The sequence below is a fragment of the Salinisphaera sp. Q1T1-3 genome, assembly GCF_003602005.1.
Classification (GTDB): Bacteria; Pseudomonadota; Gammaproteobacteria; order Nevskiales; family Salinisphaeraceae; genus Salinisphaera.
The window spans coordinates 57,672-113,957 of record NZ_QZWD01000013.1 but is presented as its reverse complement, the minus strand read 5'-3'; the positions used below and the strand labels follow the sequence as shown (position 1 = coordinate 113,957).

The 56,286-nt window shown below is 66.1% G+C and carries 55 protein-coding genes, 1 other RNA gene and 1 pseudogene (2 of these 57 running past the window's edge); 32 read left to right on the top strand and 25 right to left on the bottom strand.

All coding sequences use genetic code 11. From position 1 onward, the window contains the following. On the top strand, nt 1-457 hold the end of the coding sequence (gene mpl / locus D3260_RS12815) for a UDP-N-acetylmuramate:L-alanyl-gamma-D-glutamyl-meso-diaminopimelate ligase (RefSeq protein WP_120098994.1). 896 nt of this gene lie to the left of the window's left edge; the window shows 457 of its 1,353 coding nt (coding positions 897-1,353); the start codon falls outside the window, past its left edge; it ends in the stop codon at nt 455-457. A gap of 329 nt (nt 458-786) precedes the next feature. Here mpl and D3260_RS17530 read toward each other — a convergent pair whose 3' ends face one another. The 4 genes from D3260_RS17530 to D3260_RS12795 all read right to left on the bottom strand — a co-directional run bounded on the left by D3260_RS17530 (nt 787) and on the right by D3260_RS12795 (nt 4,726). After that, nucleotides 787-981 (bottom strand): EF-hand domain-containing protein, encoded by a 195-nt coding sequence (locus D3260_RS17530; RefSeq protein ID WP_158583531.1) that lies wholly within the window; start codon nt 979-981, stop codon nt 787-789. 346 nt (nt 982-1,327) lie between these two features. After that, the gene (locus D3260_RS12805; RefSeq protein ID WP_233544066.1) at nt 1,328-2,701 is read right to left on the bottom strand and encodes a sigma-54 dependent transcriptional regulator; all 1,374 of its coding nucleotides are present in this window, start codon (nt 2,699-2,701) and stop codon (nt 1,328-1,330) included. Next, entirely contained in the window at nt 2,698-3,246 is a 549-nt protein-coding gene (locus tag D3260_RS12800) for a hypothetical protein (RefSeq protein WP_120098991.1), read from the bottom strand. Before D3260_RS12800 ends, D3260_RS12805 begins: the two co-directional genes overlap by 4 nt. Continuing rightward, nucleotides 3,233-4,726 carry an ATP-binding protein gene (locus D3260_RS12795; RefSeq protein WP_120098990.1) on the bottom strand — a complete coding sequence of 498 codons (1,494 nt, stop codon included), beginning with the start codon at nt 4,724-4,726 and terminating at the stop codon, nt 3,233-3,235. Before D3260_RS12795 ends, D3260_RS12800 begins: the two co-directional genes overlap by 14 nt. 170 nt (nt 4,727-4,896) lie before the next feature. Here D3260_RS12795 and D3260_RS12790 point away from each other — a divergent pair, with 170 nt between their 5' ends. Continuing rightward, entirely contained in the window at nt 4,897-6,186 is a 1,290-nt protein-coding gene (locus tag D3260_RS12790) for a metallopeptidase TldD-related protein (RefSeq protein WP_370456303.1), read from the top strand. Between the two features lie 39 nt (nt 6,187-6,225). Here the strand turns inward: D3260_RS12790 and mgtE are convergent, their stop codons facing one another. The 14 genes from mgtE to D3260_RS12720 all read right to left on the bottom strand — a co-directional run bounded on the left by mgtE (nt 6,226) and on the right by D3260_RS12720 (nt 17,868). Further along, complete coding sequence (mgtE, locus tag D3260_RS12785; RefSeq protein WP_120098988.1) at nt 6,226-7,590, bottom strand: magnesium transporter; 1,365 nt, start codon at nt 7,588-7,590, stop codon at nt 6,226-6,228. Nucleotides 7,591-7,709: 119 nt separating this feature from the next. Beyond that, nucleotides 7,710-9,452 (bottom strand): phosphoenolpyruvate--protein phosphotransferase, encoded by a 1,743-nt coding sequence (gene ptsP, locus D3260_RS12780; RefSeq protein WP_120098987.1) that lies wholly within the window; start codon nt 9,450-9,452, stop codon nt 7,710-7,712. 18 nt (nt 9,453-9,470) lie between these two features. Continuing rightward, complete coding sequence (locus D3260_RS12775; RefSeq protein WP_120098986.1) at nt 9,471-9,740, bottom strand: HPr family phosphocarrier protein; 270 nt, start codon at nt 9,738-9,740, stop codon at nt 9,471-9,473. Between the two features lie 16 nt (nt 9,741-9,756). Next, nucleotides 9,757-10,188: a PTS sugar transporter subunit IIA gene (locus D3260_RS12770; protein ID WP_120098985.1), complete on the bottom strand. Its 432-nt coding sequence runs from the start codon at nt 10,186-10,188 to the stop codon at nt 9,757-9,759. Beyond that, nucleotides 10,185-11,039, bottom strand: coding sequence for an RNase adapter RapZ (gene rapZ / locus D3260_RS12765; protein ID WP_120098984.1), 855 nt, complete (start codon nt 11,037-11,039; stop codon nt 10,185-10,187). Before rapZ ends, D3260_RS12770 begins: the two co-directional genes overlap by 4 nt. Then, nucleotides 11,030-12,025: an HPr(Ser) kinase/phosphatase gene (hprK, locus tag D3260_RS12760; RefSeq protein WP_120098983.1), complete on the bottom strand. Its 996-nt coding sequence runs from the start codon at nt 12,023-12,025 to the stop codon at nt 11,030-11,032. Before hprK ends, rapZ begins: the two co-directional genes overlap by 10 nt. Nucleotides 12,026-12,075: 50 nt before the next feature. Beyond that, nucleotides 12,076-12,540, bottom strand: a complete 465-nt coding sequence (locus tag D3260_RS12755) for a PTS sugar transporter subunit IIA (RefSeq protein ID WP_120098982.1) — start codon at nt 12,538-12,540, stop codon at nt 12,076-12,078. 10 nt (nt 12,541-12,550) lie between these two features. Further along, a complete protein-coding gene (gene hpf, locus D3260_RS12750) occupies nt 12,551-12,877 on the bottom strand; it encodes a ribosome hibernation-promoting factor, HPF/YfiA family (protein WP_120098981.1) in 327 nt (108 codons plus the stop codon). 42 nt (nt 12,878-12,919) lie between these two features. Continuing rightward, a complete protein-coding gene (locus D3260_RS12745) occupies nt 12,920-14,368 on the bottom strand; it encodes an RNA polymerase factor sigma-54 (RefSeq protein ID WP_120099010.1) in 1,449 nt (482 codons plus the stop codon). Nucleotides 14,369-14,519: 151 nt separating this feature from the next. Beyond that, the gene (gene lptB, locus D3260_RS12740) at nt 14,520-15,275 is read right to left on the bottom strand and encodes an LPS export ABC transporter ATP-binding protein (protein ID WP_120098980.1); all 756 of its coding nucleotides are present in this window, start codon (nt 15,273-15,275) and stop codon (nt 14,520-14,522) included. Then, complete coding sequence (lptA, locus tag D3260_RS12735) at nt 15,275-15,799, bottom strand: lipopolysaccharide transport periplasmic protein LptA (protein ID WP_158583530.1); 525 nt, start codon at nt 15,797-15,799, stop codon at nt 15,275-15,277. Before lptA ends, lptB begins: the two co-directional genes overlap by 1 nt. After that, nucleotides 15,789-16,355, bottom strand: coding sequence for an LPS export ABC transporter periplasmic protein LptC (lptC, locus tag D3260_RS12730; protein WP_120098978.1), 567 nt, complete (start codon nt 16,353-16,355; stop codon nt 15,789-15,791). The genes lptA and lptC overlap by 11 nt, the downstream gene beginning before the upstream one ends. 2 nt (nt 16,356-16,357) lie before the next feature. Further along, entirely contained in the window at nt 16,358-16,894 is a 537-nt protein-coding gene (locus D3260_RS12725) for an HAD family hydrolase (protein ID WP_120098977.1), read from the bottom strand. Beyond that, the gene (locus D3260_RS12720; protein WP_120098976.1) at nt 16,891-17,868 is read right to left on the bottom strand and encodes a KpsF/GutQ family sugar-phosphate isomerase; all 978 of its coding nucleotides are present in this window, start codon (nt 17,866-17,868) and stop codon (nt 16,891-16,893) included. The genes D3260_RS12725 and D3260_RS12720 overlap by 4 nt, the downstream gene beginning before the upstream one ends. A 135-nt stretch (nt 17,869-18,003) precedes the next feature. On the opposite strand from D3260_RS12720, the gene D3260_RS12715 reads away from it, so the two are divergent. From D3260_RS12715 to D3260_RS12680, 8 genes are all read left to right on the top strand, one after another. Continuing rightward, nucleotides 18,004-18,951, top strand: a complete 948-nt coding sequence (locus D3260_RS12715; RefSeq protein ID WP_120098975.1) for an ABC transporter ATP-binding protein — start codon at nt 18,004-18,006, stop codon at nt 18,949-18,951. Next, on the top strand, nt 18,948-19,703 hold the full coding sequence (locus tag D3260_RS12710; RefSeq protein ID WP_120098974.1) for an ABC transporter permease: 756 nt from the start codon (nt 18,948-18,950) through the stop codon (nt 19,701-19,703). The genes D3260_RS12715 and D3260_RS12710 overlap by 4 nt, the downstream gene beginning before the upstream one ends. 40 nt (nt 19,704-19,743) lie before the next feature. Beyond that, on the top strand, nt 19,744-19,983 hold the full coding sequence (locus D3260_RS12705) for a BolA family protein (protein WP_120098973.1): 240 nt from the start codon (nt 19,744-19,746) through the stop codon (nt 19,981-19,983). 15 nt (nt 19,984-19,998) lie between these two features. Beyond that, nucleotides 19,999-21,288 carry a UDP-N-acetylglucosamine 1-carboxyvinyltransferase gene (gene murA / locus D3260_RS12700; RefSeq protein WP_120098972.1) on the top strand — a complete coding sequence of 430 codons (1,290 nt, stop codon included), beginning with the start codon at nt 19,999-20,001 and terminating at the stop codon, nt 21,286-21,288. Then, entirely contained in the window at nt 21,288-21,941 is a 654-nt protein-coding gene (gene hisG / locus D3260_RS12695; RefSeq protein WP_120098971.1) for an ATP phosphoribosyltransferase, read from the top strand. The genes murA and hisG overlap by 1 nt, the downstream gene beginning before the upstream one ends. Next, complete coding sequence (gene hisD / locus D3260_RS12690; protein WP_120099009.1) at nt 21,941-23,239, top strand: histidinol dehydrogenase; 1,299 nt, start codon at nt 21,941-21,943, stop codon at nt 23,237-23,239. Before hisG ends, hisD begins: the two co-directional genes overlap by 1 nt. Nucleotides 23,240-23,320: 81 nt before the next feature. Then, nucleotides 23,321-23,953, top strand: coding sequence for a glutathione S-transferase N-terminal domain-containing protein (locus D3260_RS12685; RefSeq protein WP_120098970.1), 633 nt, complete (start codon nt 23,321-23,323; stop codon nt 23,951-23,953). A gap of 50 nt (nt 23,954-24,003) precedes the next feature. After that, nucleotides 24,004-24,441 (top strand): ClpXP protease specificity-enhancing factor, encoded by a 438-nt coding sequence (locus D3260_RS12680; protein WP_120099008.1) that lies wholly within the window; start codon nt 24,004-24,006, stop codon nt 24,439-24,441. A gap of 327 nt (nt 24,442-24,768) precedes the next feature. On the opposite strand, the gene D3260_RS12675 is transcribed toward D3260_RS12680, so the two are convergent. The 3 genes from D3260_RS12675 to D3260_RS12665 are packed head-to-tail and all read right to left on the bottom strand — an operon-like array spanning nt 24,769 to nt 27,744. Then, entirely contained in the window at nt 24,769-25,389 is a 621-nt protein-coding gene (locus D3260_RS12675; protein ID WP_120098969.1) for an SIS domain-containing protein, read from the bottom strand. Further along, nucleotides 25,379-25,744: a YraN family protein gene (locus D3260_RS12670; RefSeq protein WP_120098968.1), complete on the bottom strand. Its 366-nt coding sequence runs from the start codon at nt 25,742-25,744 to the stop codon at nt 25,379-25,381. The genes D3260_RS12675 and D3260_RS12670 overlap by 11 nt, the downstream gene beginning before the upstream one ends. Continuing rightward, nucleotides 25,720-27,744 carry a penicillin-binding protein activator gene (locus D3260_RS12665; protein WP_158583529.1) on the bottom strand — a complete coding sequence of 675 codons (2,025 nt, stop codon included), beginning with the start codon at nt 27,742-27,744 and terminating at the stop codon, nt 25,720-25,722. The genes D3260_RS12670 and D3260_RS12665 overlap by 25 nt, the downstream gene beginning before the upstream one ends. Nucleotides 27,745-27,913: 169 nt before the next feature. Here D3260_RS12665 and rsmI point away from each other — a divergent pair, with 169 nt between their 5' ends. The 17 genes from rsmI to lpxC all read left to right on the top strand — a co-directional run bounded on the left by rsmI (nt 27,914) and on the right by lpxC (nt 46,480). Next, the gene (rsmI, locus tag D3260_RS12660) at nt 27,914-28,759 is read left to right on the top strand and encodes a 16S rRNA (cytidine(1402)-2'-O)-methyltransferase (RefSeq protein ID WP_120099007.1); all 846 of its coding nucleotides are present in this window, start codon (nt 27,914-27,916) and stop codon (nt 28,757-28,759) included. 116 nt (nt 28,760-28,875) lie between these two features. Further along, nucleotides 28,876-29,228: RNase P RNA component class A (gene rnpB / locus D3260_RS12655), an RNA gene on the top strand. A 368-nt stretch (nt 29,229-29,596) separates the two neighbouring features. Continuing rightward, nucleotides 29,597-30,058, top strand: a complete 462-nt coding sequence (gene mraZ / locus D3260_RS12650) for a division/cell wall cluster transcriptional repressor MraZ (protein WP_120098966.1) — start codon at nt 29,597-29,599, stop codon at nt 30,056-30,058. Nucleotides 30,059-30,102: 44 nt separating this feature from the next. Further along, complete coding sequence (rsmH, locus tag D3260_RS12645) at nt 30,103-31,050, top strand: 16S rRNA (cytosine(1402)-N(4))-methyltransferase RsmH (RefSeq protein WP_120098965.1); 948 nt, start codon at nt 30,103-30,105, stop codon at nt 31,048-31,050. Next, the gene (gene ftsL / locus D3260_RS12640) at nt 31,047-31,313 is read left to right on the top strand and encodes a cell division protein FtsL (RefSeq protein WP_120098964.1); all 267 of its coding nucleotides are present in this window, start codon (nt 31,047-31,049) and stop codon (nt 31,311-31,313) included. The genes rsmH and ftsL overlap by 4 nt, the downstream gene beginning before the upstream one ends. Before the next feature lie 56 nt (nt 31,314-31,369). Beyond that, a complete protein-coding gene (locus tag D3260_RS12635; protein ID WP_233544064.1) occupies nt 31,370-33,040 on the top strand; it encodes a penicillin-binding protein 2 in 1,671 nt (556 codons plus the stop codon). A 2-nt stretch (nt 33,041-33,042) separates the two neighbouring features. After that, nucleotides 33,043-34,560, top strand: coding sequence for a UDP-N-acetylmuramoyl-L-alanyl-D-glutamate--2,6-diaminopimelate ligase (locus D3260_RS12630; RefSeq protein WP_120098962.1), 1,518 nt, complete (start codon nt 33,043-33,045; stop codon nt 34,558-34,560). Then, on the top strand, nt 34,557-35,933 hold the full coding sequence (murF, locus tag D3260_RS12625) for a UDP-N-acetylmuramoyl-tripeptide--D-alanyl-D-alanine ligase (RefSeq protein ID WP_120098961.1): 1,377 nt from the start codon (nt 34,557-34,559) through the stop codon (nt 35,931-35,933). Before D3260_RS12630 ends, murF begins: the two co-directional genes overlap by 4 nt. After that, nucleotides 35,927-37,009: a phospho-N-acetylmuramoyl-pentapeptide-transferase gene (gene mraY / locus D3260_RS12620; RefSeq protein ID WP_120098960.1), complete on the top strand. Its 1,083-nt coding sequence runs from the start codon at nt 35,927-35,929 to the stop codon at nt 37,007-37,009. Before murF ends, mraY begins: the two co-directional genes overlap by 7 nt. Next, nucleotides 37,006-38,337 (top strand): UDP-N-acetylmuramoyl-L-alanine--D-glutamate ligase, encoded by a 1,332-nt coding sequence (murD, locus tag D3260_RS12615; RefSeq protein WP_120098959.1) that lies wholly within the window; start codon nt 37,006-37,008, stop codon nt 38,335-38,337. Before mraY ends, murD begins: the two co-directional genes overlap by 4 nt. After that, a complete protein-coding gene (ftsW, locus tag D3260_RS12610) occupies nt 38,334-39,485 on the top strand; it encodes a putative lipid II flippase FtsW (RefSeq protein ID WP_120098958.1) in 1,152 nt (383 codons plus the stop codon). The genes murD and ftsW overlap by 4 nt, the downstream gene beginning before the upstream one ends. Further along, nucleotides 39,482-40,576 carry an undecaprenyldiphospho-muramoylpentapeptide beta-N-acetylglucosaminyltransferase gene (gene murG, locus D3260_RS12605; RefSeq protein WP_120098957.1) on the top strand — a complete coding sequence of 365 codons (1,095 nt, stop codon included), beginning with the start codon at nt 39,482-39,484 and terminating at the stop codon, nt 40,574-40,576. Before ftsW ends, murG begins: the two co-directional genes overlap by 4 nt. Then, a complete protein-coding gene (gene murC / locus D3260_RS12600) occupies nt 40,576-42,033 on the top strand; it encodes a UDP-N-acetylmuramate--L-alanine ligase (protein WP_199671499.1) in 1,458 nt (485 codons plus the stop codon). The genes murG and murC overlap by 1 nt, the downstream gene beginning before the upstream one ends. Nucleotides 42,034-42,093: 60 nt before the next feature. Further along, nucleotides 42,094-42,831 carry a cell division protein FtsQ/DivIB gene (locus D3260_RS12595; protein ID WP_120098955.1) on the top strand — a complete coding sequence of 246 codons (738 nt, stop codon included), beginning with the start codon at nt 42,094-42,096 and terminating at the stop codon, nt 42,829-42,831. Continuing rightward, nucleotides 42,828-44,063: a cell division protein FtsA gene (gene ftsA / locus D3260_RS12590; protein ID WP_120098954.1), complete on the top strand. Its 1,236-nt coding sequence runs from the start codon at nt 42,828-42,830 to the stop codon at nt 44,061-44,063. The genes D3260_RS12595 and ftsA overlap by 4 nt, the downstream gene beginning before the upstream one ends. A gap of 85 nt (nt 44,064-44,148) precedes the next feature. Continuing rightward, a complete protein-coding gene (gene ftsZ / locus D3260_RS12585; RefSeq protein WP_120098953.1) occupies nt 44,149-45,294 on the top strand; it encodes a cell division protein FtsZ in 1,146 nt (381 codons plus the stop codon). Nucleotides 45,295-45,559: 265 nt separating this feature from the next. Then, nucleotides 45,560-46,480, top strand: coding sequence for a UDP-3-O-acyl-N-acetylglucosamine deacetylase (gene lpxC / locus D3260_RS12580; protein ID WP_120098952.1), 921 nt, complete (start codon nt 45,560-45,562; stop codon nt 46,478-46,480). Between the two features lie 419 nt (nt 46,481-46,899). On the opposite strand, the gene D3260_RS12575 is transcribed toward lpxC, so the two are convergent. The 4 genes from D3260_RS12575 to D3260_RS12560 all read right to left on the bottom strand — a co-directional run bounded on the left by D3260_RS12575 (nt 46,900) and on the right by D3260_RS12560 (nt 51,260). Then, complete coding sequence (locus tag D3260_RS12575; protein WP_120098951.1) at nt 46,900-47,853, bottom strand: hypothetical protein; 954 nt, start codon at nt 47,851-47,853, stop codon at nt 46,900-46,902. Continuing rightward, nucleotides 47,850-48,821: a diacylglycerol kinase family protein gene (locus D3260_RS12570; protein WP_120098950.1), complete on the bottom strand. Its 972-nt coding sequence runs from the start codon at nt 48,819-48,821 to the stop codon at nt 47,850-47,852. The genes D3260_RS12575 and D3260_RS12570 overlap by 4 nt, the downstream gene beginning before the upstream one ends. A gap of 481 nt (nt 48,822-49,302) precedes the next feature. Continuing rightward, a complete protein-coding gene (locus D3260_RS12565) occupies nt 49,303-50,112 on the bottom strand; it encodes a nucleotidyltransferase family protein (RefSeq protein ID WP_120098949.1) in 810 nt (269 codons plus the stop codon). Beyond that, nucleotides 50,109-51,260: an N-acetyltransferase gene (locus tag D3260_RS12560; protein WP_120098948.1), complete on the bottom strand. Its 1,152-nt coding sequence runs from the start codon at nt 51,258-51,260 to the stop codon at nt 50,109-50,111. The genes D3260_RS12565 and D3260_RS12560 overlap by 4 nt, the downstream gene beginning before the upstream one ends. Nucleotides 51,261-51,733: 473 nt before the next feature. Between D3260_RS12560 and D3260_RS12555 the strand changes: the two genes are divergently transcribed. The 5 genes and pseudogenes from D3260_RS12555 to D3260_RS12545 all read left to right on the top strand — a co-directional run. Continuing rightward, nucleotides 51,734-53,509: a fatty acyl-AMP ligase gene (locus D3260_RS12555; protein WP_233544063.1), complete on the top strand. Its 1,776-nt coding sequence runs from the start codon at nt 51,734-51,736 to the stop codon at nt 53,507-53,509. Nucleotides 53,510-53,513: 4 nt separating this feature from the next. Next, nucleotides 53,514-54,122 (top strand): annotated as a pseudogene (locus tag D3260_RS18145) (NAD-dependent epimerase/dehydratase family protein); the annotation flags it as partial. 346 nt (nt 54,123-54,468) lie between these two features. Continuing rightward, the gene (locus D3260_RS18140; protein WP_370456302.1) at nt 54,469-54,717 is read left to right on the top strand and encodes an acyl carrier protein; all 249 of its coding nucleotides are present in this window, start codon (nt 54,469-54,471) and stop codon (nt 54,715-54,717) included. A gap of 44 nt (nt 54,718-54,761) precedes the next feature. After that, nucleotides 54,762-55,919: an aminotransferase class I/II-fold pyridoxal phosphate-dependent enzyme gene (locus D3260_RS18135; RefSeq protein WP_370456301.1), complete on the top strand. Its 1,158-nt coding sequence runs from the start codon at nt 54,762-54,764 to the stop codon at nt 55,917-55,919. 21 nt (nt 55,920-55,940) lie between these two features. Further along, nucleotides 55,941-56,286, top strand: the 5' portion of a protein-coding gene (locus D3260_RS12545) for an SDR family oxidoreductase (RefSeq protein ID WP_120098945.1). It continues 413 nt past the right edge of the window; only the first 346 of its 759 coding nucleotides appear in the window; the start codon lies at nt 55,941-55,943; its stop codon lies beyond the right edge, outside the window.

Genomic DNA, 56,286 nt, shown 5'->3' with positions numbered 1-56,286 from the left:
GGCTGCCATCACCGCGCTATCCGGATTCTCCGGGGTCAAGCGTCGGCTCGAATTACGCGGCCGGCCGGGCGATATCGCGCTTTACGACGATTTTGCCCATCATCCAACCGCCATCCGCACGACGCTGGCCGGACTGGCGCCGACACCGGCCGATCACGGGCGTCTGCTGGTCGTTTTCGAACCGCGCTCGAACACGATGCGGGCCGGTGTGCACGAGGCGACGCTGGCCGATAGTTTCGCCCAGGCCGACCGGGTGTTCGCCTACGACCATGCGCTGGCCTGGGATCTGTCTGCGGTGCTCGGTTCGCTGGGGAATCGACTGGTGGCGCGTTCGAGTGTGGACAGCCTTGTCGAGGCCGTGGCGGCCGAGGCGCGCCCGGGAGATACCGTGGTCGTGATGAGCAACGGCGGTTTCGAGGGCATTCACGACAAGCTGCTGGCTCGGCTGGCGGTCTGAGCGACTGACAGGATGCGCGCCACCGGGCGGGCAGTCGCGATGGGCCTCCACCGGAGGCTTCGGCCACGTTGAGACGAAAAAAAGGCCGCTGAAGCGGCCTTGAGTGACTGCCGAGGCAGCCGGTTCTTGTTGTTTTTAATTCGTCGTATCGGGCCGGCTACGCCGAGGCACGAGGGGGGGACCGGGGGAGGCCGGCCCGACCGACGAAACAGGGGACGATCCGGCGGATCGCCACTGACTAAATTCGCACTGACCGGACCACGTTGCCGAGGCACGAGGGGGGGACCGGGGGAACAATGATCCGGCCAGGCGAAACCTTGGGCAGCGCGCTAATTGTTGTCGCGCGACTGCATGAATGCGATGTATTCCTTCTCCGTGACTTGTCCGTCGTGGTCGGTATCCATGGCATCGAATTGCTGTGCCCAGAGCGTGTTCTCCACCTCGGCACGCGACAGCTTGCCGTTACTGTCGGCGTCCATCGTGGCCCAGGCGGCCGGCACATGCGGCACGTCCGAATCAGCCATCGAGACAGCCGAAACCGAGCAAGCCAGCAGTGTCATGAGTACAGCGCCAAACGATCTGGACATCACCAATCGAAATGCAATACCAACCAATCTGTGAGTCGATTCAGCAAGCCCTGTGCCAGGACTGATAAAGCTATTTAAATCAATGGCTTGCTGGGCAATTTGGTGGTTCGGTGGACAGGGCGGTGACGGCATGCCCGGCAGATCGCCGAAAACCGTCGTCAGATGGCGACAGCGCTGGGGCCGTTATCGCCTTTAACGCGCTCATACGGGCATTCCGGGGTGTCGCCGATTGGCGACGGTGTGCGCGATGGGGCTGTTTCCGCTGTCGTTTGGCGGCAACAGATCAGTCGCTGCGCTTGTATCGGGCCGGGTCGAGTGCGTGCCGTGAGAGCAGTTTGTAGAACTCGGTGCGATTGCGCTGGGCGAGTCGTGCCGCGCGCGAGACATTGCCGTCGGTGACACGCAACAGTTGGACGAGATAGTCGCGCACGAACTCGTCGCGTGCTTCGGCCAATGGTCGGATCAACCGGGTGGCCGCTTCCGGATCGCCGTGCTGGGCCAGTGCCTTGTCCACGGCGTGACGATTGATCACGGCGCCGCGGGTCAGGGCGACGTTGTGCTCGACGACGTTGGACAACTGACGGATGTTGCCGGGCCAGTCGTATGCGGCCAGCCGTTCGAGGGCATCGGGCGCATAAACCTTGGTGGCGGTGTTGTTGGCGCGAGAGGCCCGTTCGAGGAAATGTCGTGCCAACGGGGCGATGTCTTCGGGACGCTCGGCGAGCCGCGGCAAGGTGAGCGTGACCACGGCCAGCCGGTAATACAGATCCTCGCGGAACCGACCGTCGGCGATGGCCTGCTCCAGATCGCGATGGGTTGCCGAGAGCACGCGCACGTCGATCGGGATCGGCTGCTGGCCGCCGACCGGTCGAACCTCGCGCTCCTGAAGCACGCGCAGCAGCTTGACCTGAAGCGCGAGCGGCATGTCGCCGATCTCGTCGAGGAACACCGTGCCGCCGGCCGCGCCGCGCAGCAGCCCCTGTTGCGCCTGTTTGGCGTCGGTGAAGGCCCCTTTCTCGTGACCGAACAGTTCCGATTCCAGTAACTGTTCCGGCATCGCGCCGCAGTTGATCGCCACGAACGGGGCGCCGCGACGTGCGCTTGCCTCGTGCATGACGCGCGCGATGACTTCCTTGCCGGTACCGGATTCGCCCGCGATGAGCACGCTGGTATCAGTGGCGGCGACCAGCCGGGCTTCGTCGAGCCGCTCGATCATGCACGGCGCGCGCGTGATGATGCGTGCCTGCCAGGTCTGGGCCCATTCACCGCGGCTCGGACCGGCCTGGGACAGGGCCTGGGTGACACGGTCGAGCAGTTCGGTCTTGTCGATCGGCTTGGCCAGAAAATCGAGTGCGCCGGCGCGAGTCGCGGCCACGGCTTCGGGGATCGTGCCGTGGGCGGTGATCAGGATCACCGGTAGATCCGGATGCTCGGCTGCCAGCCGTTCAAGCAGACCCATGCCGTCCATGCCGTCCATGCGCAGATCGCTGATCACACACTCGATCGGCAGCGTGGCCACCGCATCGAGCGCCTCGGCTGCACTGCCGACATCACTGACCGTGTGCCCGGCGCCTTCCAGACGGAGCGTGAGCAGGCGTCGCAGGCTCGGATCGTCGTCGACAAGCAGCAGATGGCCGGTACGCATGCCTGTGCTCATGGGCTGTCGCCGTTATCGTCGATTCGCTGCTCGATGTCGGACAGCGCCTCAAGCTTCGTTCGGGCCTCGCCGAGCTGCGACTCAAGAGTCCGGATCCGGTCGGCATCCGCATCGGTATGCTGCGTGGCCAGGGTGAGCCAGCGCGCCATATCGCCCAGATACTGCCGGGCGTTGTCGTCCCACGGGTTGGGTGCGGCATTGAGCGCCAGCCGTGCATAACGGGCGGCTTCATCCGGGGTATAGAGCCGCTGGTGAGGCGCGGCCAGGGCCAGCGCCAGATGGGCGTACGTCGTCGCGCCCGGTGCTTTGCGGACCTGTTGGCGGGCGTCGTCGACGGCGGTTTCGCGGCCGGCCGGTGTGGTATCCGACAGCCGGCGGGCATAGCGCAGCAAATCGAGCGTCGGCGCCGGCCTGGCGGTTGCGGTCTGAACCGGTGGTTGCGGCGCGGGCGCCAGGTGTGCACAGCCGCCAAGGCCGGCGACGATGACAAGCGCAAGCGCGGTGTTTCCGATGACGGTGATCGACACGCTGTCAGTGCGTGACATGATAATGCGGAATACGGACATGAAATATGCTGGCGAACGACTGACTGCTGATGACACGGGCATCGCCACCATGGGCCCGTGCGCAGTCGCGAACGACGGACAGGCCGATGCCGGTGCCCGACACGCCGCGGGCCTCGGGCGGCGTATTCTGGCCGCACGCGAAGGCATCGAAGATGCGTTCCCGATCCGCGGGGGCCACGCCCGGGCCGTCGTCGCCGACGTAGAGATGCGTTGCTTCGGCATCGTGTTCGATGGCGACGTGGACGAGACCGTGCGGCGCGGCGTATTTCACGGCGTTGGCCAGTAGATTGTCCACGATCAGCTGCATGCGGTCGAGATCGGCAGTGATCTCGGCGGGCGCTGCGGGGCGGTCGACCCGGAGTTCCCGGGCCCGGATGGTGAGTTGGTGACGGGCGACCAGTCGTTCGATCAGGGCGGTCAGGTCAAAGCGTGAGACCTCCAGGCGTGCGTTCTGCTCGCGCCAGGCGGCGAAATTGAGCAGATTTTCAATCAGCCCGACCAGCTCCACGCTGTTGCGCCCGATGATCCCGGCGACTTCATGCTGGGCATTCGTGAGCGTGCCCATCGAGCCATCGGTCAGTAGGTCGGCGCCTTCGCGGATCGAGGCCAGCGGGGTCTTGAGCTCGTGCGACATGTGACGCAGGAACTGCTGTTTCTCCTGCTCCTGTGCGGCCAGCCGCCAGCGCATCCAGTCGAGTCGGTCGCCCAGCTGGTCGAGCTCGGCGACCGGGGCGACCACGCGGACCGGATCGGAGAGCTCGCCGGCCCCCAGGCGATTGATGGCATCGAGGATCTGTCGCAGCGGCCGGGTGATGACATAGGTCAGCGCCAGGCCGAGGACAATCACGACCGGAATCAGGGCGAATACACAGGCCATGAGAAAGCGGCGCGCCGAGGCGGCCGTGGCCTGCAGCAGGTCAAGCTCGTCACGCACGAAAGCCGTGCCGCGATCGCCGATACGCTCGGTGGCGTGCCGGACGTCGCCGAGCGCGGCGATGACGTCGTCGGTGGCGGTTTCACTACGGCCGATTTGATCGGACAGATGGCCGACGCGCTGGTCCAGCGCATGCAATCGCGATGGTTTCAGTGTGGCCAGATCCAGGCCGGCCAGGGCGTCGAGCTGTTCTCGATAGCGCGCCGCCTGATCGTGAAAACGCGCGAGCACGTCGGATGAGCCCAGCACGCGATACTGTCGCGCGCTGCGCTCCATGCCGACCAGCAGACTGGTCAAGCGCTTGGAGTCGCGCGTGACCGCCACGCCCTGCATGACCAGGCGTTCGCTCTGGGTATGGAGGCTGTCGACGTAGAACACGCTCGCGGCAATGGCCACGATCAGCGGTGCGGACACCAGCACGAAACCCGCGATCACCAGTCCGGTGATCGAGCGTGGCCGTATCCACAGACCGGCCGAACCGCGGCGCCGGGCATCGGCGCTGCTCGGGGCGATGACGCTGGACATGTCGGCAATATACGCCTGCCTGTCGGTCGGTGCATTGCTCCGTGTCGCTCAGGCGGCTATTTTGGCCGCTTTCGTGGCAACCCCGACGGGCGATGGCTGACGACGATGCATTCTCTGCCGGCTGGCGCGACCTGCCCGGCGAATCCGATCTGCGCGAGGCGCTGGCCGATATGCTGGCCCGTGCCCGGGGACTTGGCGCCGATGCGGCCGAGGCCAGTGTCAGTGCGTCTCGGGCGCTGTCGGTCTCGGTGCGCAATCAACAGCGCGAGTCGATCGATTTCGAGGGCGACCGAGGCGCCTCGATCACCGTGTATCGCGGTGGGGCGACCGGTTCGGCGACGACCACCGATCTCAGCGCGGACGGACTGCGGGCGGCGCTCGGCCAGGCCGATACGATCGCCCGTTTCACCGAGACCGATGCGTATGCGGGGCTGGCGGATCCGGCGCTGATGGCCACGGATTGGCCGGCGCTCGATCTGTTTCATCCCTGGCCGCTGCGACCGGACGAGGCCGAGGCGCGGGCGCTGCGTATCGAGACCGCGGCCCTTGCCGCCGATACGCGCATCGGCCAGACCGAGGGCGCGACGGTGGCCACCGAGGACGCGATTTCGGCCTATGCCAACACCCACGGCTTCGTGGGGGTGGAAACAGCGAGTCGGCATGCTGCCTCGTGCACGGCCATCGCCCGGGCCGCGGGTGGCAGCATGCAACGTGAGATCGCCTTCTCGCAGGCCCGTGATGCGGCCGAACTCGACACCCCCGAGCAGATCGGCGGGCTGGCCGCGCAACGCGCGCTCGCCCGGCTCGACGCCGGGCGAGCGCCGACCGGTACGGCACCGGTGCTGTTCACGCCGCGTGTCGCCCGCAGTCTATGGAGCCATCTGTTCGGCGCGGTGAGTGGCGGCTCGCTGTATCGCAATGCCAGTTTTCTGAAGGATCGGATCGACACCTCGATCGCGGCACCCACGCTGGGTATCACGCTGTACCCGCATCGCCGGCGGGGTCTGGCCAGTGCCGGTTTCGATGCCGACGGCGTGGCCACGCGGCAGCGCACGCTCGTGTCCGACGGCCGGCTGAGCGGTTATCTGCTGTCGGCCTATTCGGCCCGGCGTCTCGGCCTTCAGACGACCGGCAACGCCGGCGGCGTCTTCAATGCCGATATCGCCCCCGGCACCGCCGATTTCGAGACGCTGGTGGCCGGTATGGGCACGGGCCTGGTGGTGACCGAGTTGATGGGCCAGGGCGTCAATCTGGTCAACGGCGACTACTCGCGCGGCGCCGCAGGCTGGTGGGTCGAGAACGGCCGCCTTGCCCACCCGGTCGAAAACGCCACGATCGCCGGTAATCTCGCGGATATGCTCATGGCGATCGAGGCGTTCGGCAATGACGTCGAGTATCAATCCGCGCTGCGCACGCCGTCGGTGCTCATCGGCGGCATGACGATCGCCGGCGGCGACTGATCGACGGGGACGATCGCCGGCCGGACAGCGCGCCGGCGATCAGTGCGTGAGAAAGATCGTGCCGAGCCCGAGGAACGCGGCGAAGCCGATGACGTCTGTGAACGTGGTCAGGACGACCGATCCGGCAAGCGCTGGATCGATGCCCATGCGTTTCATGGCCAGCGGAATGGCCACGCCGGTCACGGCCGCATTGAGATGGTTGATGATCAGGGCTGCGGCCATCACGGCGCCGAGCGTGGCATTGTCAAACCACAGGATCGCAATACCGCCGACCACTGCGCCCCACAGCAGGCCGTTGATCAGGGCGACGGCGATCTCTTTCATCAACAACGCACGTGCGTTGCCGAAACCGATCTGGCCCAGCGACAGGCCGCGGATCATCAGAGTCAGGGTCTGGGTGCCGCCGATGCCCCCCATGCTCGCCACGATCGGCATCAGCACGGCCAGGGCGACCACTTGCGACAGGGCGCCCTCGAACAGGTTGACCACCTGCGAGGCCACGAAGGCCGTCATCAGATTGGCGCCGAGCCAGATCGCGCGGCGACGCGCGCTGCGCGGGATGGGCGCGAAGACATCCTCTTCCTCGTCGAGCCCGGCCAGGCTCATGATGCGATGCTCGGCCTCGTCGCGGATCACATCGACCACGTCATCGATCGTGATGCGGCCGAGCAGGACGCCGTCGGCGTTGACGACCGGCGCCGAAATCAGATCGAGATCCTGAAAACGCTTGGCGACCTGGGCGGCCGGCATATCCACCGCCAGCGCATCGATGTCCGTATCCATGACCTCGGAGACATCGCGCTCGGGATCGAGCGTGACCAGCTTGGACAGGGGCAGCAGACCGATGTAGCGGCCCTGGCGACTGATCACGAACAGCGTTTCGGTATCCTCGGGCAGCCGTCCCTGCCAGCGCAGGAAACGCGCGACCACGGCCAGCGAGACATCCGGGCGGACCGTGACCGTGTCGTTGTTCATCAACCCGCCCGCCGAGGCCGGGTCATAGGCGAGCACGGCCTTGAGACGCTCCCGGTTGTCCGCGTCCATGGCGCGCAGCATGTCGCGCGTGACCGGGTCGGGCAGATCCTCGATCAGATCCGCCAGATCGTCGATCGCCAATCCTTCGGTGGCCGCCAGCAGCGTGTCGTGTTCAAGAGTGTCGACGAGCTCGGCGCGCACCTCGCCGTTGACGTGGAGGAGCGTTTCGCCGTGATCGTCGTCGGGAATCAGGCGCCAGACGGTTTCGCGCTTGTCGCGCGGTATCGACTCCAGCAGCAGCGCGGTTTCGGCCGGGTGCATGGCCGCGAGCATCGGTTTCAGGCGCCGCGTGCGCCCGGTTTCGAAGGCTTCGTCCAGCGAGGCGAGTCGGGTATCCAGCGTGTCTTTGTCGACGTCGGTTTCGCTCATGACGAACCAGGCAGCGAGGGGTCTCTAAAGCTAGCCGACGCAGCGCTCTTTTTTAAGACACGCGCGGCAATTTACCGCTGTGCGCCGACCAACGGCGTGGCCGTCGGCCGGCTTTCGCGTCAGGCCAGGGTTTCCCGGCCCAGGGTGTCGAGCGCTTCGCGGTAGGCGCCGGCGTCGGTGAGCGAGAGGATCTCGCCGGCGCGCTGGCGCAGACGGGCGACGTCCGCGCCCATCACCGCGCGCTTGACCTCGAGCACGCTGGCCGGGTGCATCGAGAATTCCGTCAGCCCGAGTCCCAGCAGCAGCGGGGTATAGCGCTTGTCGGATGCCATTTCCCCGCACATCGAAACACTGATGCCGGCCGCGCGTCCGGCATCGATTGTCATGCGGATGAGATTGAGCACGGCCGGATGCAGCGGGTCGTAGAGATAATTGATCTCGTCGTCGATACGGTCGATGGCCAGCGTGTACTGGATGAGATCATTGGTGCCCAGCGAGAAGAAATCGCAGTAGTGGGCAAGCGTCGGTGCCGCGAGCGCTGCCGCCGGCACCTCGATCATCGCGCCTACCGCGAGATCTCGATCGCGGGGCAGGCCCTCGGCGTCGAGCTCGGCGGCGACCTCGGCGATCAGGTGCCGCGCCTGTCGCATTTCGCCGACCGTGGAGATCATCGGCAGCATGATGCGCATCGGCCCCTCGGCCGAGGCCCGCAGCAGCGCCCGGAGCTGAGTGCGGAACAGGCCGGTCTCTTTCAGACACAGCCGGATCGCCCGCAGTCCGAGCGCCGGGTTGGTCGCGATCTTGGTCGTCCGGCCGATCTGCTTGTCGGCACCGGCATCCAGGGTTCGAATGGTGATCGGCCCGGCCACCGTGCCCAGAACCTGTCGATACGCGGCCAGTTGTTCCTCCTCGCTCGGCGAATCCTCGCGATTCATGAACAGGAACTCGGTGCGATAGAGCCCTACGCCCTCGGCGCCGACCTGGGCGGCCTCGTCGGTATCGGCCGGCAGCTCCACGTTGGCCAGCATGGTCACCCGGACCCCGTCGGCGGAGACCGCCGGCTCGTCGCGCAAGACGGCGAGCATGCGTTGATAGCGGGCGTTGGCAGCCTGGCGGTGTCGAAAGAACGCCAGCGCCCCGTCGTCCGGGCCGGCGATGAGATGGCCGGCTTCGCCGTCGACGATCACGGTCTCGTCGTCGGACAGGATCCGGCGCACCGCACGCACGCCGACCAGGGCCGGAATGCGCAGACTGCGCGCCAGGATCGCGGTATGCGACAGCGGGCCGCCGTGTTCGGTGACCAAGCCCGCCACCCCCTGCTGATGCAGGAGGATGATATCGGCCGGCGCGAGTTCATCGGCGACGATCACCGGTGCGTGCGTGTCCGTGGCAGGGTCGCCCCCGGCACGAACCGGGTGCTCCTGCTTGAGGAGCACGCGCTGCAGGCGCGCGGTCACGTGCACGATGTCGTCGCGACGGGTGCGCAGATAGCTGTCGTCCATCTGATCGAAGACATCGATCAGATCCTCCGATTGCAGCTTGAGCGCCCATTCGGCGTTGCACCGATCCTCCCGGATACGGGCGGCCACCGTATCGATCAGGGCGGTATCGTCCATCATCAGCAGATGGGTCTCGATGAACGCGCCGATCTCGGCGGGCGCGTTGGCCGGAATCTGTTCCCGGACCGAGGCGAGCTGGGCACGCGCGTCGATCGCGGCCTGGGTGAAGCGTGCGATCTCGTCATCGACCGCGTCCGCGCCAATGCGATATTCGGGAATGTCGATATCCGCGCCGTGCATCCGGTGCACCGGGCCGATGGCCACGCCGCGCGAGATGCCGATGCCGGAGAGCCAGAGACTCATGGTGGCCGCCGGGCCGTCCTACTGGGCTTCGCCGAAGCGATCGGCGACCAGGGCCTCGATCGCATCCAGCGCTTCTTCGGCATCGTCGCCCTCGGCCGTGACCGCGATCGCCGAGCCGCGGGCCGCGGCCAGCATCATCACGCCCATGATGGATTTGCCCGAGACCTCGCGGGCATCCTTGGTGACCGTGATGCGGGCGTCGTAGCGTGATGCCACGGTCACGAACTTGCTCGCCGCACGCGCATGCAGACCGAGTTTGTTGACGATGGGCAATTCGCGAGTGGGCATCCGGATCTCTCTCCTGTCAGCGGTCGGCCTCGCCGGTCTCGCGCGGCGTCAGACAGACCGTGTGCCGCGCGCCGGTCTCGACTGCAATCTCGACCAGTGCGGTCAGCGTTGCGTCAGCATAATTGTAAACACGTAGCAGCATCGCGAGGCTTGCCGGCGCGACACAGGCCACGCCGGCCAGCCCATCCGCCGCGGCCAGGGCCGCGTTGGCCGGCGTAGCGCCCGCGATGTCGACGAGGACGAGCACGCCGTGGCCCGCATCGAGCTCGGATAGTCGGGTCGCGATACGACGCTGTGCCGCATCCGGCGACTCCGCTGCCTCGACATCCACGACGGCGACATGCGCGCCGCGGGTGCCGACGACGTGTGCGGCCGCCGCATGCAATGCGCCGGCCAGCGGCGCGTGGCCGACGACAAGCACACCGACGCGTGCCAGATCGTCGCTCACAGTTCGTTATGGCGCACCAGGACGTGCGCGTGATCGGCCTTGAGTTGTTCGGCGATACGCTCGGCGAGATAGACCGAGCGATGCTTGCCGCCGGTACAACCGATCGCGACCGTGATGTAGGTGCGGTCCTGGATCGCGAAATCGGGCAGCCAGCGCTTGAGAAACGCACTGATGTCGTCGCGCATGGCAGGAATCGCCGGCTGGGCGGCGAGGTGCGCGGCGACCGGTTCGTCCAGCCCCGTGAGCTCTCGCAGTTCCGGGACCCAGTGCGGGTTGGGCAGGCAGCGCACGTCGAAGACGAAATCGACGGCCGGGGGCAGGCCGTACTTGAACCCGAACGACTGCACGAGGATGGACAACTTGCCGTGGGTTGCCCCTTCGACCTCGTTGCGCACGATGTCCCGCAACTGATGGATGTTCAGTCGGCTGGTGTCGATGCTGACATCGGCGCTCTCGGCGATGGGCCGTGTCAGATCGATGTCCGCGCTGACGGCATCGACCAGCGTGCGATTGTCGCCGCTGAGCGGGTGACGCCGCCGCGTCTCGGAATAACGCCGCAGGATGGTGTGTTGATCGGCGTGCAGATAGATCACCCGGATGTCGATGCCGGCGGCGCGCAGGCTGGCGATGCGCTCGGAAAACCGTCCGATTTCGGCTTCGCGTGCCCGGGCATCGATACCGACGGCCAGTCGATCGAAATCCAGGCCCTGTCGATTCAGGGTTTCGGCCGACACCTCGCCCAGCAACCCGAGCGGGAGATTGTCGATGCAGTAATAGCCGAGATCCTCGAGCATGTTCAGGGCCACCGATTTACCGGCGCCGGCCAGACCGCTGACCACGATCAGTCGCATGAATTTCGTCCTATGGCTTGTGCTTGGCGCTGGGCGAACTGCTCGTCGGAGTGCTGGCCCTGCATGCGCAACAGATGGTCACGCGCGGCGGCCTCGACGAGCACCGACAGATTGTGCCCGACCGCGACCGGCAGGCAGATTTCCGGGATTCGTGTTTCCAGAATCTCGCGCGTGGCGCGTGCGCCGGTCAGGCGGTCGGGTTCGACTGCGGTGCCGGCTTCCGGGCGGTCGAGACGGATGATCAGGCCGAGCTGTTTGCGACGCTTGATCGCGGCCTCGCCGAACATCGCCCGGATGTTCAGGATGCCGAGACCGCGCACTTCCAGAAAATCCTGGAGCAGGGGCGGACTGCCGCCGTTGAGATCGTCCGGGCCGAGCAGCACGAATTCCGGCGCATCGTCGGCGACGAGCCGGTGGCCGCGGTTGATCAGCTCCAGCGCCAGCTCGGATTTGCCCACGCCCGGCTCGCCGACCAGCAACAGGCCGATCGACAGTACTTCGAGGAATACGCCGTGCAGGGTGATCTGGCGCGCGAGTGTCTCGCCGAGGAAATGGCGCAGCCGGTAAGCCACGCGATGGCCGGACGCCGGCGTGGTGAAGACCGCGATCCCGGCCTGGCGCAGCGCGGCGTGCAGGGCCTCGGGCAGACGACAGTCATCGGCCAGGATGACCAGCCGCGTGCGGCCGGTCACGATCTGGGTCTGGACATGGGCGGTCAGATCCGGTGACAGGTCGGCCAGATAGGCGATCTCGGGCTGGCCGACGATCTGCACCTGGGGCGGGTGAATGAAATTGAGATAGCCCACGGTCGGCACGCGCCAGCCGTGGTGCGTGGTCGCGCCGATTGTCTCCGCCGCGCCGATGGCCGGTTCCGGCCAGCGCAGATCGAGCGAGGCGGCCAGCCGCTCGAACACGGTCTCGATGGCCACGCGTCGCGCATCGGACTGGGCCACGGCCGAATGGATCGCCGTTTCGATTTCGATCATGCGGCGGTTCGTCGAACGAGAGAACGAGCGCTCACGACCCGGGCCACGTATCAGCCGGGGATGGTGTCGTGGGCGAGCAGGGCGCGATGCAGCGCGGCATCGTCGCCGGCTTCGCGCAGATCCGCCACGATCTCGTCTGCTGAGAAGATCTCGGCCAGAGCGCGCAGCAGTTTGAGGTGTTCGTCGGTGGCCGACTCCGGCACCAGTAGACCGAAGATCAGGTCCACGGGGGCCTCATCGGCGGCTTCGAAATCCACGCCCTGGGGGAGTTGGATGAAGGCACCGATGGCGTCATCGATGCCTTTCAGGCGGGCGTGTGGAATCGCGACACCGTCGCCGACGGCCGTCGTGCCGATCTTCTCGCGGCCGATGAGGCCGTTGAAGACGTCGGCGGCGGTCAGATAGGGCGTGCCATCGGCGAGTATCTCGGCCAATTGTTCGAGCGCGCGTTTTTTCGACTGGACGTCCGGGACGATCCGGACACGGTCGGCGGCGACGATGTCTGCGATATTCATGTGGCGCGGATCAGTCCGTGCTCATGTCGATATGGCGGGCATCCCGGTTGTGGTGATCGCACGCCTTCTCCTTGTGCCGGATCGTCTGTCGGTCGAGCTTGTCGACCATGCAATCGATGGCGGCATACATGTCCTCCTTCACGGCCTCGGCGTGCAGCTTGGCGCCACGGATCTGCATCGTGGCCTCAGCCTTGTGTCGCAGCTTTTCGACCTCGAGAACGACTTCGGCATCCAGCACGTGATCGAAATGACGCTCGATGCGTTCCATTTTCGAGGCGACGTAATCGCGCAGTGCGTTCGTCATGTCGACGTGGTGGCCGGAGATATTGAGGTTCATCGCGTGCTCCTTGGCAGCATTGTGGACGAGCAAGGACGGGGCTCAGCCTGTCTTCTGACGTCGCTCGTGCGACGGCGGAATCGACAGTGCTTCGCGATACTTCGCCACGGTTCGCCGGGCGACCTGGATTCCGTTGTCCAGCAGAAGCTCGGCGAGCTTGCTGTCGGACAGCGGCTTGCGGGCGGTCTCGCCGGCGACCATGCGCTTGATCATGGCCTGAATCGCGGTGGCGGAGGCGGAGCCGCCATCGGTGGTCGAAACGTGGCTCGAGAAGAAGTACTTGAGTTCGAACACGCCACGCGACGTCTGCATGTACTTGTTCGCAGTCGCGCGCGAGACCGTGGATTCGTGGATTTCGAGCTCTTCGGCGACATCGCGCAATACCAATGGCTTCATGGCCTCTTCGCCATATTCCAGAAAACCCCGCTGGGCTTCAACTATGCATTGCGCGACCTCGAGCAGGGTGTCGTTACGCGATTTCAGACTGTTGAGGAAGAAGCGGGCTTCCTGGAGATGCGACTTCAGCGTGGTCTGGTCGGCCGATTTGTCGGCGCGCTTGATGAGGGCCAGATACTGGGCGTTGATGCGCAGCCGCGGGGCGATGTCGGGATTCAGCGCGACGTGCCAGCCCTCGCTCGTGCGCGTGACGAAGACTTCGGGCACCACGTAATCGGCTTCGTGCTCGGCAAACGCATCGCCCGGGTGTGGCTGCAGCGTCTGGATCAGGGCGATGGCGGTATCCAGCGCTTCGAGTTCGACCCCGAGCCGCGCGGCCACGGCATCGCGCTTCGGCTCGGCCAGGCACGCCAGCGACTCCTCGCGGATCAGACGCCGGGCCAGGGCATGGCCCGGCGTGTCGGAATCGATGCCGGTGAGCTGGATGTCCAGGCACTCGGCCAGCGACCGCGCTGCGACGCCGGGCGGGTCGAAATCCTGGACCACGGTCAGCACGGCCTCGACGTGGGCCGGCGTCAGTTCGAGATCGGCGGCGATGCGCGGCGCGATCTCGTCCCAGTCGAGCAGCAGGCCGTTGGCATCGATCGCATCGATGATGACCTCGGCAGCAGCACGCTCGCCCGGGCTGAACGAATGCATGTCCGCCTGCCAGACGAGATGCGCATGCAGATCCGGCGTGCTGGTCAGATTGGCCTGACGGAACGCCCAGTAATCTTCGTCGTCGGTGCTGCTGGCCGCCGGGGCCGCGGGCGCGCTGCTACCGGCGTAGATATCGTTCCAGTCGGCATCGACCGGCAGATTCTCCGGAATCTCGGCGTCGCTGCTGTTGGTGCGCTCGGATGATTGGGCGGCGGCCTCGCGCGCATCGATCTCTTCGTGGCCTTCGTCGGCCTCCAGCATCACGTTGGATTCCAGCGCGTCCTGGATCTCGGTTTTCAGGTCAAGCGTGGACAGTTGCAGCATGCGGATCGCCTGCTGCAACGCTGGCGTCATCGTCAGCGTCTGTCCGAGATTGAGTCCCTGCGACAGCTTCATATCGCGTCGTGCCTGCACTGGTCGGCCAAACCATCGGTTCGGTGGCGTGTGACAACACGGGGCGGCGCAGTCCAAACCGTCGCATCACGCACATCCGCTGTCGGGCGGTATCCGGTGTGCATGGCCCCGGCATGGGGCGTGGCGGATTGCGTCATAAGCGGAAATCCTCGCCCAGATAGACGTCGCGGACCTTCTGGTCGGCCAGGATAGCGTCGCCAGCACCATCGGCGATGACTTCGCCGTCGGCCAGAATATAGGCCCGATCACAGATCGAGAGTGTCTCACGAACGTTGTGGTCGGTAATCAACACGCCGATACCACGGCCCTGCAGATGGCGGATGATGCCGCGGATATCGCCGATCGAGATCGGGTCGATGCCGGCGAACGGCTCGTCGAGCAGCATGAACGTGGGTTCGGCGGCCAGGGCCCGGGCGATCTCGACACGGCGTCGCTCGCCGCCCGACAGGCTCATGCCCTTCGAGTCGGCGATATGGCTGATCGACAGCTCGTCGAGCAGGTTGGTCAGCTCGCCTTCGATGTCGGCCTTGGACAGGCCCTCGCGGACCTGCAGTATCGCGCGGATGTTGTCGGCCACCGACAGCTTGCGGAAGACAGAGGCCTCCTGGGGCAGGTAACCGATACCCAGGCGGGCACGGCGGTGCATCGGCAGGCCGACCAGATTCCGGTCGCCGAGACGGATCCGGCCCTCGTCGGGATTGACCAGGCCGACGATCATGTAGAACGAGGTGGTCTTGCCGGCCCCGTTCGGCCCGAGCAGACCGACGACCTCGCCGCGCGCGACCCGCAGGTCGACGCCGGCCACGACTTCGCGGCCCTTGAAGCGCTTGCGCAGGCCGCTGGCGATGAGTTCGGCTTGGGTGTCGGAAACAGGGGATGTCGCAGCCATCACGGATTGTCCTGATTCGGCTGAATGGTGATGTGCACCCGCTGACCGTCCTGGCCGCCGCCCTGTGCATGGGTGACACCGCTGTCGACATTGCGGGTGATCACCGGGCTGTTGATGGTGTCGCCGCCGCTGCGCTCGAGTACGGCATTGCCGCGCAGCGTGAGCTCGGCGTTGCTGTTGGTGTAGGTGATCGAGCTGGCGTGGCCGGTCACGGTCTCGTTGTTCTCGGCATCCGGCTTCTTGTCGATGTGCGCCGGACTGCCGGTGAGCACGGCCTTGATGTTGCCGCGATCGTTGATGCGCGTGACCACCAGCTTGCTGCCGGTCAGCGTCATGCCGCCGCGTGTGAGCACGACATCGCCGGTGTAGGTCGACACCCCGGATTTCTGGGCGAAATCGGCATTGTCGGACTGGATCTGGATCGGCAGCTGTCGACTGCCGGCATCGGCCGCCGTGGCGTTGCCGGCAGCCAGTGTGCACAGCGCCAGTGTTGCAACGAGTGTCAGCGACGTCTTACGGAGCATAGGTGACATGCACATTGTTGAGGAGGTTCAGCTTGTTGGTTTCGAGATTGACACGCATGCCGTCGCCGGTGACGGTCTGGCCGGGCTCGAACGCCTTGACGTGGGCATCGGACTCGATGAGGTTGCGATCCGGATAGACCCAGGCATGCGTGGTCTCCAGGCGTACCATCGCGCCGTTGTCGCGGGGATGACGCCCCGTCACGCCGTCGTAGAGATAGAGGCTGTGGGGCTGATCGGCAGGCACGTGCCCTTTGTTGGCATGCAGATGCCAGTACGTGGGCGTGCCCTTGACGTAACGCACATCGATATCGCTCAGGCGCGCCGAATCGTCCGGGAAATGCAGCGCCTCGACGCTGTGGGCCCGGTAGGCGAGACGACCTTCGGGCGTCAGCTGGTAGATCGTGGCGTCCTTGAGGTAGTAGTCGCTGTTTTCGGGCGTTGTCACCGGTGTCTGATCGGCGGTGCGCTGGCTGGCCTCGCGATGCGCGGCCAACCAGCGGCCGGCCCCGATCAACAGGCCGAGCACGATCACGAGCGCTATCGCCAGCCGCCACATGATCAGCGGGCCTCGCGGGCGTCGAGGATCAGGTCGCAGGCCTGGCGCACGGCGCCGTGGCCCCCGGGAGCGGCGCTCACCCAGTGGGCGGCCCGGCGCAGGGCCGGTACCGCATCGGCGACCGCCAGCAGCAGGCCGGGGCCCGCCGCCAGCGATTCGGCCAGTGCCAGGTCGGGCAGATCGTCACCCATGATCGCGATCGCCCGATCGGCGATGTCCAGCTGCGCGGTCAGCGCGGCAAGCGCGGCCGGCTTGTCCGCACAGGCCAGATGCACATGCGTGATACCGAGTTCGGCGCAGCGCGCCGCCGTGGCCTGCGAGGGGCGGCCGCTGATTACCGCGATCTGGACGCCATGCTGCATCAGACGTTTGAGACCGAGGCCGTCACGCACGTGGAAGGTCTTGGTTTCGCGCCCGTCCTCGTCGAGATAAAGCCGGCCGTCGGTCATCACGCCATCGACGTCGAACACGGCCAGTGTGATGCCGGCCGCGCGTGTTTCCAGCCCCGTCGCGGGGCCTTGCGGTGACAGGAATGTCATATCACGCCCGCCCGCAGCAGATCCTGCATGTTCAGTGCGCCCACCGGACGGTTGTCGTCGTCGACGACCATGAGGGCGCCGCCGCCGATGCGATGCGTCTCGAGCAGGCGCACCGCTTCGGCGGCGAGCACGTCGGCCGCCACGGTCTTGGGTTCGACGGTCATGTGGTCCCCGATGGTCGCGGTCTTGATGTCGATGTCGCGATCGAGCGTACGCCGCAGGTCGCCGTCGGTGAACAGGCCGGCCAGACGACCGTGGGCATCGATCACGCCGGTCATGCCGAGCCCCTTGGCGGTCATCTCCAGCAGCGCATCGCGCAGGGCCGCATCGCGATCGACCAGCGGCAGGGCATCGCCGGTGTGCATGAGGTCGGCGACGGTCAGCAACAGGCGCCGGCCGAGCGAGCCGCCCGGATGACTGCGCGCGAAATCCTCGATCGTGAACTCGCGTGCTTCGAGTAGCGCAATGGCCAGCGCATCGCCCATGACCAGCGTGGCCGTGGTCGAGGCCGTCGGCGCCAATTCCAGCGGACACGCCTCGGTTGCCACGGATACGTCGAGATGCACGCTGGCATGCCGGGCCAGGGTGGAATCGGCGCGTCCGGTCAGGGCGATCATCGGCACGCCCATGCGGCCGAGCAGCGGTAGTAGTGTGAGGATCTCGGCGGTCTCGCCCGAATAGGACAGGGCGATGACGACGTCGTGGGCCGTGATCATGCCGAGATCACCGTGGCTGGCCTCGCCCGGATGGACGAAGAAGGCCGGGGTGCCGGTCGATGCCAGGGTCGCGGCCACCTTGCCGCCGATATGCCCCGACTTGCCCATGCCGGTGACGATCACGCGCCCGGTGCAGCCCAGCAACGCATCGGCGGCGCGTGCGAAGTCGTCGTCGATGCGTTCGGCGAGCGAGGCGGCGGCGGCGGCCTCGATGCCGATCACGCGTCGAGCGGTGGCGATGAGCGTCGTACTGTTCATGGGGGCGAGTCTATCGCAGGCCGGGGGGGCGACGTGCAACAACGATGCCATGTGCAGGCGTTGACAGATCGGCCCCGTTGGGGTCGGGGCCGGACACGCGTATACTCCGCCGCCTTGCCCGATCATCGACGACTCATGACGGATACCGCGATATCCTTTCGGGATGTCCACAAGCGCTTTGCGACCACGCACGCGCTCAAGGGCGTTTCCTTCGACATCAAGCGCGGCGAATACTTCGGCCTGCTCGGGCCGAACGGCGCCGGCAAATCGACATTGATCTCCATCACCGCCGGGCTGGCTCAGGCCTCGTCCGGCAGCGTGGCCGTGCTCGGCCATGATGTGGTCACCGACTATCGGGCCGCGCGTCGCGCGCTCGGTGTGGTGCCACAGGAGCTGGTTTACGACCCGTTCTTCTCGGTCCGCGAGATGCTGCGTCTGCAGGCCGGTTATCAGGGCTGTGGCAAGGAGGTCTGGCCCTGGATCGACGAGCTGCTCGAGCGGCTCGAACTCGAGGACAAGGGCGCGAATTCCATCCGCCAGCTCTCGGGCGGGATGAAACGACGGGTTCTGATCGCCCAGGCGCTGGTGCACAAGCCGGAAGTCGTGATCCTCGACGAGCCGACCGCCGGCGTGGATGTCGAGCTGCGACGCACGCTGTGGGATTTCACCCGGGAACTGCATGCGGCCGGCCACACGATCGTGCTGACCACGCACTATCTGGAAGAGGCCGAGGAGCTGTGCGATCGCATCGGTATCCTCAACCACGGCGAGCTGCAGGTGCTCGAGGACAAGAACGCGCTGCTGGGTCGGCACCCCTATCGGTTCCTGTCGCTGGAGCTGGCCGCCGAGGGCACGACCGAGGCACTGCCGGCCTATGTGGAACGCCTGGTCGAGGATCGCCACGACAACACCATCGATCTCAAGCTCAAGCAGGGCGAGGACTTCATCGGTGAAGTCATTGAAGGCGTGCGCGGCGCGGGCTGGCGCATCGTGGATGTGCACACGCGCGAGCCGTCGCTGGAAAACATCTTCGTGGAGCTGACGATGGACGAGGATTCCGCGACCACGGGAGACACGGCATGAACTGGCGCGGCTGCTACACCCTGTTCATCAAGGAAGTCCGGCGTTTCTACAGCGTGATCCTGCAGACCGTGGGCGCGCCGGTGATCACGGCGCTGCTCTACATGCTCGTGTTCGGCCAGGTACTGTCCGGCCAGACCATCGAGGGCGTGCGCGCGGTCGAATTTCTGGTGCCGGGGCTGATGATGATGTCGATCATCCAGAACTCGTTCGCCAACACCTCCTCGTCGATCACGCAGTCCAAGATCATGGGCAATCTCGTATTCCTGCTCATGTCGCCGCTGTCGGCCTTCGAGATCTATCTGGCCTATATCGGGGCCTCGCTCGTGCGCGCCGTGCTGGTCGCGATCGTGCTCTATATCGTCACGCAGTTCTTCGTCACCGTGCCGATCCACCATCCGCTGCTGATGCTGGTGATGCTCATCTTCTCCGGCGGTACGCTCGCCGTGATGGGCATGATCGCCGGAATCGTGGCCAACAAGTTCGATCATCTGGCGGCCTTCCAGAATTTCTTCATCCTGCCGATGAGCTTTCTCTCCGGCGTGTTCTACTCGATCCACAACCTGCCGGCCTTCTGGCAGAAAGCCTCTTACTTCAATCCGTTCTTCTACATGATCGACGGATTCCGTCACGGTTTCTTCGGTGTGGGCGATGCCAATCCCGTGGTCAGCCTCATCGTCGCGGCCGCGTTCTTCGTGATCGTGTCCGCCGTTGCCATCGCCATGCTCGCGCGCGGCTACAAGATCCGCGGTTGATCGCGTAGCATCCGCGTCAGTTTTTGAAGGACGATTCGTCATGTACAGCCCCGACGCCATTCGCGAACTCATCGAAGCCGGACTGCCGGATGCCCAGGTCGAAGTCATGGGCGACGACGGCACCCATTTCGCCGCCCGCGTGATCAGCCCGAGCTTTGAAGGCAAGGGCATCGTCGAACAGCACCGCATGGTCTACGCCACGCTCGGCGAGCGGATGGGCGGCGAGATCCATGCGCTCTCGCTCAAGACGCTCACGCCCCAACAGGCCGGCACGGCCTGATCACCGGAAAACGCCATGGACCTGCTGCGTATTCAGGGCGGTGGCCCGTTGTCCGGCACCGTGCGGGCTTCGGGTGCGAAGAACGCCACGTTGCCGATCATGACGGCCGCGTTGTTGATCGATGAACCGTTGTTCGTCGAGAACGTGCCGCATCTCGAGGATGTGACGACCACCAACGTGTTGCTCGCCCATATGGGCGTGTCGGTGACGGTGGGCGATTACATGGTCATCGAGGCCGATGCCTCCACGATCACGCACTGCGTGGCGCCCTATGATCTGGTCAAGACCATGCGCGCCTCGATTCTCGTGCTCGGGCCGCTGCTGGCCAAACGCGGCGAGGCCGAGGTCTCGTTGCCGGGCGGTTGTGCCATCGGTGCCCGGCCGGTGGATATCCATCTGCGCGGCCTGGAGGCGATGGGTGCCGAGATCCGTGTGGAAAACGGTTACGTCAAGGCACGCTGCAGCCGTCTGAAGGGCGCGCACATCACGATGGATCTGGTGACCGTGACCGGCACCGAGAACCTGATGATGGCCGCCACGCTGGCCGACGGCGACACCATTCTGGAAAACGCGGCCCGCGAGCCGGAGATCGTGGATCTGGCCAACTGCCTGACCGCGATGGGGGCCGAAATCCACGGCGCCGGCACCTCGACGATCCGGATTCGCGGCAAGAAGAAGCTCCACGGCGCGACCCATCGCGTGGTCCCGGATCGTATCGAGACGGGCACCTATCTGGTGGCCGGGGCCGCCAGTCGTGGCAAGGTCACGGTCACGCATACCGAGCCGGCGCTGATCGATGTGGTGCTGGCCAAGCTGGCCGAAGCCGGCGCCGAGGTCACCCAGGGCAACGACTGGGCCTGCGTGGACATGCAGGGGCGCCGGCCGCGTTCGGTGGACGTGCGCACCGCGCCGCACCCGGGGTTTCCGACCGACATGCAGGCCCAGTTCTGCGTGCTCAACGCGGTCGCCGACGGTGTGGGCATGGTGACCGAGACGGTCTTCGAGAACCGCTTCATGCACGTCTGCGAGCTGGAACGCATGGGCGCGCGCATGCGCCAGGAAGGTCACACCGTGCGTGTGACCGGCGTGGAGCGTCTGACCGGTGCGCCCGTGATGGCGACCGATCTGCGTGCCTCGGCCAGCCTGGTCATCGCCGGCCTGATCGCCGACGGCGTGACCGAAGTCCGGCGGATCTATCACATCGATCGCGGCTATGAGTGCATCGAGGAGAAGATGGCGCAGCTCGGCGGCGTGATCCAGCGGGTGCCGGACAAGGCCCCCGTCACCGCGCGCGAGGTCGTCTGATGAACGCTGCTCCCGATACGCTGACCCTGGCGCTGTCCAAGGGTCGTATCCTGGACGATACGCTGCCTGTGCTCGCGGCCGCCGGCATCGAGCCGGAGGAGGATCCGGACACCTCGCGCAAGCTGGTCTTCGCGACCAACAAGCCGGGTCTGCGGCTGCTCGTGATCCGGGCCTCGGACGTGCCGACCTTCGTTACGCATGGCGCGGCGGATGTCGGCGTGGCCGGCAAGGATGTGCTCATCGAGCACGGCGGGGCGGATCTCTACGAGCCCGTGGATCTGGGCATTGCCCGGTGTCGGTTGATGACGGCCGGGCTGCCCGGGGCGATCGAGGCCGCGGCACACCGGCCACTCCGCGTGGCGACCAAATACGTCGAGACCACGCGCGCGCATTTCGCCCGGCTGGGTCGTCAGGTGGAGATCATCAAGCTGTACGGCTCGATGGAGCTGGCACCGATCGTCGGGCTGGCCGATGTCATCGTCGATCTCGTGGATACCGGCAACACGCTCTATGCCAACGGGCTCGAGCCGTTCGATCTGATCGAGGACATCAGTGCGCGTCTGGTCGTCAACAAGGCGGCCCAGAAGATGAAGCACGCCCAGATCGAGGAACTGGTCACCCTGTTCGCCAACGGTTCGGGGCGCACGGCATGATGCGCCGTCTGGCCACCGATGATGCCGACTTCGGCGCTGCCTTCGCGGCGCTGACCGATCGCGACAGCCCGGCGCTGGCCGAGATCGATGCGCGCGTGGCCGAAATCATCGCCGACGTGCGTGATCGCGGCGATGCGGCCGTGGTCGAGCACACCCGACGCCTCGACCGGCGTCCGGATGCGACGATGGCCGCTCTCGAGATCGATCGATCGGCCATGACCGCCGCCCGCGATGCGCTGGACCCGGCCGATCGCGAGGCCCTGGAAGCAGCGGCCGCGCGCATCGCCGAATTCGCGCGCTCGCAGTGCCTGACCGATCACAGCTACACGGATGCCCACGGCAACCGGCTCGGCCAGGTCGTGCGACCGATCGAGCGCGCCGGCGTCTATGCGCCGGGTGGCAAGGCGGCCTATCCATCGAGCGTCCTGATGAATACCGTGCCGGCGCGCGTGGCCGGTGTGTCCGAAATCACACTGGTCTCACCGGCTCCGGACGGCACCGTCAACGACTGGGTGCTGGCGGCGGCGGCGGTCGCCGGTGTCGATCGTCTGTTCACCATCGGCGGGGCACAGGCCGTGGCCGCGCTGGCCTACGGTACCGAGACGATTCCCGAGGTCGACAAGATCGTCGGACCGGGCAATGCCTATGTGGCCTCGGCCAAGCGACAGGTCTTCGGCCGGGTCGGCATCGAGTCGGTCGCCGGGCCCTCGGAAGTGCTCATCGTGGCCGACGGCACGGGAGATCCGCGCTGGACCGCGCTGGATCTGTTCGCACAGGCCGAACACGACGAAATGGCGCGTGCCATGGTGGTCTGCCCCGATCGGGCCTATCTCGACCGGGTCGCTGCGGCCGTTGCCGACATGATCGACGATCAGCCGAGGTCCGAGATCATCCGGGTCTCGCTGGCCAATCACGGCGCGCTGATTGCCTGTGCCGATCTCGACGAGGCGATGATGCTGGTCAATCGCATCGCGCCGGAGCATCTGGAACTGGCGGTGGCCGCACCCTGGTCGCTGGTCGATCGGGTGATGCATGCGGGAGCGGTTTTCTGCGGTCATCGGACGCCGGAGGCGTTCGGGGATTACTGCGCCGGCCCCAACCACGTGTTGCCGACCGGGCGTACGGCACGTTTCTCGTCGGCGCTCGGCGCCTACGACTTCCAGAAGCGTATCTCGGTGGTCGAGGCCAGTGCCCCGGGGGCAGCGGCACTCGCTCCGATTGCGGCGCGGCTGGCCCGCGGGGAAGGGTTGTTCGCACACGCGGCGTCAGCCCGGGCGAGATCGGACGAGGCGGGCTGAACGCCGGGCACGTGGCCCATGCTATAGTCGGGATTCGCTTGGGCGCCGGCACCGTCGTGCCGCGTGATCGGGAAATCGTCTATGGCCAGCCGTCGTTCTTCCATGACTCTCTACAGCCGCGACAACTGTGTACACAGCCATCGCGTCCGGCTCGTGATGGAAGAGAAAGGGGTCGCCAACTACGAGATCGCCTGGCTGCGTGATGGCGAGGAAAGCGAAGATCTGCTCGATCTGAACCCGTACAACTCGGTGCCCACGCTGGTCGAACGCGAGCTCGTGGTCTATGACCCGCGCATCATCGTCGAATACATCGACGAGCGGTATCCGCATCCGCCGCTGATGCCGGTCGATCCGGTTCTGCGAGCCCAGTATCGGCTGGCCATCTATCGCATGGAATGCGATCTGTATCCGTTGTTCGAGGATCTGGAGTCCACGCCGGCCGTGGCCCGCAAGGCGCGGAACCGCATGACCGAGCTGTTGACCACGCTGGCCGCCGATTTCTCGCCGCGCCAGTACATCGGGGAAGAATTCTCGCTGTTGGATTGTACGTTGGCGCCCATATTGTGGCGTCTGGAACATCATGAAGTGACCTTGCCGAGCAAGCAGGGCGAGCGATTGGCGAAATACGCCGCGAGACTGTTCGCCCGGCCGGCCTTCGAACGGAGTCTGTCTCCGGTCGAGGCGGAGATGCGCCCGGCAATGGCCGCAAACTGACCGACTCACGACGACAATCTTTCGAGGCGATCACCATGGCCGAGCAGCAGCTGACTTCTCGCCGTCCCTATCTGATTCGTGCCCTCTACGACTGGGTGCTCGACAACGGACTGACGCCGCATCTGCTGGTGGCAGCCGATGCGCCCGGTGTGGATGTGCCACGCCAATTCGTGACCGACGACGGCAAGATCACCGTAAACGTCAGCCCGGGCGCGGTGCGCGGACTGTCGCTGGACAACGAGATGATCCACTTCTCGGCCCGTTTCTCCGGCGCGAACTACAACGTGGTCGTGCCGCCCGGCGCTGTGCTCGCGCTCTATGCGCGCGAAAACGGCGAAGGCATGCTGTTTGGCGAAGTCGAAACTCCCGAAGAGGGGCCTGCGCCGGTGGCCACTGATGACGGCGGGACCGAGGATGTCTCTCAGGCCGACAACGCCCGCGACGATGAGGCCAAGAAGAAGCGTGCGCATCTGAAGGTCGTCAAATAGACCGAATCGCGGGGCAGCGCCCGTGATTCGGTCGGCAAGGCTGAGCGGCGCCTGCGTTATTAACCCGGCCTAAAAATAGATGATTTTTCGGGTTGATAACGCGCGCGTGTGCGACAGCATGCGCGCCACGCCCAACGGCCGTGAAGCCATTGAAAATAAAAGGACGGACAAGGGCCGGCGTTTCTTTCGATGGCGTTGAAAACAGCGGACGTCGTCAGCTGTTCTGGTACCGGATTAATAACAAGACTGGGCAGGCGCCGTCGTCACGCAGGCGATATAGGCGCGGCCCGTTCCGGCCTGCCTGGCGCGGCGATCATGGCCGTCAGTCTATGGCGACGGCTCCGCGTCGAGCCAGTCCTCGATCAGCCGGCATATGCAGTGGATGAACAGCAGGTGCATTTCCTGAACACGCGCGGTGACGGTATCGGCCACGCGCAGTTCGATATCGTCAGAACCCAGCTGTTGTGCTATACGCCCGCCGTCGCGCCCGGTCAGGGCGATCACCCGCATGTCGCGGGCCTGGGCGGCATCGATTGCGGCAACCACGTTGGCCGAATGGCCGCTGGTCGAGATCGCCAGCAGGATGTCGTCGCGGCGTCCGAAAGCCTCCACCTGACGCGAAAAGACTCGTTCATAGCCGGCATCGTTGGCGATGGCGGTCAGGGTCGACGACTCGGAGACCAGCCCGATCGCCGGCAGGGCCCGTCGATTGCGCTCGAATCGATTGACCAATTCGGAGGCGAAATGCTGGGCATCGCCGGCTGACCCGCCGTTGCCGCACGACAGGATCTGCCCGTCATTGGAAAGACAGGCGATCATGGCCTCGGCTGCGGCAACCAGCGTGTCGCGATTGTCGGCTAGGGTGTGTTCGTTGATGGCGCGATTCGCCGCGAACATGTCATCGATGACGAGATGACGATCGTCGGGCTTGGCGGAGTCATTCGGCATAGAAAGCGTTCTCTATCCAGTCCAGGTTATCCTCGCCGTCCACGCCGACGACATCGAAACGGATCGCCAAGCGTGCCCAGCGCGGGTTGTCGGCCAGCAGCTGGCGTGTGGCCGAGACGATGCGGCGCTGCTTGGTGCGGGTCACGGTCGCCGCAGCGCTGCCATAATCGCTGCGCGCCCGGTATCTGACCTCGACGACCACGAGCGTATCGGCCTGGCGATAGACCAGGTCCAGCTCGCCGCCGCGGGCATGATAGTTCTGCGCGACCCGACGCCAGCCGCGCTGCCGGGCCGCACGATCGACGTGCCGCTCGGCAGCCTGGCCGCGTTCTAGTTTCGTGCGCCCGAAGACCACTGGTCGCCAGCGCCGTTATCCGAGTCGGGCGCGTAGCTGTCACGCTCGCTCATCGGGGCGCCGTTGTTGCCGCTCGCGGGCGTGCTCGACGACTCGGCCTTGCCGGTGCCGGTGGCGAAGTTCGGCGTGTTGCGCGCATCCGAGAGCCCCGGCATCGACAGCGTCTGCGGCCGACCGTTGCGGAAGACCGCCCAACCGAGATAGCGGGTGATATGGCCGCTCTGCTCGGGCTTGAGCACGCCGGTCATGCCTTCCAGGGGCTGACCAGCGGTGAGATCGCCCTGAGCGGCCCGACGGGCCAGGACCCAGGCATCCATGCCCATGGCGAACAGCCGGGCATAGGACGTGGCTTCGTCGCCGTAGGCCGAAGCGGCTTCGCGACGCAGACGCTCGATGGTGCCACCGGAGCCGAGCAGCCAGGGCATGTCCACGAAATAGACGCCGTCGAGGTCGATGTCACTGCCCGGGTCGACCTGCCCGGAGAAGCTGTGCGAGGTGCTGACCATCGGCAGATCGGCAGCGTGGTAGTACTTCAGCTGGCTGCGGATGAGCCGGGCCTGCGTGGGCTGGGCCGCAACGAAGATGAAGTCCGCGGCACGCTGATTGCCGTTGCCCAGAAGCTGCTGGATCGCCTGACTGTGGTCGTGCGCGCTGCCGTCGTAGCTCCGATAGTCGACCAGGCGGCCCCCTTCGCCGTTGAAGGTCTTGCGAAAGCCATCGAGTACCCGGTCACCCCAGTCGCCCCGCGGCACGAGAACCAGGGCGTTTTGGTATCCCTTGTCCAGGGCGTGGCGGGCCGCCGATGCCGCTTCGTCGGCGGGATCGAGACCGAACTGATAGAACCCGTTGCGGGCGACGGGCTGGTCGATCGTGTTCAGGGCGATCTCGGGAATCGACAGCGACTGTCCGGCCATGGCGCCGACCTTGGACTTGTCCAGCGGCCCGACGAGAACGCCGATGTTGTCACTCGTGGCGCGCTGGGCCAGGGCGCTGGCGCCCTGATTGCTGCTGTCGTAGAACAACGGCTTCGGCAGGCCGGCGCTGTTGTTCTGATAGGCGAATTCGAACCCGTCACGAATGGCCTGTGCGGCGTTCTGGAACTGGCCGCCCATCGGGAGCGCCAGCGCGACCTGCCCGTTCGGGGCGCTGACCTGCGCATTGCCGGGGCCGCCCTGGGGCATGCCTCGTTCGGTGGGGGTCACCGACATGGTGTTGTCGTAGTTGAAACGACGCGGCAGCACATCGCGATTGGCCGCATGGCCCGGGTAATCCTGTTGCCACTGGGCCAGGGCCTTGTCGCGGGCGTCGGCGCTGGAGTACTGGGTTTCACCGATATTGGCGAGTGCGAGCCAGCCGCGGGTCGTCTGATCGGCGTTGGCGGCGTCCGGGCTGTCCGGGCCGATGCCGAGACCGATGGCATCGCTGGCCTTGTCGTAGATGCGCTCGTCGTTGGCGCGCATCGCTGCGTTATCGTCGAGCCAGGCGTCGCGCTGCACGAGTGCCTTGATGCCGGCAACAATATTGTTGTTGGCGAACTGCAGGCTGGCCCGTTTTCCCCAGACGCGTTCGGCCACGGCCGGTGCGGTGTTGCGTGCCGGCGGCGGCAGATGGGACAGCGCCTCGCCCGGCGGCAGATCGGCAATGGCGATCTCGCGCTGGGCCAGGTTGTAGCGCGCGTGATCGACATCCGAGAGCGTGCCCGGATCGATGTTGCCGAGCATTCGGCGCGCTGTCTGGGCGTCGCCGGCCTGGGCGGCCGCGAGGCCGGCTTCGAGGCGGTAGCTGCGCTGCGCCTCGGGCTGACGAGCGTTGACGGCGGCCTGACTGTAGAGCTGCGCGGCGCGGTTGTAATCGCCCTGCGCGGCCGCGGTGCGGGCGGCGTCGATCGGGCTCTGGCCCATGCCGCCGCTCGGGCTCATCGACGATGTGGCACAACCGGCCAGCACCAGGATGAACACGGCGGCGAACGCGCCGCGTAGACTCTGCATTCTTGCACTCATTATATTCGTGGCTCCCTGGGCTCGATCTGGCGCGCAGCCCCCGTCTGCGCGACCATGTCGATCATAGCAGTGCGGCTTGCGCCGTGTGGTTGCTTGCCGTTCAGCCGGCGTCCGGTTGTCGCCGATGCGGCGAAATGCGTCCTTGGAATCGAATACCACCGAGCGATCGATGCAGCAGATATCGGGAACGCTATGGATCGTGGCCACGCCGATCGGCAATCTGGCCGATCTGGCGCCGCGCGCGGCCGACATTCTGGCAACGGTCGATGTGATCGCGGCCGAGGATACGCGTCATACGGCACGCCTGCTGACACATCTGGGCATCGATACACCGCGGCTTTCGCTGCACGAGCACAACGAGGCCGATCGGGTGCCACAGCTCGTCGGCCGTCTGGCGCGCGGCGAGAATATCGCGCTGGTCAGCGATGCCGGCACGCCACTGATCAGCGATCCCGGTTATCGGCTGGTCGCTGGCGTGCGCGAGGCCGGTCATGTTGTTCAGACCGTGCCGGGCCCATGTGCGGCGATTGCCGCACTCTCGGTGGCCGGCCTGCCGACCGACCGGTTCGTTTTCGAAGGCTTTTTGCCGGCGCGCCCGGCGAATCGGCGTACCCGTCTGGCCGAACTCGCCGATGAATCCCGCACGCTGGTCTGCTACGAATCCAGTCATCGTATCTGCGCCACGGCGGATGATCTGGGAGCGGTGCTCGGCACGCGGCCGATCACGCTGGCGCGCGAGTTGACCAAGCGTTACGAGCAGAGTGTCACCCTGGGGGCCGAGCGTCTTCCCGAATGGCTGGCGGCCGATAGCAATCGCCAGCGCGGCGAGTTCGTGCTGGTCATCGCCGGCGCGCCGACCCGGCCGGCAGCGGCGGCCGGCGAGATATCGCTCGATGCGCTGCTCGAGGAACTGCTGCCGCTGGCCGGAACCAAGAAGGCCTCGACGATTGCGGCACGTTTGACCGGCGTGGCGAAGAAAACGGCTTATGCGCGGGCGCTTGCCCTGTCCGAGTAGTGGCGAAACGGTGCGGCAGGTCGGTCGCAGTGGGGTGCGAATGGGGTCGGGCGTGCGCGGCCGTGGCCGGAAATCGACGCTCGCGCCGTCGGTACAGACGCCTTACAATCGCAGCCGGAGCCGGCCATGCAGTCGCGGCATCGCCCTGCGGTGTCGAGGAAAGTCCGGGCTCCACAGGGCAGGACGCCAGGTAACTCCTGGGAGGCGCGAGCCTACGGAAAGTGCAACAGAGAGTAGACCGCCTACGGTCCGCATGCGGACCCGGCAAGGCTGAAAGGGTGCGGTAAGAGCGCACCGCGCGTTCGGTAACGAGTCGTGGCACGGTAAACCCCGTCCGGAGCAAGACCAAATAGGAGGACGACGTGCGGCCCGCATAGTCCTCGGGTAGGTCGCATGAGGCGTTCGGCGACGAGCGCCCCAGATGAATGACTGCGCGCGACAGAACCCGGCTTATCGGCCGGCTCCTTTTATAGAACCCCAGAAACCGCGGCCCATGCCCGCGGTTTTTTTGTGGGCGGCTCACCCACCAATGCCGCCAGGGCTCGGGTTTTCCCCCACTTTGATCCACGGGCCGTGCGGATTTGTTCCGGGCGTGCGAAATCGCGTATTTAATGCTGTTTTTATATACAGTTTTAAGTGCCAAGCACTTGATGGAAAAGTGCTTGCCGGTGCCATGAGTCGTTCGGCAATTTGTTAAAGAAGCGTTTGGAACTTACTGATTGGCCGACTTTTTTACCGCGGATGTCTTCTTGACACTCTGTTTCGCCGCTGCCTATAGTGGCGCCGAAGGGAAAATTGTGGGGCAAAGTGGTTTAATCAGCTCCCGGGGGCCACCAGGTGTTCAAGGGGTCACACTCGGTCACGATCGACGCGAAGGGTCGCATCGCGATTCCAGCGTCTTATCGTCAGTCGTTGCTCGACGACTGCGGCGGCCGTCTTGTGGTCACGCGGCACTGGGACGGCTGTCTCCTGATTTATCCCGCACCCGAATTCCAGTCTTTCGAGTCGCAGCTGTTGTCGCGCGGCAGCCTCAATCCGAAGGTCCGCAACATTCAGCGTTTTTTCATCGGCAATGCACGTGACGTCGACATGGATCGCCAGGGACGTTTGCTGCTCCCTTCGAATCTGCGTGCTGCGGCCAGTCTCGAGAGCAAGGCCGTGCTCTCGGGAATCGGCAATCTTTTCGAGCTGTGGGATGAGGACACGTTCAATCAGCGCAATGCCGACACCGCCGACGCACTGGCCGAGGAAGCGGCCAACGGCGATCTGCCCGACGTGCTGATGGACATCAGCCTATGAATCCGCACGTCCACGCTCGCCTCAGCGAATCCCGGAGGGCGCCCATGCCCGAGGCCGATCACAAACCGGTTCTGCTCGATGCCGCGCTTGAGGCGCTGGCGATCCGTGCGGACGGCGTCTACGTCGATGCGACGTTCGGCCGGGGTGGCCATACGCGCGCGATTCTCGATCGGCTCGGGCCGCAGGGACGTCTGATCGCCTTCGACCAGGACCCGGATGCCGCGGCCGAGGCTGCCCATCTGCGCGATGACTCGCGCTTTGTGTTCATCGCGTCGTCGTTCGCCCGTCTCGGGGATGAACTCGCAGCGCGAGGACTGGTCGGAGGCGTCCATGGTTTGTTGTTCGATCTCGGCGTGTCCTCACCTCAGTTCGATGTCGCCGAGCGCGGCTTTTCGTTTCGTCATGCCGGGCCGCTCGACATGCGCATGAACACGCGGCAGGGCACGACGCTCGCCGACTGGCTGGCCGTGGCCTCGCACGGCGAGATCGCCCGTGTGATCAAGCAGCTGGGCGAGGATCCGATGGCCGGGCGCATTGCCTCGCGCATCGTGGCCGCGCGCGATGCCGGTACGCTCGACGACACCGCGCAGCTGGCCGCCGTGATTGCGGAGGCCGTGCCAGCCAAGATCAGCCAGGGCAAGCGCACGCATCCGGCCACGCGCACCTTCCAGGCCTTTCGCATGCACATCAACGATGAACTCGGCGCGCTGGATGCGGGGCTGGCCGGTGCGCTGCGCGCCATGACGCCGGCCGGGCGACTGGCGGTGATCAGTTTTCACTCGCTCGAGGATCGGCGGGTCAAGCGTTTCCTGCGTGCCCAGGCCCAGCCGGCGCAGCCGCCGGTGCCGATGGCCGAGCCGGTGGCGCCAGCCCTGAACCTGGTCGGCAAACCGGTGCGTGCGCGTGCTGACGAGGTGGCGGGCAATGCCCGTGCCCGCAGCGCGATCATGCGAGTCGCCGAGCGCACCGAGGCACCCGAGGTCTCGGCATGAGCCGGCGAACCCTCATCATCACTGCGCTGCTGGTGCTCAATATCGCCAGTGCCATCGGCGTGGTCGAGTCCAAGCAGAAGACCCGCGAGTTGTTCCATCAGCTGCAGGTCGAGCGGGTCACGCGTGATCGTCTGGCCACCGAATGGGCCCAGATCCAGCTCGAAGACAGCGCCTGGGCAAGCCCGGATCGTGTCTCACAGGTGGCACGCACGCGGCTGGGCATGATCCAGCCGCGCGATTACGTCGTGCTCGGAGACCAGTGATGCGGCGGGATCGGAATTCGACGAACAGGCTGCCCGGTCGCTGGCGGGCGTGGGTGGTGCTGCTGTTGTTTGTGGTCTTCGGCGGTGCGCTGGTCTGGCGTGCGGTCGATCTGCAGATCTACGACGAGCAGTTTCTGACCCATCAGGGCGACATGCGTCATATCCGCACCGTTGAGGTGCCGGCCAATCGCGGTGCGATCGTCGATCGCAACGGTCGGCCGCTGGCGCTGTCGGCGCCGACCGAATCCGTATGGGCGGTGCCGTCTGCGGTGCTGGCCGCGCCCGACAAGATCGCGCCGCTGGCGCGCCAGCTCGGCATGAGCCGCGCGGGCCTGCGTCAGCGGCTGGAGAAATACAAGTCGCGCCAATTCTTGTACCTGAAGCGCCAGCTCTCGCCGTTCGATGCGCATCAGGTGACTGCCGTGGGCGCGCCGGGTATCTTTCTCCAGCGCGAATACAAGCGATATTACCCGGCCGGTGAGGCCGCGGCCCAGCTCGTCGGCCTGACCAATATCGATGACGAGGGTCAGTCCGGGCTGGAGCTGGCGCGCAATCAGTGGCTCGAGGGCGAGCCGGGCGAGCGCAAGGTGATCAAGGACGGTCGTGGCCGCGTGGTCGACGACCTCAACGAGTTCAAGTCGCCCAAGCCCGGCCACAAGCTGCGTCTGACCATCGATGCGCGACTGCAGTATCTGGCCTACCGCAACATCAAGCAGGCCGTCGTCCAGCACAAGGCCAAGGACGGTGTGGTGGTGATGATGGACCCCAAGACCGGCGAGCTGCTGGCCGTGGCGTCCTATCCGAGCTTCAACCCCAACGATCGCAGTTCGATCGATGCGGCGGGCATGCGACTGCGAGCGGCCACCGACGTGATCGAGCCCGGCTCGACGGCCAAGCCGATCGTGCTGTCGGGGGCGCTCGACCAGGGGCTTTACGACACCTCGAGCATCATCCACACGAAAGGCTGGTTCCAGGTCGGTCGGCTGACGGTCAAGGACGAGATCAACTACGGCGACGAGGATTTCGCCAAGATCCTTCAGAAATCCTCGAACGTCGGCGCCGCCCACGTCGGACTGTCGATGGGGCCGAAGGGCGTCTGGCGCGATTTCCGCAATTTCGGTTTCGGCGAGACGACCGGTACCGGCTTCCCCGGTGAGCGTTTCGGCGTGCTCAAGGACTATTACACCTGGAACGACGTCGAAACAGCGACGGCATCGTATGGCTATGGCTTTGCCGTGACGCCGCTGCAGCTGGCCCGGGCCTACGGCGCGATCGCCAGTGACGGCGAGTTGCGCAGCATGCGTCTGATCCTGGGCAAGGGCGCCGACATGCATCCGCCGCCCCAGAAGGCGATCTCGCCGGCCACCGCGAAGACCATGCGCAAACTGCTCGAAGGCGTGGTCTCACCGCAGGGCACGGCGAATCGGGCATCGGTGCCCGGCTACAAGGTGGCCGGCAAGACTGGCACCGCGCGCAAGATCAGCGCTGACGGTTATCACCGCAATCAGCACCGGGCGTTGTTTGTGGGCATGGCGCCGGCCGACAATCCGCGGCTGGTCACACTCGTCGTCGTCGATGCCCCCACCAAGGGTTCCTACTACGGCGGCACGGTCGCGGCGCCGGTCTTTTCGCGCATCATGTCCAGCGCGCTGCGGATCCTGCACGTGCCGCCCGGCAACCCCGACATGCTCACGGCCGCGGCCGAACGCAACACGGCGGGAGGCTGATCATGCTGCCAGCGCCCAGGATCACACGGAATCTGGCTGACCTGCTCGCCGGTTTCATTGACCACGGTGTTCCCGAAGCCACGGTTCGCGATGTCGTGATCGACTCGCGCGCGGCTGTGCCCGGCGCGCTGTTTCTGGCCTGTGCCGGCGAGGCCGGGCATGGCCTGGAACACGCCGAACACGCGCTGGCGGCCGGCGCATGCGCGATCGTCTACGACCCGGCCGGCGTGCATACACCGCCCGGCTTCGATGTGCCGATGATGGCTCTCGGCGACCTGTCGGCCCGTGCCGGCGAGATCGCGGCCCGCTTCTATGGGCGGCCGTCCGAGTCGTTGTTCGTGGCCGGCGTGACCGGTACCGACGGCAAGACGTCCTGTGCCTGGTTGATCGCCCAGGCGATGCGGCACGTCGATCAGGCCTGCGGTTATCTGGGCACGCTCGGTTTCGGCGATCCGAGTGATCTGGCGCTGGCCACGCACACCACGCCGGATGCCACGCGCATTCAGCACTGGCTGGCCCGGATGGTCGCTGCCGATTATACGGCCGCCGCGCTCGAGGTCTCCTCGCACGCCCTGGCACAGAAGCGGGCGGATGCCGTGGCCTTCGATGTGGCGGTGCTCACCCAGATCGGGCGCGATCATCTGGACTATCACGGCGATGACGCGGCGTACGTCGCCGCCAAGCGCCGGCTGTTCGATCAGGCCGGGGTGCGTCACGTGGTGCTCAACGCCGACGATGCCCATGGCCGCGACTGGCTCGTCGAGTTCGGTGGCCGCCCGGGCCCGGCGCCGCTGGCCTACGGCCGTCATGAGTCGGTGCCCGATCACGCCCATTTCGTGCATGTCACGGCGGTCGAGGCACATCCCGACGGCTTGCGTGTCCATGTGCACACCCACGTCGGTGAGGCAGATCTGGTCACCGGACTGGTCGGTCTGTTCCATGCCGCGAATCTGGCGGCGTGTCTCGGTGTGCTGCTGGTCCGCGGTATCGCGCTGGAAGCGGCAGTGGCCGCTCTCTCGCAGGTGGCCACCGTGCCCGGCCGCATGGAGCGTATCGCTGGCCCGCGCGTCGAGGCGCCGCTCGTGATCGTCGACTACGCCCACACGGCCGGCGCCCTGGAAGCCGCGCTCGAAGGCGTGCGCGCGCATGCCCGGGGCCGGGTGCACTGTGTGTTCGGCTGCGGCGGCGATCGTGATCGCGGCAAGCGCGCCTTGATGGGCACCGTGGCCGCGCGTCTGGCCGATTACCTGTGGCTGACCGACGACAATCCGCGCGGCGAAGCGCCCGAGGCGATCGTCGCCGAGATCACCGCCGGGCTGCCGGCTGACTGGCAGGCGCCGTCGCATTACCGAATCGAGCACAAGCGTCGACGTGCCATCGCTGCCGCGATCGCAGCGGCCGGGCCGGGCGACGTGGTGCTGATCGCGGGCAAGGGCCACGAGACGACCCAGCAATACGGCCCGCATATCTACGAATTCGATGACCGCGTGGTGGCTGGCCGCGCACTGGAGGGCGCATGAAGGGCCGTCTGTCGGAATTTGCGGCCGCACTCGACGCCGAACTCGTCGGCGAGGACGCCGTGTTCTCCGGTGCGGCGATCGACACCCGCCGTATCACACCGGGGGCGTTGTTCTTCGCGTTGTCTGGCCAGAACAACGATGGCCACGATTTCGTGGCGCGTGCCGGTTCGGCCGGTGCGGCCGGGGCCGTGGTCGCCCGGGCCCAGGATACCCGCGTCCCGCAGCTCGTCGTCAGCGACGTCACGGCTGCGCTGTCGCGCGCGGCACGGCTGGCGCGTGCCGGTTTCGCCGGCCCCGTGATCGGCGTGACCGGGTCCAACGGCAAGACCACGGTCAAGCAGATGATCGCCGCGATCTTCGAGGTCGCCGGCACCGTCATGGCCACCGAAGGCAATCTGAACAACCATCTCGGCGTGCCGCTGACGTTGATGCGTCTGGACGCCGGTGCCGAGCGGGCCGTGATCGAGATGGGGGCCAACCATCCCGGCGAGATCGGCCAGCTGGCCGGCATCGCACGGCCCACGGTGGGGGTGATCACCAACGCCGGCTGGGCGCATCTGGAAGGCTTCGGTTCGCGCGAGGGTATCGCCCGTGCCAAGGGCGAGCTGTTCATTCGCCTGCCCGAGGACGGCATCGCGGTGATCAATGCCGACGACGACTATGCCGGACTCTGGAAGGAATTCGCCGGTGCCCGGCGTGTCGTGACGTTCGCACTCGATGCCGACAGTGCGGTGGTGCATGCCCGCGACGTCGAAATTGATGCCGAGACCGCTGCCTTCGAGCTGGTTGTCGGCAACGAGCGAACCCGGGTGACGCTGCCGCTGGCCGGCGAGCACAACGTGCGTAACGCCCTGGCGGCCGCCGCCGTGGCGCATGCGGTCGGGCTGGATATCGCCACGATCGCGGCCGGGCTGGCCCGCATGGCCTCGGTGGGCGGTCGGCTGGCGATCACGCCGGCCATTCACGGTGCCCGCGTGGTCGACGACAGTTACAACGCCAATCCGGCCTCGCTGGAAGCGGCGCTGGCCTGGCTGGGGCGCCAGTCCGGCGCCCGCTGGGCGGCGCTCGGCGATATGGGGGAGCTGGGGACATTCAGCGAAGACGCCCATCGCCAGGCCGGCCGCGATGCCCGGGCCGCCGGTATCAGCCGGCTGTTCTTGACCGGTCCGTCGAGCCGGCTGACCGCCGAGGCGTTCGGCGAGGGCGCCGAGTGGTATCCCGATCACGACGCGTTGATCGCCGATCTCGAAGCCGGGCTGGCAAGCACTGACGATGTGGTCGTGCTCGTCAAGGGCTCACGTAGTGCCCGCATGGACCGGGTGGCCGATGCCATCGCACGACCGACCGAAGCCGGAGCAGGTGCCGTATGCTGATGTATCTCGCGCATCTGCTCGAGCCGATCTTTTCGGGCTTTCGCGTATTCCAGTTCCTGACGCTGCGCGCGATCCTCGGCGTACTGACCGCGATGATCTTTTCATTCGTGTTCGGCCCGAAGATGATCCGCCTGTTGACCGTGCGCCAGATCGGCCAGTACGTGCGTGACGACGGCCCGCAGAGCCATCTCGTCAAGGCCGGCACGCCGACCATGGGCGGCACGCTCATCATCGCGGCGGTGATCATTTCGACCCTGCTCTGGGCGAATCTGGCCGATGCCTGGGTCTGGCTCGTGCTGTTCGTGACCGCGGCCTTTGGCGCCGTCGGGTTCGTCGACGACTATCGCAAGCTGAAGTTCGGCAACAGCAAGGGGCTGTCGGCGCGGGCCAAGTATGGCTGGCAGACGGTCATCGGTCTGGCTGCCGGCCTTTGGCTCTATCTGGTCGCAGCCAGTCCCGCGGAGACCAGCGTGCTGATCCCGATGGTCAAGGACGTCGCCGTGCCGCTGGGCGTCGGTTATGTCGTCTGGACCTATCTGGTCGTGGTCGGCTCCTCGAACGCCGTGAATCTGACCGACGGCCTGGACGGGCTGGCGATCATGCCCTGTGTGTTGGTCGCTGCGGCACTGGCGATCTTCGCCTACGTCACAGGGCATGCCGAATTCTCGCGCTATCTGGGGTTTGCCTATATTCACGGGGCCGGCGAACTGGCGATCTTCTGTACCGCGATCGCCGGGGCCGGACTCGGCTTCCTCTGGTTCAACGCCTATCCGGCCCAGGTGTTCATGGGCGATGTCGGCGCGCTGGCTCTCGGCGCGGCGCTGGGCATCGTCGCGGTGATCGTGCGTCAGGAACTGGTGCTGCTGGTCATGGGCGGCATCTTCGTGGCCGAGACGGTCTCGGTGATGATCCAGGTCGTCGGCTACAAGCTGACCGGGCGCCGGATCTTCCGCATGGCGCCGCTGCATCACCATTTCGAGCTCAAGGGCTGGGCCGAGCCCAAGATCATCGTCCGGTTCTGGATCATCACGCTGGTGCTGGTCCTGATCGGCCTGTCGACGTTGAAGATCCGATGAGTGCCTGGGCGCGACAACTGGCCGATCGCCACGTGCTGGTGGTCGGCTGTGGTGCCACCGGCGCCTCGGCGGCGCGCTTTGCCGCCGAACGAGGCGCGCGCGTGCGCATCGTGGACAGCCGTGAGACGCCGCCGGCCGCCGAGATGCTGGCCGACGCGTTTCCATCCATCGAGATTCGGACCGGTGGGCTCGATCCCCACGCGCTGACCGGCATCGACGAGCTCGTGGTCTCGCCCGGCGTGGATCTGCGCGAACCGTTGATTGAGGCCGCGCGTGCGGCCGGCCATGCCATCGTCGGCGATATCGAATGGTTCGCCCGCGTGGTCGATGCACCGGTCGTGGCCATTACCGGTTCCAACGGCAAGTCCACGGTCTCGGCCTGGCTGCATGCCGCAGCCGAAGCCGCCGGCATCCGAGCGGTGATCGGGGGCAATTTCGGCACGCCGGCGCTGTCGCTGCTGTCGGATACGGTCGCGCTTTATGTACTGGAACTATCGAGTTTCCAGCTGGCGCTGTGCGAAACGCTCGCGCCGGTCGCGGCAACGGTGCTCAATATCTCACCGGATCATATTGATCGTCACGGGGATCTGGCCGATTACATCGCTGCCAAGGCCCGGATCTTCGATCGGGCCACGATCGCCGTGCTCAACGCCGACGATCCCGAGGTCGCGGCGATGGCCGCCGACTCGCCGCGCGTGGTGCGTTTCGGTGCCGGCCACGACGTCGACTATCGCCTGACCGACGACGGCGATCTCGCGCGGGGCGACGATGTATGGCTGCGCGGCGATGCGCTGAGCCTGTCCGGTCGTCACAACGCGATGAACGCGCTGGCGGTATGGGCGCTGGCCGACGTGCTGGCCATCGAATGGCGGGCCATCGCCGAGACGCTGACCGGCTTTGCCGGTCTGGCGCACCGTTGTCAGCCGGTGGCGACGGTCGACGACGTGGTCTACGTCGACGATTCCAAGGGTACGAATATGGGCGCCATGCTGGCTTCGCTGGCGGGTATGGATCGGCCCGTGGTGTTGCTGGCCGGCGGCCAGGCCAAGGGCCAGGATTTTGCGCCACTCGGCCCGGTTGCCGGGGCGCGTGCACGCGCGGTGATCGTGTTCGGCCAGGACGCCGAGGCTGTGGCCCGGGGCGTCGGCACGCATGCGCCGGTCACTCGCGTTGCCGATCTGGCTGAAGCGGTGCGCAAGGCCCATGCGCTGGCCCGTGCCGGCGATGTGGTGCTGCTCTCGCCCGGCTGTGCCAGTTTCGATCAGTTTTCCGGTTATGTCGCCCGTGGTCAGGCATTCGCCGCGGCCGTTTCGGAGCTTGCCGCATGAAACGTCTGTTGAATGCATCGAACCTGCCGCGGGTGACGCCCGACGTATGGCTGCTGGCCACGCTGGTCGTGATCGCCAGTCTCGGGCTGGTCATGGTCGGTTCCGCTTCGGTGGCGGTCGCCGAACGCATGACCGGCGATTCCCTGCATTACTTCTACCGGCAGGCGATCTTCGGTGTGATCGGTCTGGGCGTGGGTTTCGTGGTGCTGCATGTTCCGATGCAGGCTCTGGCGCGACACACGTTCACGATGCTCGGCGCCGGGCTGGCGCTGTTGTTCGTGGTGTTGATCCCGGGGCTCGGCCACTCGGTCAACGGCGCCCAGCGCTGGCTGGATTTCGGCCCCGTTGCGCTCCAGGCCTCCGAGCCGGCGCGTTTGTGCCTGATTCTCTATATTGCCGGTTATGCCACGCGCCGACAGACCGAGCTGGCCACCAGCTGGGGTGGGCTGTTGCGTCCGATGCTGTTTCTGTTCATCGCCTGTTTCCTGATGCTGCTGGAGCCGGATTTCGGGGCCAGCGCCATTCTCGTCGCCGTGGCCGGCATCATCCTGTTCCTGGCCGGCGCGCGGCTGTTCAATCTGATCGTGATCGCCGGCGGCGCGGCCGGGGCGCTGGTGGTGATGGTGCTGTCTTCGCCGTATCGCATGCAGCGTCTGATCAGCTTCTCCGATCCTTGGGCGCATCCGTTCGCCAGCGGTTTCCAGCTCACACAGTCGCTGATCGCCATCGGCCGCGGTCATCTGTTCGGCGTGGGACTCGGCAATTCGGTACAGAAACTGTCGTATCTGCCGGAGACCCACACCGACTTCCTGTTCGCGATCTATGCCGAGGAATTCGGGCTGGCCGGTTCGCTCGTGCTCATCGCGCTGTTCTCGATCGTGGTCTGGCGCGGTTTTGTCATCGCCCGGCGCGCGCTGGACGTCGACCAGCTGTTCGGCGGTTTTCTGGCCTACGGTCTGTCCGCCTGGATTGCGCTGCAGGCGTTCGTGAACATGGCCGTCAACATGGGGCTGTTACCGACCAAGGGCCTGACGTTGCCACTGATGAGCTACGGCGGCTCCTCGCTGGTCATGATGTGCATGCTCTGTGCGCTGTTGTTGCGCGTGGACCTGGAAAGCGCGGCCGCACAGCGCGAGGCCACGTCATGAGCGCCGATCTGGATGGACTGCGCGTGCTGATGATGGCCGGCGGCACGGGCGGACACGTCTTTCCCGCGCTGGCCGTGGCAAGGGCGCTCGGAACCCGGGGGGCTATCGTCGAATGGCTGGGCACGGCGGCCGGGATCGAGGCGCGCCTCGTGCCGGCCGAGGGCATCACGCTGCACACGATTCGCGTGGCGGGCCTGCGCGGCAAGCACCTGACGACGCTGCTGGCGGCGCCCATGGCTATCACGCGGGCGCTGTGGGAGGCACGCGGCGTGCTGCGTCGCGTACGGCCGCATGTGGTCGTCGGCATGGGCGGTTTCGCTGCCGGGCCGGGCGGGGTGATGGCGCGTCTTGGCGGTATGCCGCTGGTCATTCACGAACAGAATGCGGCCGCCGGACTGACCAACCGGATTCTGGCCCGACTGGCGCGCCGTACGCTGCAGGCTTTTCCGGGCACGTTCGCGGCCCGCCACGGCGCTGTCACGGTCGGCAATCCGGTGCGCGCCGAGATTCTCGCCCTGGCGCCGCCGGCAACGCGCTGGGCCGAGCGGCACGGGCCGCTGCGGCTGCTCGTGCTCGGGGGTAGTGGCGGGGCGCTGGCCATCAATCAGCGGGTGCCCGAAGCACTGGCCGGTCTGGCCGACGCCGAACGACCACAGGTCTGGCACCAGGCCGGCAAGACCCTGGAGGCCGCCGAGACGGCGTATGCCGAGCGTGGTGTCGCAGGTCGAGTCGAAGCGTTCATCGACGACATGGCCGCGGCCTATGCCTGGGCCGACGTGGTCATCTGTCGCTCCGGTGCCTTGACCGTGGCCGAGCTGGCCGCGGCCGGCGTGGGGGCGCTACTGGTGCCGTATCCGCACGCCGTCGACGATCATCAGGCGGCCAACGGCGCCTATCTCGTCGACGCCGGTGCCGCACGGCTTGTGCGTCAGAACGAATTCACCGCCGACCGGCTCCGTGAAGAGCTGGTGGCACTCGGTGGCGATCGCCCGGCGCTGCTGACGCGTGCCGAAGCGGCACGCGCGGCCGCCTGGCCCGAGTCCACCGATCGCATTGTCGAGGCCTGTATTCAGGCTCGGGAGGCCACATGATGGACGTCAACTGCCCCGGCGCGGCCGAGGCTGGCTTCCAACCATTGACACACCGGCCCATGCGGCGTGTGCGCACCGTGCACATGGTCGGCATCGGCGGCGTCGGCATGGCCGGCATCGCACGCGTGTTGCTCAATCTGGGTTACACGGTGACGGGCTCGGATGCCAAGGCCAGTGCCGCGACACAGGCCCTGGCCGCGCTCGGCGCCACGATCTATCTCGGGCATGCGGCCGCGAATGTCGCCGAGGCCGACGTTGTCGTCGTCTCGACCGCGGTCTCTGCCGAGAACCCGGAAGTGGTGGCAGCCCACGAACGCCTGGTGCCGGTGGTGCGGCGTGCCGAGATGCTCGCCGAGCTGATGCGTTTTCGTTATGGCATCGCCGTGGCCGGCACTCACGGCAAGACCACGACCACGAGTCTGGTGGCCCAGCTGTTGGCCGACGGGCATCTCGACCCGACCTTTATTGTAGGCGGCAAGGTGTTGAGCACCGGTTCGAACGCCCAGCTGGGGGCGGGGCCGTATCTGGTGGCCGAGGCCGACGAGTCGGATGCCTCGTTTCTGCTGCTCACGCCGATGATGGCGATCGTGACCAATATCGACGCCGATCATCTGGAAACCTACGGCGGCGATTTCTCTCGCCTGACCGAGACGTTTCTCGAGTTTCTGCACCATCTGCCGTTCTACGGTCTGGCCGTGCTTTGCGTGGACGATCCGGTCGTGCGCGAACTGCTGCCCGAGGTGGGCCGGCCGATCCTGACGTACGGTATCGACCACGAAGCGGATTTCCGCGCCACGGACCTTCGCTACGACGGTGCCGGCACGCGGTTCAATCTGACGGTGCGCGGTGAGCCGGCGTTCGAGGTACACCTGAACCTGCCGGGCCGTCACAACGTGCTCAATGCCCTGGCCGCGGCCGCGGTGGCACACGAGCTCGGGGTGGACATGGCCGCGATCGGGGCCAGTCTGTCCGCGTTCGCCGGGATCGGTCGCCGTTGCGAGGTGATCGGCGACATCGCCTATGGCACACGCCAGGCACTGCTGGTCGACGACTACGGCCATCACCCCCGTGAGCTGGCCAGCACGATCGCCGCGGTCCGCGGTGCCTGGTCGGATCGACGCGTCGTGGTGGTCTTCCAGCCGCATCGTTTCACCCGGACCCGCGATCTGTTCGAGGACTTCTGCGAGGTGCTGGCCGATCTCGACGTGTTGGTGCTCTGTGAGGTCTATCCGGCCGGCGAGGCTGCGATCACCGGCGCCGACGGACGCGCGCTGTCGCGCGCCGTGCGCGCCCGGGGGCGGGTCGATCCCGTTTTCGTCGATGACATCGCCAAGCTCGATGCGACGCTCGACGGCGTGATCGCCGACGGCGACGTGGTGCTGACACTCGGCGCCGGCGACATCGGCGGGGCGGCACAGACGCTCGCGCGGACCCGTGGGGTGGGCCGTGATGCATAACCGTTGTTCTGTTTTCTCGATTGCCGGCGGTGGCCGGCAACTGCCCGGGGGGCGTTCGTCATGAGCAAGTCAACCACACGCTGGATCCGTGATCTGTCCATTGGCGCGCTACTTCTCACCGGTGTGGCGGCCTGTACCTGGCAGGGCATCAAACCGGACGACTCGGGTCCGCGGCGGCTCTATATCAGCGGCCATTCGGCGCACGTCTCCGACGGCGAACTGGCGCGCCTGGCCGCGCCTTATCTCAAGGCCTCGTTCTTCGATGTCGATCTGAAGGGGCTTCAGGACAAGCTGGCTGCCAAGCCGTGGCTGACCGATGTCTCGGTCTCGCGCCACTGGCCCAACGGTGTGGTCGTGCACATCGCCGACCGCAAACCGGTGGCCTACTGGGGCAATGACCGGATGCTGGGCGCCGACGGCGAGATCTTCGCGCCCGACAAGCGGCCGCCCGGTCTCGTGCAGCTCGACGGCGCGGACGACCAGGCCGCGAAAGTCTATGCCCAATACCGCCGACTATCCGGTATCCTCGCCGGTCATGGTGCGCATCTTGCGTCATTGAAGCTCGATGCGGACGGTGATTGGCAGGGTCGGCTCGACAACGGGTTGGCACTGCGACTCGGGCACGATGAGCTCGCAGCGCGCATGCAGCGGTTCGTGCGTTTCGGGCTTGAACGCTCGGCGGCGTCCAGTGCGTTGGCCGAAGCCGGCTATGTCGATCTGCGCTACAGCGACGGTTTTGCAGTTGGCGGCACGCGCAAGCAGGTGGCGTCAGCCAGCGGGCAGGAGAATATGGGATGAGCAAACGGCCGGAGAAGAACCTCATCGTCGGCCTGGATATCGGCACCTCGAAGGTGGCCTGCATCGTGGCTGAAGTCCACGACGGCCAGCTCGAGATCATCGGCCTGGGATCTGCCCCCTCCAAGGGGATGAAGAAGGGCATGGTGGTCAACATCGAGTCGACGACCGACTCGATCCGTCGCGCGGTCGAAGAGGCCGAGCTGATGGCGGGCTGCCGGATCCAGACCGTGCATTGCGGCATCTCCGGCGCGCACGTGCGCTCGCTGAACTCGCACGGCATCGTGGCGGTGCGCAACAAGGAAGTCACCGAGTCCGATATCGAGCGCGTGATCGACGCAGCCTGTGCGGTGGCGATTCCGGCCGACCAGAAGATTCTTCATGTGCTGCCGCAGGAATTCGCGGTGGACGACAACGAAGGCATCCAGGAACCGGTTGGCATGTCGGGCGTCCGGCTCGAGGCCAAGGTGCATATCGTTACCGGGGCGGTGACCTCCGCGCACAACATCCAGAAATGCGTGGCGCGCTGCGGGCTGGAAGTCTCCAAGCTTTCGCTCGAGCAGCTGGCCTCCTCGTACGCGGTGCTGACCGACGACGAGAAGGACCTCGGCGTGGCGCTGGTCGACATCGGTGGTGGCACCTCGGATATCGCGGTGTTCGTCAACGGCTCGATCCGGCATACGGCGGTCATCCCCATCGCCGGCGACCAGGTCACCAACGATATTGCGGTGGCGCTACGTACGCCCACCCAGCACGCCGAGCAGATCAAGATCCGCTACGGCTGTGCATTGCCCGAGCGCATCGAGGACGACGATGCGATCGAGGTGCCGAGCGTGGGCGAGCGGCCGCCGCGTCGCCTGTCGCGTTACACGCTGGCCGAGGTCATCAAGCCGCGTTATGAAGAGCTGTTCATGCTCATCCACAAGGAGCTGGTACGGTCGGGTTTCGAAGACCTGCTGGCCGGCGGCGTGGTCATCACCGGCGGTTCTTCCAAGATGGAAGGGCTGACCGATCTGGCCGAGGAAGTCTTTCACATGTCGACGCGTCTGGGCACGCCGCAGAAGGTTCGCGGGTTGTCCGATGTGGTACGCAATCCGATACATGCCACGGGTGTCGGGTTGCTCGAGTTCGGAAACCGGACACAATCACGTGGCGTGATGGAGGCCACGGGCGGCGACACCACGTTCGCCCAGGTCTGGGAACGCATGAAAGCGTGGTTCAAGGGCAATTTCTAGACGCGTGATCCGAGGGGCGACGGCCGGGGCACGGGGCGAAAAGTCTTTCCCGCGGGAAGGACAGGCGAAGCAACAGAGGTGCAACATGCCAGAAGTATTCGAGTTTGCTGATCAGACGAACACTCAGGCGGTCATCAAGGTGATCGGCGTTGGCGGCGGCGGCGGTAACACCGTCAACCAGATGGTCGCCGGCGGCATCAAGGGTGTCGATTTCATTTGTGCCAACACCGACGCCCAGCATCTCGAGCGCTGTCAGGCCGACGTGCTCGTGCAGATGGGCATGAACGTCACGCGCGGCCTCGGTGCCGGTGCGGACCCGGCCGTCGGCCGTCAGTCGGCCGAAGAGGATCGCGAGCGGATCCGCGAGGCCATCGAGGGCGCGGACATGTTGTTCATCACCGCCGGCATGGGGGGCGGTACCGGTACCGGTGCGGCGCCGGTCGTCGCCGAGATCGCGCGCGAGATGGGCATCCTCACGCTGGCCGTCGTCACCAAGCCCTTCCCCTTCGAGCGCGGCAAGCGCATGGAAGTCGCCCACAAGGGCATCGAGGATCTCGGCCAGTTCGTCGATTCGCTGATCGTCATTCCCAACGAGAAGCTGCTGACCGCGCTCGGCAAGTCGATCACGCTCAAGAACGCCTTCCAGGCTGCCAACAACGTGTTGCACAACGCAGTGCAGGGCATCTCGGATCTGATCACTCGGCCCGGCATGATGAACGTCGACTTCGCGGACGTGAAGCGCGTGATGAGCGTTCAGGGCATGGCCATGATGGGTCGGGCCACGGCCAAGGGCGAGGATCGTGCGCGCGAGGCCGCCGAGGCCGCACTCGCCAGTCCGCTACTCGATGATCTATCGCTGCACGGTGCACAGGGCCTGCTGGTCAACGTCACCGGTGACGAGAATCTGGGTATCCATGAATTCCAGATCGTCAACGAAGTCGTGGCCGAGATGGCCGGCGACAACGCCGAAGTCATCGTCGGCATGGCCGAGGATTCCGAGTGCGGGGACGAGCTGACCGTGACGGTCGTGGCGACCGGCCTGGGAAACCAAGGCGGTGAGCGCGACGCACGCCGCCCGGTCAAGCGCGATGCGGCTGGCCAGATGCGCTATGAAGATCTGGATCGGCCGACAGTGATCCGTCAGTCGCCGCGGCAGAATCAGAACGACAATGCGGCTGTCGACATGGATTACTTCGACGTGCCGGCCTTTCTGCGCAATCAGGCCGATTAGGCGCTCTGCGTTTCGCCTTCTTGTTGCCTCGTGGCCGGGTGAGGGGAATCGCCCGGCCACGGACAGGAATCGGCGCAGGTGGCGATGAACAGGCTGCGACACTGTGATAGATTGGCGGGTTTTCCGGCGCGGGCGCACGCGCACATCCGCCACGACTGAATTAAGTCGAAGTTAAGACTGTGTTACTAGACTGTAAAGCATAACGATGACGGTAGTGTGACGTTTCAATCGTCACGGCTCGTCGAGAAACAGGGAAGTCCGACTCATGCTACGACAGCGCACGCTCAAGAACCCGATCCGGGCGACCGGTGTTGGCCTGCATACGGGGCAGAAGGTCTACATGACGCTTCGCCCGGCCTCTGCCAACAGTGGCATTGTGTTCCGGCGCATGGATCTGTCGCCGAACGCGGACGTGCGCGCCGAGGCCTTCAATGTCGGCGATACGACGCTGGCAACTACGCTCGTCGATGATGGCGTGCGTGTCAAGACGGTGGAGCATCTCATGTCGGCGCTAGCCGGTCTGGGAATCGACAATGCCGTGGTCGAGTTGTCCTGCGACGAGTTGCCCATCATGGATGGTAGTGCCGGGCCGTTCGTCTTCTTGCTGCAGTCGGCCGGTATCCAGGAGCTGGATGCGCCGAAACGCTTCATTCGTGTAAAGCGGCCGGTCGAGGTCGCCGAAGGCGACAAATGGGCGCGTTTCGATCCGTTCGACGGCTTCAAGGTCAATTTCTCGATCGACTTCGATCATCCGGCCTTCGCCGACGGCATGCAATCGGCGACTGTGGATTTCTCCACGACATCGTTCGTGCGTGAAGTCAGTCGAGCGCGCACTTTCGGCTTCATGCGTGATATCGAGTACCTGCGCTCGAACAATCTGGCGCGGGGCGGCTCGATGGATAACGCTGTGGTGCTCGACGATTACCGTGTGCTCAATGCCGATGGTCTGCGCTACGACAACGAATTCGTGCGCCACAAGATTCTGGATGCGATCGGTGATCTCTATCTGACCGGACGCGGCCTGATCGGCAGTTATTCCGGTCACAAGTCGGGCCACGCCCTGAATAACAAGCTCGTGCGGACGCTGCTTCAAACCACGGATGCGTGGGAAGAGATCACGTTTGACGAGCCGGAATCGCTGCCGATCTCCTACATCAACGCACGCCCGGCAGTTGTCGCTGCCTGATCGCGCGTTTTCATCGAGACAGCGCCTACGAAGAGCCGGCCGCGAGCCGGCTTTTTCGTGGGCGGTATCGCCGTATTGGCGATAACCTTGCCCGCATTGGCGTAACGCACGCGCCAGTGCGCGCGCCGGAGCCTCGGATTAGCGTGTTGATGGTGTCGTGCGAGTCTTTTATGCCCATTGCCTGCTGAAAGGGACCAGGGGCGGCGAGACGAGGCGTGGAACGCATCGTGTTTGGATTTTTTGCCTGCCTGCCTGCCTGCTCGCGCGCTGAATCGCCGTGGCGTTTTGATTGGGGCGTTTATCTCGAGGGGATGGCCGCCCTTGAACAGTCGACTGGGCGGCCACGGGGGCGCGTGGCCACGCCAGGATTGGCGACTCTTGCCTGGGACGAGGCCTGGGACGAGACGCCCCGGGTTGGTCTATCGCAGCAGCCCGCGCCGATACAGGCGCCAGAGCACCGGCCAGCCGTAGATCAGGGGATGACGCCGCAGTCGATCCGTGACCTCGATCTCGACGCCTGTGTGGCGGGCCAGTTTCCAGGCCCCGTAGTCGACGGCGTTGCCGAAGGTGAAGCAGGCCTTGGACAGGCGGGCGACCGATAGCGCGCGGCCAAGCGGGCGTCGGATGCGCCAGCGCCGGGCAGCGCGGCGCTTTTGGGCCATGCTCGGATAACAGCGAAAACGGCCGGTCGAATCGATTTCGGTATCGAAGGCCAGGTGGCCTCGCGCTGCATGCAGCCGGCGTGCATATTCCGCCCGATCGGTGTCGATGACGGTCGTGCTGCGGCGGCTGTCTTCGGTACGCAGCTCACCGGAATAGCTGAGCGCGAGCGCCTCGGCAAATGCCTCGGCCGGCGCGCGCGCTGTATCCGAAAGCGCGGGCAGGCACTCGTCGAGCAGCGTGGCGACGGCGCGCCCGAGATGGGCACGGAATCGTGTCCGCGTATCGGCGTCCCGGGTGGTGACGATGGCCACGGGCTGTGCAAAACGTCCCCAGATACTGGACAGCAGGGCCGTGGTGCAGCCACGGGCCAGCTCGGCCTCATCGATCACGGCATATTTGCAGCGAAGCAGACCCTGCGCGCCGTCGGCTTCCAGGTAGTAGACGTTCGGCGGCACCAGCCGGTTGGCGAGCGCGCTGATCGGGCGATCGTGGGCTGCGCGGTAATTGTCGACGACCACGTAAAGATCCACGAGACCATCATGGATACGGCCGCTGCGCAGGCACGAACCATAGAAGATGATGCCCGACACGGCCGTACCATGACGGGCTTCGATGGCCGTGATCAGTGGTGAGAGCGCCTCGGCCACCGGGCTGTGGCATGGCCCGGCGATGGCGGCGAAGCCGTCCTGCGTCTCGGCGGCGGTACTCACAGCGAGACAAACGACAGACGACCCGCCACCGACAGGCGCACTGGGCCGTCGGCCGCTGCGCTGCGGAAGAATTCACCGTCCACGATGAAACCGCCTTCGAAGTCGAGCTCCAGGGTGTCGCTGTTGTGGCTCAGATAATCGATCGGCTCGGCACGACCGGCCCGCGACGAGCCGCGCACGATCAGCGGAATCCGCCAGAACAGTCGGTTGGCCCCGTGACGGATTACGGTCCAGGCGATCGCGGCGTCCTCGCGGCCCCAGAAGGGGTGAAATCGCAATACCAGGCGATGCAGTGTGGAGGCGACCATGAGCAGCGCCTCGTCGTCCATATACTGTTGCTTGTCGTCGCGCAGACTCAGCCGCGTGGGCGCGAAATGGCGACCGTCGCCGGTCAGCACGGACTTCAGAAAACGCAGGAACGCAAGCGCCGGGCCGACTTCACCGCGCAGCCCCACGCTATGCAGTCGTTTCTGCGTATGCTCGACCGCATGATGGACCGCACCGGCTCCGAAGAACATGCCGGCGATCGCGGCGCGGTCCCCGCCGGGCTCGATGCGCAGTACGCTGCGCTGACGAAGCCGTGCGCTGCGCTGACCCGCGGCCCAGTCGCACAACGGCTGCCAACCCCGGCGTCGCACGTTGATCGCGCCGGCATCGCGCGCAGTCATGTTGGTGCTGCCGGTGGGGATGAGCGCCAGCAGGGGTGGTTCGGCGAAATGCTCTTTCAGGAGAATCTCGCCAAGCACGCACTGCACGGTACCATCGCCACCGGCCACGGCGAGCAGGTCAACGCCGAGGCCGGCCAGCTCGGCGACCGCAGCGGTGATTTCGGCCGTGGTATTGGCCTCGATGGCTGGTACGCCGGCCGGCGGTGCGTGATGGCCCCAGCGTCGGCGATGTCGTCCACTCTGTGCGTTGTAGATGATGCCCAGCCGCCGTGGCGTGCTGGCGGACGCTTTCTCGACCATGCCGGCTCCTGGAATCCGCGGGTATTCGGCCCCTGTGCTCGAGCCAGCCGGACGCCGCGTCTCGGCTCGTCGAGGTGCCGCGCATTCTAGAGCCTGTTGATGTTTCGTACGAGTCCGCGCCAAGTGCTGCGCTACGACAAGCCAAGGCCTGGCGCGCTGGATTGCCGTCGTATCTTTGATTCGGGGCGCCTGTTCCCAAGGGTTGGGCCGCCCATGAAAAATCGACGATGGGCGCCCTGCGGCGTTGCCCGTCTGGATCGTGGCACGCCACGATCGGCGACTCGCGCCTTGCCGGACACACGGCGGTCTCTCGACGAAAAGGCGCTCGAACGAAACATCAACAGGCCCTAGCAGAACACCCGGCAGGCAGAAACAGAGCGCTCGGGCGAACACGCCAGCCCGCCATATTGAAGGCCCGGTCGCCGCGCGCTGCGAGCGCCTCGCACGCCGGTTTCACTGGGCCGGCCGGATCGGCGTCGTCTCATCCGCGGCCGTTGAGAATGGCCTCGACCTGACGCAGGTCGGCCACCGAGTCGACGTCGATGGCGGCCTCCGGTGTGGTGAGCAGGCTCGGTGCGACCCGCACGCCGCTGCGGCGCGAGAGTTGATTGAAGGCCTGTTCGAGCGTCAGGCGCCGCAGGGCGTATCGAATCAGAGCGCCCCAGCCGAGCATTCCGGAGACCACGCGCGCCGGGTGCTTGCGCTCGTCCTCGACGCGGCGCCAAGCCGCGACCAGGTCGCGCCCGCGGGCCGAGTGCAGGGCGAACAGATTGCAACCGCAGTATCCACGCCCCCCGAGCCGGATGGCGGTACGTTGCGATGCCGGATAGGCGCTGGACACGCGAGCCCGCTCGATCAGGCCGACCGTCAGATCAACGTCGTCGCGTGTCTGGCACATCGCATCGATCATGCGCGGTGTCAGCAGGGCATGGTCGGCCGTGGTGATCAGCACGCGGCGATCGGAATCGATATCGGCCAGTGCGGTCATGGCGCTGGCCACCGGCGAGTCGGCGGGGGAATGCCAGCGAGCGCCGGATTCGCCGATCAGGGAGGCCAGCGTCGGGTTCGCGGCCACGATGTCGGCACGCGGGCCGACGACGTGACAGGTATCCAGCCCCGGGGCCTCGGTGATCGTGTCGAGCACGCGGGCGAGCAGGGGCTTGCCCGCGATCGGCGCCATCGCCTTGCAACCGGCGCCCGTGGCTCTGGCCACCGGGTCGTTGGCGCCACGATCGCCGGCCAGAACGATGACATCCCAGCGTTCGGCCGGCGCGCGCGTATCATGCGTCATGTCAATGTCTTTTCGTACATGCGATAGGTCTTGTAGGCATGGCCGCCCAATGCCTCGATGATATCGCGCATGCCGTGATTGTCGGCGAGAATCCAGGACAGCTCGCTGCCCGAGGCGCCGTGTCGGCAGAACGCGGTTTCCATGGCATCGATCACCCCAAAGGCCAGCGCCGCACCCAGCGGACCGCCCTGATAGGCCTGGCGCACGCCCATGAGCGGCACACGCACGGTCTTCGGAAAACGGACCTTGAGGCGCCACAGCAATTTGCCGATGCCGATCGGGCCGAGCCGTCCGCCGAGATCCCGGGCGGCTTCGTTGATATTGGGCAGGCCGACGATGAAGGCCGCCGGGTGTCCATCGACTTCAGCGATCTGCACGAGATCGTCGGCAATCAGTAGCTTGAGCGTATGGCCCAGATCGCGGAACTCGGCCTGGGTGAACGGTACGAAGCCCCAGTTGTTGGCCCAGGCGTCGTTGAAGATGTCGCGCAGAGTATCCAGTTCGCGGTCGTAGTGCTTGCGCTCGATCGGGCGGATCCGTATCCGGCCGGCATAGCGTGAGAGCAGTCGCTGCATGGCACGCGGCCGGGTGAACGGCAGGTCGAGCCAGAACGCGAGCATGTCGACGGCGGTGTGGTAACCGGACTGTTCGACCAGCCCGGCGTAGTAGTCCCGGCCGTGCGGCATCATCGCCATCGGCGGGGTTTCGAAGCCGTCGACGAGCAGGCCGCATTCATCATTGATCGTCAGATTGAACGGGCCCTGGATGGTGTGCATGCCGCGTTCGGCCAGCCAGGCCTCGGCCGTGGCCATCAGCGCGGCTGCGGCGTCGGCGTCATCGATGCATTCGAACATCCCGAAAAAACCGGTCGGCTCGGTTTCGTCGGCGGTGCGCAGCGCATCGATCTGCGCGGTGATCCGGCCGATGTCGCGACCGTCGCGCACCGCGATCCAGGCTTGCCAGGTTAGATGCTCGAACGCCGGATTCTGTTTTTCCGACAGATGCATGCGTCGCTCGAGCATCAACGGCGCGCGCCACTCGCGGCGCTTCGCGTAGACAGTGTGCGGAACTTTCAGAAAGCGCGTCAGTTCGCGCTTGCCGGCAACAGGGACGATCTGGACAGCGCGATCGGGGTGCGGTGCGGCCATGGCGGATTTCGGGTTGCGGCTGACAGGCGGCAATATACGCGAGCCCGCAACGCATAGCAGGTGTGCTCGCTCTGAACGATTTCTTAACCCACGATGGTTCACAATCCCGTCGCAGGAAAACGTCGTCGCACAGCGTGCGAAGATTGCACGGACATCGGTCCGGCCAGGATGCCGGAAAACCGGGTAAACGCCCGGATCGACTGTTGCCACTAGTGCAAACTGATGCGCTTTGCAGTAGGATTTCGCAGTTGATGTCTGGTGCAACTTCGGTTCGAACAGCGTGATTTGGCAAAGCTTGCAGTGTCGTGACCCATTCGACATGCCCGTCCGGCTCGGCCGACACGCCCAGTTCGCTGCTCGATGATTGCACGCATGCGACGGCTTCCCGTGCCTTCGATGTTCGCGCGACGAAACGGTCGTGCACCGGCGCGCTTTAACTTCGTTGCAGTGCTCGTTACAGGACAGGTAGATCGATGATGAAGCCAACGCCCACCGAACACCGGTTGCCGATGCGTCGCGCCGACTTTGCCACACTGGGCGACGCGCTGGACTACGCAGGCGAGGGCGAGACGGGCTTCAACTTCTACAACGGCCGGGGCGAGCTGGCCCACGCCCTGAGTTATCGCGAGCTGCGCGATCGCGCTCGCGAGACCGCCTCGCGCTTGATCGGGCTCAACCTCGACGAAGGCGCGCGCGTGGCGCTGGTGGCCGATACGCTGCCCGGTTTCATGATCGCTTTCTTTGCCTGCCAGTACGCCGGTTACGTGCCGGTGCCGCTGCCGGTCACGGTGGGGCTTGGCAGTCGGGATGCCTACACTCGCCAGCTGCGCTCGCTGCTGGCCGGCTGCCAGGCCGATGTGGCACTGGCGCCCGAAGACTTCATGAGCTTTCTGACCGACGCGGCCGAGGGCATGACGCTCGCGCATCTTGGCACCTACGAGTCGCTCGAGGCGCTGCCGCCCAGCGAATCGCCGCTGGCCGCGCCGGATGTCACGCGGACCGCCTATCTCCAGTACACCTCGGGCAGCACCCAGTTCCCGCGTGGCGTGGTCATCAGCCAGGCCCAGGTCATGCAGAACCTGTCGAGCATTCTGGAGCTGGGCGTGCAGATGCGCGCCGATGATCGTCTGGTCTCCTGGCTGCCGCTATACCACGACATGGGGCTGGTCGGTTTCATGCTGGCCGCGCTGACCTCGCAGCGGTCGGTCGACTATCTGGCCACGCGCGATTTCGCCATGCGGCCGCGCCAGTGGCTGTCGCTGATCAGCCGCAATCGCGGCACCATCTCGTTCAGCCCCTCGTTCGGCTACGAGCTCTGCGCGCGTCGTATCCGCCACAATGCCGACGATTTCGATCTGTCGAGCTGGCGCATCGCCGGCGCCGGCGCTGAAACGATCCGTCCGGATTCGCTGGGCCGGTTCGCCGAAACGCTTGCCCCGGCGCATTTCGATGCGCGCGCCTTCGTGGCCTGCTACGGCATGGCCGAGTGTTCGCTGGCGATCAGTTTCGCACCGCTGGATGTGGGGCTTTCGACCGACACCATCGATGCCGAAGCACTGGCCGATACGCGCAGGGCCGTCCCGGCCGAAGCCGATCAGGCCGGCCGGACGGTCCGCTTCGTCGATTGTGGCGAGGTGTTGCCCGAATACGATTTCGAAATTCGTGACGACGAGGGCGAGGCGCTCGGCGAACGCTGTGTCGGCGCCGTGCATGTGCGTGGCCCGAGTGTCATGTCGGGTTACTTCCAGCGCCCCGAGGAGACCGCGCGCGTGCTCTCGGATGACGGCTGGCTGGACACCGGCGATCTGGGCTATCGGATCGGCCGTCGCATCGTCATCACCGGCCGGGCGAAGGACTTGATCATCGTCAACGGCCGCAATATCTGGCCGCAGGACCTCGAATGGCTGGCCGAGGCGCAGCCCGAGCTGCGTCCCGGCGACGCACTGGCGTTCGCCGCGCCGTCGGAGGACGGCCACGACGCGGCGGTCCTCGTCATCCAGTGCCGTGTGCGTGAAACGACCGCCCGGCGTGAGCTGATCGGCCGGCTCGAAGGGCTGATGCGGCGCGAATTCGGCGTCGAGTGCCTGGTCGAGGCCGTGGCGCCGCACACGCTGCCGCGCACCTCCTCGGGCAAATTGTCGCGTGCCGGTGCGCGTAACGATTACATCCAGCGGCTCACGGACCGCGTGCACGCGCGCCAGGCGCCTGCCACGACTGCGTCGGACGCCAGCGAACGCCAGGCAGGCTGATCTCATGGCGCGTGTCGCCGTTACCGGCGCGTCCGGTTTCATCGGGCGCGCCGTCGTCCGAGCCCTGATCCAGGCCGGGCATTCGGTCAACGCGTTGGTGCGTCGCCCCGAAGCGGCGGGCGAGGTGCGCGCACTTGGCGCGGCGCCGGTGCGCGGCGATCTGACGAGCGGGCAAGGGCTCGATGGCCTCGTGGCACGGGCCGATGCCGTGGTGCATGCCGCGGGTGCCGTGCGTGGTCGCGATCTGGCCGACTTCGAGCGCGTCAACGTCTACGGCAGCGCACATCTGTTCGCGGCCGCGGCACAGCGCGGGCTGCCGGTGCTCGCGCTCTCGTCGCTGGCGGCGCGTGAACCCGACGTGTCCGACTACGCGCGATCGAAATACGCGATGGAGTGCCTGCTGGCGGGCGTCGATGCGCCTGCGCCGGCACTCGTGCTCCGGCCACCGGCGGTCTACGGCGCCGGTGATACGGCGCTCGGTCCGTTGTTCGCCCTGATGGGCCGTGGACTGGCGGTGACGCCCGGCGACGCGGGGGCCCGGTTCTCGATGTTGCATGTCGATGATCTGGCGTCCGCGGTATGTGCCTGGCTGGCTGACGGTGCGCGCGCCAGCGGTGTCTACGAGATCAGCGACGGCAAGCGCGGCGGCTACCGCTGGGCCGATGTGCTGGCCGAGGCTCGTCGTCTGCGCGGTGCTCCCATTCGTCGTGTGGGCGTTTCGGCACGGGGATTGCAGATGGCCGCGCGTGCCAATCAGCGGTTGGCGCAGTGGGCCGGCTATACGCCGATGCTCACGCCCGGCAAGGCACGCGAGCTGACGCATCGCGACTGGGTCGCCGACACCCAACCGCTGGCCGAGCGGCTCGACTGGCGCCCGACCATCACGCTGGCCCGCGGGCTGGCGCTCACCTGTGACTGGGCGCGCGAACAACGCACGCCCGACGACGAGGACCATTCCGATGAGCAGTCGCTACGACGAGATCTACGCGCATCTGATCGAGCTGCTGAGTCCGTACGTGCCGGATCAGCTCACGATCACGCCGGCCACACGCCTGGTCGACGACATGGGGCTGGATTCGGTGCAGGTGATGGAAGTGATGATGGAGCTGGAGGACCGTCTGGACACCTCGATTCCGCTGAACTTTCTGCCGGACGTGGAGACGATGGATCAGCTGACCCGAGCGCTGAACGAGGCGATCGACGCGTAAGCCTGTTCGACAAGTTCGAACCGATCGCCGATGTCCGGCGACAGATGAAAGAGGCCGGCATCGAGCCGTTGGCCGTGCCGCTCGACCGGGTGCTGTCGTCGACCGAAGCGATCATTCGCGGGCAACGCACCATCCTGGCCGGCAGCAACAATTATCTTGGGCTGACCTTCGACGAGAACTGTGTCGAGGCCGCGGTGGATGCAGTGCGCACGCTCGGCACCGGCACCACCGGCTCGCGCATGGCCAACGGCTCGTATGCCGGCCATATCGCGCTCGAGCAGGAGTTGGCCGATTTCTACGGCATGCGTCGCGGGCTGGTCTTTTCGACCGGTTATCAGGCCAATCTGGGCATGCTCTCGACGCTGGTCGGCCCGCGCGACACCGTCATGCTGGATGCCGATTGTCATGCCAGTATCTACGACGGCCTGCGTCTGGGCGGTGCCAAGACACTGCGATTCAAGCACAACGATCCGGCCGACCTGGATCGGCGGCTCAAGCGACTGGGCGAGACGGCCCGACAGACGCTGGTTGTGGTCGAGGGCATTTACAGCATGCTCGGCGACGCTGCGCCATTGGCCGAGATCGTCGGCGTGGTCAAGAAGCACGGCGCGTACATCATGGTCGACGAAGCCCATTCCATGGGCATCGTCGGGGCAAAAGGGCGCGGCGTCGTCGAATCCGAGGGGGTGCTCGACGCGGTTGATTTCGTGGTCGGCACGTTCTCGAAATCGCTCGGCTCCGCAGGCGGTTTCTGTGTGAGCCCGCATACGGATCTGGACATGATTCGGTATGCCAGCCGGCCCTATATCTTCACGGCGTCCTCGGTGCCCTCGGTGATCGCCTCCACGCGCGCGGCGCTGGCGCGGCTGCGCGACGACGACACCCTGCGCGAACGGATCTGGGACAATGCGACCCGGCTTCATCGCGGCCTCGCGAATCTCGGCTTCGAGCTGGGGGCAGCGCCGGGGCCGGTGGTCGCCACGGTCTACGATTCGCGTGAGGCGGCGCTGGGGATGTGGCAGGGCCTGCTCGATCGCGGCGTATATACCAACCTGATGCTGCCGCCGGCGGCGCCCAACGGCCGATGTCTCGTGCGCGCCAGCCTGTCGGCCGGTCATACGACCGCACAGATCGAGACCATGATCGGTGCCTTCGCCGACACCGCCATCGCCCTGCAGAAAATGCAGCGCGAGGCCGGCTGAGCACCACGGCGGCCGGCAGCCATGGCACGGCCCGCACCGTCGGAGGTCACGCTCGTGACCGGCGCCTCTTCAGGCATCGGGCGCGCACTGGCCATCTCGCTGGCGAGCCGGGGCGACAGGGTCATCGTGCTGGCTCGCCGCGCTGCGCTGCTCGAAACACTGGTCGAGGAAATCACGGTGGCCGGTGGCCAGGCCCGGGCTGTCGTGGCCGATGTCACCGATCGTGAGACACTGGCGGCCGCGCTGGCCGAGGCGACCGCGCATACCGGTGCCATTACCCGGCTCGTGGCCAACGCCGGCGGCGGCAGTCGCACGGACATGACGGCTTATGATGCCGCGACGATCGCCGATATCCTGCGGCTCAACG

Excerpts from the sequence above, each read along its gene's own strand:
- murF (WP_120098961.1), top strand. The coding sequence starts at position 34,557 with ATGAAGGGCCGTCTGTCGGAATTTGCGGCCGCACTCGACGCCGAACTC.
- ftsZ (WP_120098953.1), top strand. The coding sequence starts at position 44,149 with ATGCCAGAAGTATTCGAGTTTGCTGATCAGACGAACACTCAGGCGGTC.
- D3260_RS12570 (WP_120098950.1), bottom strand. The coding sequence starts at position 48,821 with ATGGTCGAGAAAGCGTCCGCCAGCACGCCACGGCGGCTGGGCATCATC.
- D3260_RS12705 (WP_120098973.1), top strand. The coding sequence starts at position 19,744 with ATGTACAGCCCCGACGCCATTCGCGAACTCATCGAAGCCGGACTGCCG.
- D3260_RS17530 (WP_158583531.1), bottom strand. The coding sequence starts at position 981 with ATGGCTGATTCGGACGTGCCGCATGTGCCGGCCGCCTGGGCCACGATG.
- D3260_RS12565 (WP_120098949.1), bottom strand. The coding sequence starts at position 50,112 with ATGACGCATGATACGCGCGCGCCGGCCGAACGCTGGGATGTCATCGTT.
- hpf (WP_120098981.1), bottom strand. The coding sequence starts at position 12,877 with ATGAACCTCAATATCTCCGGCCACCACGTCGACATGACGAACGCACTG.
- murA (WP_120098972.1), top strand. The coding sequence starts at position 19,999 with ATGGACCTGCTGCGTATTCAGGGCGGTGGCCCGTTGTCCGGCACCGTG.
- D3260_RS12755 (WP_120098982.1), bottom strand. The coding sequence starts at position 12,540 with ATGAATATCGCAGACATCGTCGCCGCCGACCGTGTCCGGATCGTCCCG.
- D3260_RS12795 (WP_120098990.1), bottom strand. The coding sequence starts at position 4,726 with ATGTCCAGCGTCATCGCCCCGAGCAGCGCCGATGCCCGGCGCCGCGGT.
- D3260_RS18140 (WP_370456302.1), top strand. The coding sequence starts at position 54,469 with ATGAGCAGTCGCTACGACGAGATCTACGCGCATCTGATCGAGCTGCTG.
- hisD (WP_120099009.1), top strand. The coding sequence starts at position 21,941 with ATGCGCCGTCTGGCCACCGATGATGCCGACTTCGGCGCTGCCTTCGCG.
- murG (WP_120098957.1), top strand. The coding sequence starts at position 39,482 with ATGAGCGCCGATCTGGATGGACTGCGCGTGCTGATGATGGCCGGCGGC.
- D3260_RS12560 (WP_120098948.1), bottom strand. The coding sequence starts at position 51,260 with ATGGCCGCACCGCACCCCGATCGCGCTGTCCAGATCGTCCCTGTTGCC.
- D3260_RS18135 (WP_370456301.1), top strand. The coding sequence starts at position 54,762 with ATGAAAGAGGCCGGCATCGAGCCGTTGGCCGTGCCGCTCGACCGGGTG.
- D3260_RS12805 (WP_233544066.1), bottom strand. The coding sequence starts at position 2,701 with ATGAGCACAGGCATGCGTACCGGCCATCTGCTGCTTGTCGACGACGAT.
- D3260_RS12715 (WP_120098975.1), top strand. The coding sequence starts at position 18,004 with ATGACGGATACCGCGATATCCTTTCGGGATGTCCACAAGCGCTTTGCG.
- D3260_RS12720 (WP_120098976.1), bottom strand. The coding sequence starts at position 17,868 with ATGAACAGTACGACGCTCATCGCCACCGCTCGACGCGTGATCGGCATC.
- D3260_RS12790 (WP_370456303.1), top strand. The coding sequence starts at position 4,897 with ATGCTGGCCCGTGCCCGGGGACTTGGCGCCGATGCGGCCGAGGCCAGT.
- lptC (WP_120098978.1), bottom strand. The coding sequence starts at position 16,355 with ATGTGGCGGCTGGCGATAGCGCTCGTGATCGTGCTCGGCCTGTTGATC.
- lpxC (WP_120098952.1), top strand. The coding sequence starts at position 45,560 with ATGCTACGACAGCGCACGCTCAAGAACCCGATCCGGGCGACCGGTGTT.
- rsmH (WP_120098965.1), top strand. The coding sequence starts at position 30,103 with ATGCCCGAGGCCGATCACAAACCGGTTCTGCTCGATGCCGCGCTTGAG.
- murD (WP_120098959.1), top strand. The coding sequence starts at position 37,006 with ATGAGTGCCTGGGCGCGACAACTGGCCGATCGCCACGTGCTGGTGGTC.
- rsmI (WP_120099007.1), top strand. The coding sequence starts at position 27,914 with ATGCAGCAGATATCGGGAACGCTATGGATCGTGGCCACGCCGATCGGC.
- D3260_RS12710 (WP_120098974.1), top strand. The coding sequence starts at position 18,948 with ATGAACTGGCGCGGCTGCTACACCCTGTTCATCAAGGAAGTCCGGCGT.
- D3260_RS12685 (WP_120098970.1), top strand. The coding sequence starts at position 23,321 with ATGGCCAGCCGTCGTTCTTCCATGACTCTCTACAGCCGCGACAACTGT.
- murC (WP_199671499.1), top strand. The coding sequence starts at position 40,576 with ATGGACGTCAACTGCCCCGGCGCGGCCGAGGCTGGCTTCCAACCATTG.
- D3260_RS12800 (WP_120098991.1), bottom strand. The coding sequence starts at position 3,246 with ATGTCACGCACTGACAGCGTGTCGATCACCGTCATCGGAAACACCGCG.
- D3260_RS12630 (WP_120098962.1), top strand. The coding sequence starts at position 33,043 with ATGCTGCCAGCGCCCAGGATCACACGGAATCTGGCTGACCTGCTCGCC.
- D3260_RS12725 (WP_120098977.1), bottom strand. The coding sequence starts at position 16,894 with ATGACATTCCTGTCACCGCAAGGCCCCGCGACGGGGCTGGAAACACGC.
- D3260_RS12675 (WP_120098969.1), bottom strand. The coding sequence starts at position 25,389 with ATGCCGAATGACTCCGCCAAGCCCGACGATCGTCATCTCGTCATCGAT.
- D3260_RS12745 (WP_120099010.1), bottom strand. The coding sequence starts at position 14,368 with ATGAAGCTGTCGCAGGGACTCAATCTCGGACAGACGCTGACGATGACG.
- ptsP (WP_120098987.1), bottom strand. The coding sequence starts at position 9,452 with ATGAGTCTCTGGCTCTCCGGCATCGGCATCTCGCGCGGCGTGGCCATC.
- D3260_RS12775 (WP_120098986.1), bottom strand. The coding sequence starts at position 9,740 with ATGCCCACTCGCGAATTGCCCATCGTCAACAAACTCGGTCTGCATGCG.
- D3260_RS12665 (WP_158583529.1), bottom strand. The coding sequence starts at position 27,744 with ATGAGTGCAAGAATGCAGAGTCTACGCGGCGCGTTCGCCGCCGTGTTC.
- mraY (WP_120098960.1), top strand. The coding sequence starts at position 35,927 with ATGCTGATGTATCTCGCGCATCTGCTCGAGCCGATCTTTTCGGGCTTT.
- ftsA (WP_120098954.1), top strand. The coding sequence starts at position 42,828 with ATGAGCAAACGGCCGGAGAAGAACCTCATCGTCGGCCTGGATATCGGC.
- D3260_RS12555 (WP_233544063.1), top strand. The coding sequence starts at position 51,734 with ATGATGAAGCCAACGCCCACCGAACACCGGTTGCCGATGCGTCGCGCC.
- hprK (WP_120098983.1), bottom strand. The coding sequence starts at position 12,025 with ATGATCGAAATCGAAACGGCGATCCATTCGGCCGTGGCCCAGTCCGAT.
- lptB (WP_120098980.1), bottom strand. The coding sequence starts at position 15,275 with ATGGCTGCGACATCCCCTGTTTCCGACACCCAAGCCGAACTCATCGCC.
- ftsW (WP_120098958.1), top strand. The coding sequence starts at position 38,334 with ATGAAACGTCTGTTGAATGCATCGAACCTGCCGCGGGTGACGCCCGAC.
- mgtE (WP_120098988.1), bottom strand. The coding sequence starts at position 7,590 with ATGAGCGAAACCGACGTCGACAAAGACACGCTGGATACCCGACTCGCC.
- hisG (WP_120098971.1), top strand. The coding sequence starts at position 21,288 with ATGAACGCTGCTCCCGATACGCTGACCCTGGCGCTGTCCAAGGGTCGT.
- lptA (WP_158583530.1), bottom strand. The coding sequence starts at position 15,799 with ATGCTCCGTAAGACGTCGCTGACACTCGTTGCAACACTGGCGCTGTGC.
- rapZ (WP_120098984.1), bottom strand. The coding sequence starts at position 11,039 with ATGCGACTGATCGTGGTCAGCGGTCTGGCCGGCGCCGGTAAATCGGTG.
- ftsL (WP_120098964.1), top strand. The coding sequence starts at position 31,047 with ATGAGCCGGCGAACCCTCATCATCACTGCGCTGCTGGTGCTCAATATC.
- D3260_RS12595 (WP_120098955.1), top strand. The coding sequence starts at position 42,094 with ATGAGCAAGTCAACCACACGCTGGATCCGTGATCTGTCCATTGGCGCG.